Source organism: Marivibrio halodurans, assembly GCF_017963645.1.
Lineage (GTDB): Bacteria > Pseudomonadota > Alphaproteobacteria > UBA8366 > Aestuariispiraceae > Marivibrio > Marivibrio halodurans.
Map to the genome: position 1 here is coordinate 1 of NZ_JAGMWN010000010.1, position 56675 is coordinate 56675.

Genomic DNA, 56675 nt, shown 5'->3' on the forward strand with positions numbered 1-56675 from the left:
TCTCATCGCCACGTGCCTCCGGGATATCGGATCGGCCGGCGAGGCCTTGAGCGCGTCGCGCGCGCTTTTGCCCGATCATGAACGTATCAAGGGCGAGGATCATCCCGACACCCTGACGACGCGCCATCTCATCGCCTCGTGCCTCCAGGATATCGGATCGGTCGATGAGGCCTTGAGCGTGTCGCGCGCGCTTCTGCCCGATCGGGAACGTGTCCAGGGCACGGACCATCCCGGCACCCTGACGACGCGCTATCTCATCGCCTCGTGCCTCCGGGGTATCGGATCGGTCGGTGAGGCGCTGGAGTTCGCGCGCGCGCTTCTTCCCGATCAGGAGCGTGTCCAGGGCGCGGACCATCACGACACCCTGGCGACGCGTTATCTTGTCGCCTCGTGTCTCCAGGATATCGGATCGGTCGATGAGGCCTTGAGCGTGTCGCGCGCGCTTCTGCCCGATTTAGAAAGGGTCAAGGGGGCGGACCATCCCGACACCCTGACGACGCGCCATCTCATCGCCTCGTGCCTACGGGATTCCGGGGCTGTCGGTGAGGCTCTCGAGATGTCGCAAGCGCTGCTGGCGGATCGGGAGCGGGCGATCGGCACGGACCATCCCGACACCCTGACCACGCGCAGCCTGATCGCCGATTGCCTGCTGGACCGGGGGGAGGTCGCGGCGGCGCGGCGGATGCATGAGGGGGTGCTGGAGGCCCTGCGCGCGACCGGCCGGTCGGACGGGGCGCGCGATTGCAAGCGCGCCCTGGCCGTGGAGGCGCGGATAAGCGCGGCGGAAAAGGACATGTAAGGCGGCGGGGGGGCGTCTTCGTCGGGATGGTGTTGGGCTATTGGGGATTTCCTTCCCCTCACACCACCTGCCGCGAGACCCAGGGGCCCAGCCGGTCGGCGAGCCAGGGGGGCAGCATCCGCCAGGCGCGGGTGATCGGCTCCAGGCGCGGGTTGTTCGCCCGCATGTCGGGCGGTGCGGTGGCGCGGATCAGGGCGACATGGCTCGGCAGCGGGGTCGGGGCGAAGCCGAAATTCCGCTTGAAGGCATGGGCGCCGGTGCCGACCGCGCTGCGGCCGAATTCGAAATGGGTCAGGCCCTCTGCCACCGCGCGCTCCATCGCCGCCGCGTAGAGCGCCGGATAGGCGGAGAGGGCCGCCGCCGCCGGCGCCGCGCCCGCGTGATAGGGCATCATCCATCCCCGATGCTTGAGCGAGAGGACGGAGGCCACCGCCCGCCCGCGATGCTCCGCCGTCAGGATCTCCGCCTCGTCGCCGAACAGGTCCAGGATCGCCTCGATATAGGCGCGCGGCGCGACCGGGCTGCCCAGCCGGTGAACCGCGCGCGCATGCAGCGGGTGGAAGCGCCCGGCATCCGCGTCGCGCACGACCGTGACCCCGGCCTTGCGCGCCTTGCGCACCTCCGCGCGCTGCTTGCGCGGGATGGTGCCCAGCACCTCGTCCGGGTCGGCCGGCAGGGCGCGGCCGAACAGGGCGTGATGGTCGAGGCGGTGCCAGGTCGGCGCGCCGCCCAATCTCTCGACCTCCAACCCGTCCGTCCAGGCGCCGCCGCCGCGCAGTTCCAGATAGGCGACGTCCAGACGCTCGGCCTCCGCCCGGGCATGCGCGACCAGCGCCAGCGCGGTGGCGCTGTCCGTGGCGAGCGGCCCGGCCGTCACCGCCTGCGGGGCGGAAAGCAGGATCGGCCGGCCGATCGGCCGCCGCACGAGATGGAGCGGCAGCACGCCCACCGCGCGCGCGCCGTCCCCGTCAGCCCCGCCGCCCCCGTTCCTTTCGCCGTCGGTGGCGAGCGCGATCAGCGAGCGGTCCTCGAACCCATACCCCCGGCGCAGCACATCGCGCCAGAGCAGCCGGTGGAAGGGCTGCGCCGCCTCCGCTCCCCTGATTCCGCTCCCACCCCCATCCCCGCCTTCGACGAAGGCGGTCCAGGCGGGCTCCAACGCCGGGGTCAGCGGCACCACCCTCATGGCGCGCCGCCCGGCGCGGCCTTGCGCAAGACCAGCAGGTTGGAGGCGCCCAGCGGCCGCGCGAGCGGCGAGCGCGCGCCCAGCACCGGCGCCGCCCCACCGGGGCGCGGCGCGACGGGCAGCGTCACCCCGGCCCGCGCGACCCGGAAGCCGGTCGCCTCCGCCTCCGCGATCAGGGCCGCCATCGGGTGGTCCACCTGGGGAAAGACGGGGCGCCCCGCGCGCCGGTCCCGGGCGGAGAGCAGGGCGTTTACCGCGCGGTGCGGCCAGCTGTCCGCCTTGCGCCAAAGCAGGATCAGATGCCCGCCGGGGGCCAGCACCCGATGCGCCTCCGCCAGGAAGGGCGCGCGCGCGGCCGCCGTCTGCTGGTTCAGGAATTGGCAATTGACCGCATGGCTCAGCGCGCCGTCGGCGAAGGGCAGGCGGAAGGCGTCGCCGCGCGCGATCCGTACCCCGTTCGCCGCCGCGTCGCGGCAGGCCCGCGCGTTGAAATCGAGGCCGAGGACTCGCGTCCCCGCCGGCAGCCGCGCGCGCGCCGTCGCATCCCCCAGCATCAGGCCGGACCCGCAGGCGATATCCAGGATGACGGGCGGGTCGTCCCGCCCGGCGGCGGTGGCGACGACGAGGGCCAGCAGCACCCGTTGCTCCCGCCGGAAGAAACCCGCCGTGACATAGCCGTTGGCACCCGGTCCGGTGCCGCCGAAACGACCGCGCAGCCCTTGATAGAGGGCATCGACCGTCCTGTCCGCGCGCGCCGTCATGGCGGGCTTCCTCCCCGGCCGGCGCGCGCCGCGCCGCCGGCCGGTCCGGTGACGAACCATGTCGCGCCCGCATAGAGCGGCGGGAAACCCAGCAGCACCGCGCGCAGCAGCAGGCTCGCCGCCGCCGCCTCGGCCAGGGGCACGCCCGCGACGCCCAGCATCGCGGTCAGGCCCGCCTCCCCCAATCCGATGCCGCCGATCGTCGGCACCGGCACCGCCATGACGAAGCAGTAGATCACGGTGATCGCGGCCAGCGTGCCCATGCCGACCGGCAGCGTCATCGCCGCCAGCACGGCCCAAAGCCCGCCGAGCGCCGCCCCCCATTTCGCGACCGTCAGAAGGCCGGCGCGCCGGCGCGGCAAATGACGATAGAGATGGCGCGCCCACATCCGCGCCTGCAACAGGAAACGCGCGACCACGCGCCCGATCCGCCCGCGCCGGCGCAGCGCGGGGGCGAGCCACCCGGCCGGCCCCAGGACGCGCTCTGGGCGGTGCAGGAAGAGGAGCGTCGCCGCGACCGCCGCCAGCGCCACCACCCCCATCGCGCCGAGGGCGGCCGGGGCGACCGGCGCCATGGTGCTTTCCAGGACGAGGGCCAGGAACGCGAGCGGTAGCGCAAGGCCCGCCAGAACGGCCAGATCCAGGAGCCGCTGCGCCAGGATCGCGATCGCGGCGCCCCCGGCGCTGAGCCCCAGCAGACGGTGCATCGCGATCATGCCCACCGCCTCCCCCAGCCGGGCGGGGAACAGCGCGACCGCCAACACGTACCAGCCATTGGCGGCGAAGGCGGCCGCGCGGCGCGGGGCGGGGCGCCCCGGATGGCGCGCGAACTGATGCAGCCGCAGGCTGGCGCAAACCCCCTCGACCCCCATCAGCGCGATTCCGAGGGCGAGCCAGCCCGGCGCGATCTCGCCCGCGCGCGCGGCGAGCGCGGACCAGTCCGTGCGCGAGACCACCGGCACCAACAGAAGGACCGACCCCGCCGCGCCCAGCGTCCAGGCGAACGGCCGGCGCCCGGGGCCCAGATCGACGCCGATCCCCGATCCGCCGCCGCGCGCGCCCTCATTCGCCGCCATCGCCGCCCGCCCCGTGGTCCGTCTCCGGGTTTGTCGGGGAGGCCGTCCGGGGCCCGACGCCCTCCTCCGTCTCGTCCAGCAGATCGCCGAGCGTCGGGTGGATCGGCGTGCGCGGCTGGTTCGCGCTGTCGAAATTCAGCGCGGAGAGCAGCGCCTGGACCCCCAGGATGATCGGCAGCGCCGCCAGCATGACCGTGCCCGCCGTCGCCTCCACGCCGCTGGCGCCGGCGCTGGCCCAGGCGCTCGCGCCGAAGATCAGGCCGAACAGGATCAGCGCCGGGCCGAGCAGCCATTCCAGCGAGGCCACCGAGAAGTCCCGCAGGAAATAGCAATAGACGATGCGCCGCAGGAAATTCGCCCCGTGCCGGCCAAGCAGCGGCAGGATCATCCGATGCGGCACCAGATGGCTTCGCTCGTCGCCATAGACCGGCTTGACCGGTAGGTCGAGCACGACCGCGCGCAACGTGCCGAGACGATAGAGCATCTCCGTCTCGAACAGATAGGACCGGTCGATGCGCTCCAGCGGCATCAGCCACAGCACCCGGGCATGGATGGCGGTGAAGCCGTTGGTCGGGTCGAAGATCTGCCAATAGCCGGAGGAAAACTTGTTCAGGAAGGAAAGCACCGCGTTGCCCACCAGCCTCACCGTCGGCATGGCGGCCACCGTCTCCGGCCGGAAGAAACGATTGCCCTTCACATAGTCGGCGCGCCCGGCGCGGATCGGCTCCACGAAGGCGGGAATCAGGCGCGGCGCCATCTGGCCGTCGCCGTCGATCTTGACGATGATCTCCGCGCCGTCGGCCAGCGCCTGGAGGTATCCCGTCGCCATCGCGCCGCCGACCCCCCGGTTACGCGCGTGCCGCAGCACCGTCACGCGGGGGTCGGCGCATTCGCGTTCCACCAGATCGCCGGTCCCGTCCGGACAGCCGTCATCGACGCAATAGATCCGGTCGACCGGCGGCGGCACCGCCGCGATCACGCTCAGCACGGCGGCGGTTTCCCGATAGCAGGGGATGACGACGGCGATCATGGGGATTTCCGCCCTCCCTCGGCGAACGGGTTCAGGCGCCGGGCCGCCCCGGCCAACGCCACGATCCAGTACCCGAAAATCGCCGCATGGACCACCGTGAGCCCCAAATTATAGCGTGGGATATTGATCGTCGCTCCCGCATGCAGCCCGGCCAGCAGCAGGAACGGCAGCGCCAGCCAGCAGAGCCCGGCCGCCGCCCCGCGCCGTGCCAGCCCAATCACCATCGGCACGGCCAGCACCAACGCGATCAGCCCGGCCAGTTGCCCGACCCAAAGACCGCGCAGGAAAAGCGGCACGGTCGCCGCCAGATGGGCAAGCGGCCGCTCCAGCACCCAATCGCGGATCAGGACGCCGGTAAGGCTTTCGCCCCCATCCGCCTCCAGGCGCGCGCGGGCGGCCTCCATCAAGGGTCCATTGCCGATCGCGTAGAATCCGTCCGGCGCGGTGAAGGCGAGGCGACGATAGGACTCCGGATCGAACAGCGCCGCGGCCAGCGAATCCCCGAAATCCGGCAGCCAATAGACCAACGCCGCCAACCACTCGTCCGGACGCATCAAGTCGAAGGCGATACGCTGCGCCAGGATGACGCCGCCATACCCGCCGGTGAAGGCGGGGCTGTCCAACTGGATCATGTTGCGGACGAGATAGGGCGCGATCGCGAGGCCGAGGCCGAGTGCCAGCCAGCCGGCCGCCCACCGCCGCCCCGGGCGGAGAAGGAGGAAGGGGACGAGCATCGGCACCAGGTAAAGGGCGCTTGGCCGCAGCAGCGCCGCGACCCCGATCATCGCGCCGGCCGCGAGCCAGAAGAGCGGTCGCTCGCGAAGCAACGCTTGCATGAAAAGGCCGCTCGCCCCCATCAACGCGGCCAGCGCCGGGCCGTCCGGCAGCGGGCTCGCCGCCATCCGTCCCTGCGGGCCGAGGATGAGCAGTACGCCGAAGGCGGCCCAGGAAAAGGCGGGCCAAGCAAGGGCGTTTCGCTCCCCCGCCGCCTCGCCGGCCATTCGGCTCATCGCGCGGAAGGCGGCGAAGGCGCCCAGCAGGCCCAAGGCCATCAATCCCCCTTGAAGCGCGATCAATCCGCGGAATCCGGCTTCCGGACAGGGGCCGGGGGCGTCGCGCATTCCGGCGATGGATTCCGCCCGCGCGCAATCCATCGCCGCGCGCAATCCCGGATCGATCGCGGCGAGCCCGGCGAGGATCATGGGATAGAGCGGGGGGATATAATTATCCGGTACGGGCGCCTGCCCACCCCCGCCATCGCCGCGCGCGATCGCGGTGGAGAGCGTGCCGCTCGCCGCGATCTCGGACGCCGTCGTCAGATAGAACCGCTCGTCCGGCTGGCGTGGCGTGGCCTCCCCCAGCAGCGCCTGTCCAAAGATCGCGAGGAGAGCAAGAAGCAAGGCGAATCCATGGGGCCATGCCGTCGGATGCCGGGCCGGGAATCGGACGGAAACTCGCCGACGCGCATGGGCGCTTTCGGACATGGTCGGACGCGAGTCCATGGGCGGGCGCTCCCCCTCCAAGGGATGTGCTCTCAAGGGATGGCGCGACCGATTCGGCCATCCCTCAAAAGGTCGGCGAAGCTTAAGGAACTCACCCGTCGTAACAAGGATGTGTTTTCCATTGCGGTGCCAGGTTCGGTTAAGAAAAAATTCAGTCTTTTGATCTAAAACCAATACCCATGGGCCGTTTGGCCCAGTCATTCGGAGGGATGGATGTTCGGTTCAGGTAGGAAATCGGTCGGTGGTGTTGCCGGGAAAGGCGCGGACGACACGTTCAAACGGATGTTCGATGCCGTGCCGATCAATGTTATCCGCTGTGGCCTCGACGACATGGTCATCGACTATGTGAACAAGGCAACCATCGACAATCTGCGCAAGGTGGCGGAGCATCTGCCGATTCCGGTGGAGGAGATCGTTGGCAGTTCGATCGACGTCTTCCACAAGAATCCGGCCCATCAGCGCCGCATGCTGGCCGATCCTTCGATCTTCCCGCATGACGCGCTGATCCAGCTCGGCCCGGAACTGCTGGAGCTGCATATCGAGCGCCTGCCCGGCCGGAACGGGGATCAGGATCACGCGGTGGTTTCCTGGTCGATCGCCACGGAAAAGGTCCGTGCCATCGAATCGACCGAGCGTCAGGGCCAGATGCTCGACCAGATGCCGGTCAATGTCATGCTGGCCGACGCCAAGACTTTCGACATCGTCTATGCCAACGAGACCAGCATCGAGACGCTCGCCAAGCTTGAGCATCTGCTGCCGATCAAGGCGCGCGATCTCGTGGGGTCGAACATCGATATCTTCCACAAGAACCCGGCGCATCAGCGCAAGATGCTGTCCAACCCGGCCAATCTGCCGCACCGCGCCAAGATCCGGCTCGGCGACGAGGTGCTGGACCTGAAGGTCTCGGCCATCCGGGACGGCAAGGGCGAGGTCACGACGCTATTGCTGTGCTGGACCGTCGCGACCGCCACGGTCCGCCTCGCCAATCGGTTCGAGCAAGGCGTGAAGTCGATCATGGACACGGTTTCGGCGGCCTCGACCGAATTGCTTTCCACGTCCGAATCCATGGCGGCGGCGGCCGAGGAGACCAGTTCCCAATCGCAGACCGTCGCCTCCGCGGCCGAGCAGCTCGCGACCTCGATCAACGAGATTTCCTCGCAGCTCGCCCGGACAACGGAAGCCGTCACGGCGGCGGTCGACGGCGCGCGGAATTCGAACGATCGCATCACCGCGCTTCAGGCGAAGGCCGATCAGATCGGGAATATCGTCACCGTGATCAACGATATCGCGGCGCAGACCAATCTCCTCGCCCTCAACGCCACCATCGAGGCGGCCCGCGCCGGCGAGGCCGGCAAGGGCTTCGCCGTCGTGGCGAACGAGGTCAAGTCGCTGTCCAGCCAGACCGCGAAGGCGACCGAGGATATCGCCCGCGAGATCAAGCAAATCCAGGACGAGACCAGGGTTTCCGTCGACTCGATCGGTCAGATCATCGGTCTCGTCAACAATATCGCCGAAATGGCCGGCACCATCGCCGGCGCGGTGGAGGAACAGAACGCCGCCACGCAGGAAGTGACCGTGAATATCACCGGCGTCACCCAGGCGTCCGGCGAGACCGGGGCGGCGGCCAGCCAGACCAACGGCGCGGCCAAGGAACTGTCCCATCAGGCGGAATTGCTGGGAACCCAGGTTGATGAGTTCCTGGCGGAGGTTCGTGCGATCTAACGACGTCCTATCCTGCCCCTCCCACTGGACGGGCGAGATCGCACGACGGGGGCGGATGCCAATTACGGCGTCCGCCCTCTTTTTCCTACGGCGCCGTTCGGCTCAATAATCCCATTTGAACTGAACCCCGACATCGCTGTCGCTTTGGCCGGCCTCGGTATTGACGGAAATGTTGGGCGTCACCTCCACTTCCACCTCGACGCTGGTGGAACCGGCGGCCGCGCCCTGCTTGGCACCGACATAGACGCCGTCGGCGATATATTTACCGGCCCGCACCGCCGCGCCGCCCTGGCCCGTATCGACCTGCAGCACATCCACGCCGACGAACTGCCGGATCGTGCCCAGCACGTCGAGGCCACCGCTGCCGCCCGATAGCTCGGCCGCCGAGGCGGCGAGCTGCGCGGCCTCGATCGCCGTCAGCCGTCCTTTCGACTTGCCGAAGAGAACACGGCTCAGAATCTCGTCGCGCGGCAGCGGCGGTTGGGAATCCAGCACGACCTCCGGGTCGCTGGCCGGGCCCTGTAATCGCGCGATGACGGTCAGGTCGTCCGCCTCATGGACGCCTCGGATGCCGAGTTGCGGGTCCACCCGCTCGCCGCCGGAGAATCGGATCGTCGAATCCTCGATCGCGAAGCTCTTGCCGATCACGTCGAAGCGACCGCGCCGCGCGCGCAATTGCCCGGATATGCGTGGCGTGGCGCTGGTGCCGGCAATCCGCAGTTCGCCTTCCCATTCGGAATCGACGCCGCGTCCGCGCACGAAAAGCTGCCCGGGGATCGAGACCGTCAGGTCCAGATCGATCACCGGACCCGCCGCCTCTTCCTCCGCCGTCTCCGCGTCGCGGGGCGGGGCGTCGGCTTCCTCGACGTCGAGGGTGGGGGTGCTGGGCGGCAGGGCCGCACCCAGATTGACCTCGCCGTCGCGCACGGTAACCCGGCCCGTCAGCGCGGGACGTGAGGCACCCTCCGGCGTCCGCAAATCGATCTCCGCGTCGGTGCCGAGGCGTAGCGCGTCGGTATGGACCGTCCGCACGCGCGAGAGCGTCAGATGCGCGCGCGCCGAACGGATGGGACGCGCCAGATCAAGGCGCCCCTCCCCCGTTATCCGTCCGCCCTCCGGGTCGCGCGCCGTCAACTCCTCGATCGTCACCGCGCCGTCCTCGAAGCCGATGCGCCCGGCGATGTCGGTCAGGATCGTGCCATAGGTCAGATGTTCGTACCGCGCACCGTCGAGCGTGGCGGACCCCGTCACCTCCGGTGCCTCCGCGGTGCCTCCAAGCCGTGCATCGAGGGTCAGCCGCCCGCTGGCCGAATGTTCGGGGGCCGGGATATAGGGCCAGAGACGGCCGAGATCGAGCCCGACCCGCGCGGCCCCGTCGATGGGCGCATCCCCCGCCAGTTCGGCCCGCCTTTCGGCAAGCGACAGGCGCAGCGGCGCGCGAAGCCGCACATCGAGATCGTCGATCCCCGGCCCATCGCCGCCCGCCGTCAGCCCGATCCCCTCCGCATCCAGTGTCCCGTCCAGGGTGAGCGAGATATCGGCCGGGGTCTCCACCCCCTCCACCGACAGGCCCTCCAGGCGCGCGGAAAACGTGCCCGTGGGCGCCTCGCCCGTCGGTTCGGCGAGCGACAATCGCGCATCCAGGCGGGCCCGCGCCCCGGGCTGCCCGGCGAGCGCCAGGAACCGGCCGAGCGGCAGGGCCTCGATCCGGGCCGACGCCTCGATCCCATCCGTGGCCCGGCCATAGTCGAGGGCGATGCGCCCCCCTTCCAGCGTCAGGGACAGCGCGGTCGCCGCCAGCCCGCCTTGGTCGACCACGAGACGCGCGGGCTCGGCGAGGGAGAAGGGGATATCCCCCGCCGCGCCCTTGGCCCGGGTGAGGGTCAGGCGCGTTTCCGGCCCGTTCAGCCCCTCGATCCGGCCGGCGGTATCGAGGGAGAGGGCCATCGCCTCCGCCCCGGCGTCGGGCGGGGCAAGACGCGCCTGCGCATCGAGCGCGATGTCGAGCGCGCCGAGATCCCCGCCGAGATCCCCGCCGAGCGTCGCGGTCAGTTTCCCCCGGTCGAGTGGATCGGATGCCACATCGTCCATCACGAGCCGGGCGTCGAGCCCGGCCAGCGCGATCGCATCCGCAAGCGAGGCCTCCAGCCGGGCCGTGCCCACGCGCGCCGCGCCGTGCGCGATTCCGTCGCCCGCGACATCGAGGTCGACCGCTTGCGCGCCGCCCTCGCCGGCCCGCAAGGTCGCGGCCGCGCGCACCGAGCCGGACAGGCCCTCCAGGCCGGGAAGCGGCGCGAGGCCCGCGAGATCGCCGCTTTCAAGCGTGATTCCGCCCGTGGCCGGCAGGTCATAATCGGGCAAGGCCGCCTCGCCCGTCAGGACCGCGCCGAAGCCCTCGGCCTCCAATCCTTCGACGGCCAGCCGTTCCGGTTCCGCGATGACGCGGCCGGCGAGCCGGATCGGCGCGTCGCGATAGCGCGCGCGGGCGCTCAGGTCGACGGCCGGCACATCCCCTTCCCGCCAGGCAAGACCGGCGGTCAGCGCGGTATCCGCCAACTCCTGCCCGGCAATGGAAAGGGCGAGCGGCGTCGTCTCCACCCGCGCCGCCGGCGTGGCGAGGGGGCCGGAAAGACTCGCCGTGAGATCGAGCCGCTCCGCCGCCACCGCGATGTCCGGGGGAAGCGGCAGGGCGGACGGGTCGAGCGCGCCGTCGAACTCCCCCGCCACCGTTTCGAACCCGGCCGGGAAACGAACCTGCCCGGTAAGGCGGCCGGCCGCCATCCGGGCCGTGATGTCGGAAAGCGTCAGCGCGCCCGCGCCGTCCAGGGCGACGCGTGTTTCGATCCCCGGGCTTTCGCCGAGCAGCGCCGTCACCGACGGGTCCACCAGGAAGGCATCGGACAGACCGATCGCGAGCGTGCCCGAGGCGCCCTCCGGGCCCGCGGTCCAATCGGAAAGATCGATCCGCGCCGCGCCCTTCGCCGGAACGCCGATCACGGGGGTCAGGGCGGCCAAGCGGTCAAGGGTGATCGCCAGATCCTTCCCGGCCACGCGCCAGGACGTGTCCGGCTTGCCCGCATCGAAGGATACGCCCCCGGTGAGCGCGAGGCCGAGCGGATCGAGTGTGAAACGGATATCCCGCAAGGCTGAGAAATCGGGCGCGGCCCGCGTCGAAAGGCGCGCCGACGGGTCCGATCCCAGAAGCGCCGACAGCGACGGGTCCGGCCAGTGCGCCCCGGTAAGCGCGAGGGCCAGCACCGCCGGTCGACCGCCCGTGTCCCCCGGCCCGCCCCCGTCCGGATCGGCGGTCAGGTCGATCCGGACCCGATCCGCGCCCAACGGACCGGCACCAAGCCCCCCCGCATCCAAATCCGCGATATCGAGAGAGACCGTGCCGGTCGGTGCATCCAGCGCCCCGCCGAGGTCGAACCGTGCCGTCGCGGTGGAGAATTCCGGTGTGTCCGGCAGCAGATCGGCGGCCCCGGCATCGAGCGTCAGCGTGCCGCCGGCCTCGAAACCGCCGGCTTCGGGGTCGAGCCATCCGCGCGCCTCGCCCCGGCCAAGGCCCTCCCGGGCGAAGCGCAGCCGGTCGAGCATCAGGCGTCCGTCGCGGGTCCGGTGCCCGACATCCAACGTCAGGGCCAGCGGCCCGGCCAGTGCCTCCGGCAGGGCGAGCGCGCCCGGATCGATCAGATCGAACCTGCCCTCGAAGCCGAGTCCCGGCGTCTCGCCGCGCGGATCGCGCAGGGCGAGCATCCCGTCCAGCCGGGCCAGCCCCTCGGCCTCCGCCCGCAAATCGCCTTGCCAGGCAGCGACCGGCCCGCTGCCGTCGAGGGTCAAAGTGAAGCGCCGCGCATAGTCCGCCGGTAGATCCGCGAGCCCGGCGATGAGGCCGTCGGCCGGTAAATCGGCATCGAGGGCGAGCGCCAGGGTCGGCATGGGGGGATCGTCCCCGGCCGCCGGTGTCGGGGATGATGAAGACACCGGGGTCAGCGTCGCGTCGAGCGTGACCCGATCCGCCACCTTGCCGTCATGCGTCGCCGTGAGGTCGAGACGGGAGGCGAGGCGGCCGTCCTCCTCCGCCGTGGCGGTGCCTTCCGCGCGGGCCCTGAACCGGGTGCCGTCGCCCGGATCGACCACGATGTCGGGGAAATCCAGCCGCTCGATCAGGATGGCGAGCGGGGGACGAGGAAGCTCCGGCAAGGTGAAGGGGGCGGTTTCCTCCGGCGGGTCCGGCGCCTCCGCCGTGCCTGACCCGGGCAGGGTAAGGGCGACGCGGGCGGCACCCAACTCGACCACGCGCAATTGCCCGTCGAGCAGCGCGCCCGGCCGCCAGTCGAGACGCAGGTCGTCGACGGCGAGCGCGAAGCCGTCGGCGCCGGTGAGGCGCAGGCGCGCGATGTCGAGCCTGTCCCACAGGCTGCCGCGCGCGCCCTCGATCGTGGCTGCCCCGCCGAGTACGCCGGCGAGCGGCCCCTCGACCCAGCCGGCGGCGGTTCGCAGGCCGCTGTCGCTGGCGGTCAACCAGGCCCCCGCGCCGAGGGCGAGCATCACCCCGCCCAGCACCAGGCCGAGCGCGCGGCGGCCCCAACGGGGCCGTCCCTTTCCGGAAGTCGGTGGCGAGGCGCGCCCGGACGTGGGCGGTTCCGGCGCGTCCGGCGGCGTGGCGCCGGCGCGACCGCGCGGGTCGTCGGTCATCTAGACTGTCTGTCCCAAAATCATCCGGATCCTAGAAGGCCTGCCCCAAGCTCACATAGATCTGGTAGGAATCGTCGATATTTCTACGTTTATTGATCGGTATGGCCACATCAAGGCGAACCGGGCCGATATCGGTGTAGTAGCGCAGGCCCAGACCGGCGCCCCACAGCAGATCCAGCTCATCGACGGGGGGCAGGTCCTCGCTATAGACATTGCCGCCCTCGATGAAGGGGACGAGGCCGATCGTCTCCGTGATCCGGGTGCGCAGTTCCAGCCCGACCTCCATCACCGAGCGCCCGCCGACCGGGTCGAGGTCGCCATCCAGTGGACCCAGACGTTGATAGCCATACCCACGCACCGAGCCGCCGCCCCCGGCATAGAAACGCTTGCCCGCCGGAATCTCCCGTCGCTCCGCCCCAAGGATGGCGCCCAGGCGCGCGCGGCCGGCCAGCACGAAGCGCGAATCCGCGTCGATGCTGAGATAGCGCGAGCCGGAAACGGCGCCGCTGACGAACTCGCTGGCCGTGGCACCGATATCCGTATAGGGCGTCAGGCTGATATCCAGGCGGCCGCCCCTCGTCGGGTTCAGTGGGCTGTCGGTGCTGTCCCGCCGCAGATTGCCCCGCATGCCGACCAGGGCGATCTGGTCGTTGCCGGTGTCGTCGGTCTCCTGCTCGATCAGGTCCAGCGTGGGGCCGAGGGTCACCGTCCATACGTCGGACAGGCGCCGCTCCACGCCGATGAAGGCGCTGGCACGCAATTCGTCGAAGGCGTCGGTCGTTGTGTCCTTGATCTCGCCATCGGCCAGCAGGGCCTGATCGTCCCGCCGGAAAAAGGGCTTGCGGAAATTCGCCTCGCCGCCCCGCTCGATGGGGGAGGCGGATAGCGTGGTGCGCAGCCGCTCGCCGGATTGGAACAGGTTGCGGTGCTCCCAAAAGGCGCTGACCCCGGGGCCGACGCTGGTGGAATAGCTGGCGCCGAAGCCGAGCGAACGATGCGCGCGCTCCACCAGTTCCACCCGGACCGGGACCGCGATCCCCTCGTCCTGGCTCGATTGGTCCACCGCGTTCGGGTCGTCCACCGCCACTGGTGATACCGCGACGCTCTCGAATAGGCCGCTGCTGGCGAGGTCGCGTTGTGTCTCCTCGACCAGACGGATGTCGTAGCGCGCGCCCTCGCTCCAGGCGGCGTGGCGGGCGATGAAGGCCTGCTCCACGCGTTCCGCCCCTTCGATCCGCATCGCGCCGAAGTGGGCGAGTGGCCCCGGCGCCAACCGATAGCGGACGGTCATTGTCTTCGTCTCGCGGTCGATCACGGTCTGGCGTCGCGCGACCTCGGCGAAGGGATGGCCGCGCATGCGGTAACGCCGGGTTAGCGCACCTTCCGCCGTGATGACCGGCTGGGCGGCCGCCGGCTGGCCGATATCGAGCCCGATGGCGGCGAGCGTCCCTTCGTCCGCCGGGGTCATCGGGGCATCCGGCCCCTCGGCGGTCTCGATCGCCTCGATGACATAGAGCGCGCCCGGATCGACATGATAGATCAGACGCCGGGCGCCGCCTTCCCGGTTGCCGTCACGCGGCGTTTCGGCTTCCTCGATCGAGAAACGAACCGTCCCGTCATAGAGACCGGCGCCGCGCAGTACTTGGCCGAAGCGTTCCACATCGCGCTCCGCCCGGCGGCGCAACCCGGCGGCGGAACGCGGCGGATCGTCGATCAGATCGAGCGCGAGGCTCTGCGCGCGCATCTCCTCCTCCAGGTCGGCGTCCGTCTCTGCCAGGCCGTCGAAGGTGACGCTGTAATCGATGCGCTCCGCCTCGCCTTTCGCCCCGCCGTCCGTCCCGCCGGATTGCTGTGCCGAAACGGGCGACGCGCTCAGACAAGACACCGCGCCGGCCGCGAACACGACCAGCCCCGCCGACAGTAGCCGGGCGGCGAGCGCGAGACGGGCGGCACTGAACGACACGGGGAGCATCCTCCGGGAAAACACCGAACGCGACCAAGCATCAGCATAGTTCGCGCGCCGGCTGGAACAACCAGCGCATGGATGGAAGATGGATCGGGAGCAAGAAGGACGGCGAACCGTTTGGATTTCGCGTCAATTATAAGGCGACCGCGATAAGGCGACCGCGCTTCGCGGCTAATCAGGAGACAACGGTTCACGATGAAGGGCGTGCCGCAACTCTTGGATGAATATGCAACGCCGACCCACGGCGTGGCGTGCCCCATAAGGACGAAGTCCGAACTCTACAAAGGTCCGGAAGCGGTGCTCGGCTGAAAGGAGAATGGCGCGCCTAGACGAGGTTTGTTCGAAAGACCTTTTCAGCGCTTTGGCCGATCGGGGCGAGGTTCTGCGGGACATGGAACCCGACGATTTGCCACCCGAAGCGCCTACGGCGACGACGGGAGCGGAAAGCCTGGAGCCTTGATTTCGAAGACAGAGCGCGCGCTCGCTAGGTTATTGGTGGTTTGATAGTGTCCCAGGATTAATCGAGTTGCGTGGAAAGGCTGCACATTGGATTTCGACACCCCACCGCCGGAGATCGGTCCGCACGAAGACCGCGAACTTGAGCTGATGCTATCCGGCGAAAAACCGCTCGCCTACTTCTCTGAACTGACGCGCGCCGACTTCGAATGGCCGGACGAGGAATTCGAACCGTACGTTGAAAGCGGCCGGATAATCAAAAGAGAGATACTGCATGTCGAAATCATTCTCGGCGTCGATGAGGAGATCCGCTCACTCTATTTCGTCCTGCCGGGTGAGGAATGGCGGATCGACAAGGCCCATGCGAACCGCATTCGGGTATGTCGCACGGCGAAGGACAAAGAGCGGGACGCCCGCGAGATGGGCGAGTTGCTTGGATACACCCCTCATGAAATTAAAGTTTTTCTGAGGTGGAATGCATATTTGGATAGAGCGATACGCGACGGGGACTGGGTCCCGCCGCGTACGCCGCAATAGACCTTTTACTTTACCCAGCAGCGGTGACAGAGGCTCGGCGAAAAAACACCGCCATGCAATGCACCGCACCTGCTGCAGGTATAGCGCGGCGACCGGGCCGCGAGTTGAGTTTCGGTCGGCCCTTTCGGGCGCATCAAGCCATCGACACGGAGGCCGTTGTCCTTCTGGAACCGCTTGATTCCCTCGAACATCGGCGTGTCGGGATATTCGGTGATCCCGTATTCGGGTTCATCGTAATATCCCTGCGACTGCAAACGGCGTTTTGTATTCAGGACGTCGCTGGGATCGGCCGGATAGCTCGTGCCCAGTGTTTTCTTCAGCCAATAGCGGGTAGCCATGGTTCACTCCATATCGAACGCGCGCCGTCGACTGTTGAATTCGACGGGCGTGGCGAATGTTCGTGCCCGCTTGCACTGACTAAACAGCAAAGCGGACGCTCGATTTGCGCTGGAGTGACGTGTTGTCCGTCAGGTTGTCGGGGGCATTGCGTTGAAGCCCCGGCCTATCGGGCACATCGGTGTGATCCACATGACGGCGCGGTCATCGAATCGGGGTTATCCCCAAGGGGCCCAAATCTACCTGGGTGAAAAATCACATTATGTCAACCAGAAAGAACAAAAATGCAATATATAGAACGTCAGAAGCACCTTGAAGCGAACGCAAGCGATCAAATTCGCCAAATGGCAAGCGCAGAAAATTGGTGACCCGCTGTGCAATAAGCCATTCGGCAATCCATTCATTGCCGAGAAACCTACTTCGACGAATTTTATGGAAAGCGTGGCGCGCCCCAAAGGACGAAGTCCGAACTCTTTAAAGAACCGGGAGCGGTGTTCGAGTGAAAGGAGAATGGCGCGCCCGGGAGGATTCGAACCCCCAACCTTCTGATCCGTAGTCAGACGCTCTATCCAGTTGAGCTACGGGCGCTTCGCCGGTGGCCGGCGTGTGCTTCGCGTGGGGGGCGGGGTCGGTCTCGGACCGGGCCGCGCCGCATGCCGTCGCGATGCGGGCGGGTAGGTACTTGATGCCGTCCGCCTTGGCAAGAGGGAATTCGCGGACGCGTGTAAGGCGGGCCTGTTGCCCAGGTGCCACTACGTAGGAATCAATGGGAAATCCAATATATTATCCGGGTTGTCGCTCGCGCGGGCCTCAAGTAGTATCCCTCCCGGGTAGACGTGAATGGGGGATGGCCCAGCCGCGGAAAAGGGGGGTTGGCCGGCCGGTCGAAAGCGACCGCGCGGGCCGGGTGCTCACACCAGGTCGGGCGATCACGAAACCGGAAAATAAACGGAAAGTTCAGGTATGGCTTCGTTCTTCGCTGGGCAGACCGGCCACGCCGGACGCACCGGCCTCGTCCCGAAGGGCGGGTGCCGCGATTATCGAGTGTCGCCGTTGGGCGGCCGTCTCGCGACGAGCACGCGGGCCGTGGCCTTCGCGCTCGTCGGCCTCGGCCTCGCCGCCTGCGGCGAGACGTGGCCGAGTCTGGAGGCAAGCAATCCGGCCGGGTCCGGCGCGGCGACACAACCGGTGCAGGTGGGGGGCTCGTCGGACTCGTCCACATCGGGCAGCGCGCGATCCACATCGAGCAGCGCGCCACAGCCGGTTTCCGTCGGGCAAAGCCAGAGCACCTCGATCGAATCCGCGAGCGCCACGCGCGAGACCTTCGTCGGGAACAAGGTTACCCAGATGGAGGGGGACCTGAACAAGCTCGCCGGCAATGTCGAGGGGCTGGCCGGTCGCAAGCAACAGCTCGTTCAGGAAACCTCGTCGGGTGCCGACACCTATCATGAGCTGGTCGCGCAGATCACCTCGCGGCTGCAGCGGGGCACGACGCCCGGCAACCCGGTTCTGGTCGATTACTGGAACCGCGCGCAGGTCGAGTTGGAGCAGGTGGCGGAGAAGGTGCCCGCCATGACCAAGCTGTCGAACGACGCCGCCGACGAGGCCGCCTTCGGCCAGTATCTGCTGAACGCCGTGCAGGCCACCTATGGCCTTTCCGGCGCGGTGGACGAGGATCACATCCGCCTGCAGCATCTGGAGGACAGCGTCCATCAGGAGCTGGTGGAGATCGACCGGTTGTTGACCGACCTCAGCCAGGACATCAACCGGCAGACGACCTACGTCAACAACGAGCGGCAGAACATGACCACCCTGTCGCTCGCCATAAAGAACGGTGATCTTTACGGTACCAGCTTGGCGACGCGATCCTTCCAGCAGACCGAGAATCTGGCCCGTCAGGCCGCCCGTCAGGCGCAGCCGCAGCCGGGCGAGCGTCCGCTGGTCATCATCAAGTTCGACCGGCCGAACGTGAATTATCAGTCGGCGCTCTATACCGCCGTCGGCCGCGCGCTGGAGCGCAAACCGAACGCCACCTTCGACCTGGTCGCGGTCAGCCCGAGTTCCGGCTCCGCCGCGCAGGAAGCGCTCAACAGCTCCGCCGCCAAGCGCAACGCGGAGGGCGTGCTGCGCACGCTCACCGACATGGGCGTGCCGGCGAGCCGGGTGCAGCTTCTGCAGGAGACGGCCGAGGAGGCGGACAACAACGAGGTGCATATCTTCGTGCGGTGATCCTCCGGAACCGATCGTCCGTAGTGCTTCCTGGGCATTTCCCCGGAGGCATGGGCTAGGGCGGTCGGTCGATGGAGGTGAAAATGACGCACGGTGCTTGTCGGATGGTTGGCGCCCTTATCGGGGGCATGGCACTCCTGGCGCTTGGCGCGATGATGGCACCGCCGCCGGGCGGTTCTTCGGCACGGGCCGACATGGTGAATGGGGCGCGGGGGATTCAAGCCGCACCCGACCCCGCCATCCTTTCCGTGATCACCACGCAACTCGACGCCTTCCGCATCGGGGATCGGATGACGGCCTATGATCAGGCCGCGCCCTTCATCCAGCGGAAATTTCCGGATGCGGACAATTTCATGGATATGGTCGTGCGCGGCTATGCCCCCCTGATCGCGCCGCGGTCGACGGATTTCCTGCCGCCGGAGCCGGGCCCGGATGGGCGGGTCGTGCAGCCGATGGCACTGCTCGACGCCGAGGGGCGGGGCTGGATCGCCCGCTACATCATGGAGCGTCAAGCCGATGGCGGCTGGAAGATCGCGGGTTGCCGCCTGGAGAAGGCGCCGGCGGCCGCGGTCTGATCCTCCTTCGACGGGACATGGTTCGCGCCGGGACATGGTTTGTGCGCGCTTGTCGGCGGGGGGCGGGATCGGCTAATCAAAATGCACGGAAACTGTCCACGAGCGCGAGGCCGACCCGATGCCCGACCCGTCCCACCCGCCGATCGGCATGGATTTCCCCGTCTCCTGGGAGGAGTTGCACCGCACCGCGCGGGCGCTTGCCTGGCGGTTGCACGATCAATTGGCGGCGGCGGGGCCGCTCAAGGGAATCGTGGCGGTGACTCGCGGTGGCCTGGTCCCCGCCGCGATCGTCGCGCGGGAGCTCGATGTCCGTCTTGTCGATACGGTCTGCATCGCCTCCTACCAGCATAAGGAGCAGGGCGCCGCCAATATCCTGAAGGGCGTCGAGGGGGACGGCGAGGGCTGGTTGATCGTCGACGATCTGGTCGACACGGGAAAGACCGCGCGGATCGTGCGCGACATGCTGCCGAAGGCGCATTTCGCCACCGTTTTCGCCAAGCCCGCCGGCCGGCCGTTGGTCGATACCTTCGTGACCGAGGTCAGCCAGGACACCTGGATTCTTTTTCCCTGGGACGTCGAACTGGCCTATGCGCAGCCGATCAAGGACCGGCGGGGACAGTAGGAGCAGGGGGCGGGCCGCGCGCATCTCCGCCCAGCGGCATCACCGCGCCCGTGCGATCTCCAGGATGCGATCGAGCGACAGATGCGCCTCCAGATGATCGGCCAGCCGGTCGAGCGTCGTTTCCACCAGATGGTCGAAGGCCGGGCCGGCTTCGAATCCGGGCCTGAGGCCGGCGAGGAAATTCCGACGGAAGGCGTCCGAGGCGAACAGCCCGTGAAGATAGGTCCCGGCGACGCGGCCGTCGGCGGTCACCGCGCCCTCCGCCGTGCCGTCGTTCCGGGTCAGGAAGGGGCGCGCGCGATCCGGCCCGTCGGTGACCCCCATATGCATCTCATAACCCGCGACGCTCGCGCCGCCCGCGTGCGCGGTGCCCGCCCGTTCGCTCAAGGTCTTCGGGCCCTTCAGCACCGTCTCCACGTCGAGCAGGCCGAGGCCCGGGGCCTCCCCCGGCGGCCCCTCGATCCCCTCCGGATCGGCGATGCGGGTGCCCAGCATTTGATAGCCTCCGCATAGGCCCAGGATATGGCCGCCGCGCCGATGATGCGCCAACAGGTCGATATCCCATCCCTCCGCCCGCAACGCCGCGAGATCGGCGAGCGTCGTCTTCGAGCCCGGCAGCAGCACCAGATCCGCATCGCCCGGCAATGGCTGGCCCGGCATGACGATGGTCAAGCGCACCGTGGGTTCCGCGCGCAGCGGGTCGAGATCGTCGTAATTCGCGATCCGGCCGAGGCGCGGGACGACGACATGGACGCCATCCCCATCTTCCCCGCCCGTGCCGATCCGTCCCGCGTCGAGTGCTACGGCATCCTCCGCCGGCAGGCGGCCGGCTTCCGTGAAATAAGGCAGGACGCCCAGGCTCGTCAGGCCCGTTCTTTCCGTAATGATACGCAGGCCGTCGTCGAACAGGGTGATATCCCCCCGGAACTTGTTGACGATATAGCCCTTGAGGCGCCGCCGCTCCGCCTCCGCGATCACCGCATGGGTGCCGATCAGGCTCGCGATCACGCCGCCACGCTCGATATCCGCGACCAGGAGGACGGGCAGGTCCGCCGCTTCCGCGAAGCCCATATTGGCGATGTCGCCCGCGCGCAGATTGACCTCCGCCGGGCTGCCCGCCCCCTCGACCAGCAGCAGGTCGCGCCCGGCGCCGAGGCGTTCGAAACTCTCCAGCGCATGGGACAGCAGCCGGTCCTTGAGGGTGTAATAGTCGCGCGCCGTCGCGGTACCGATCACCCGGCCTTGCACGATGATTTGGCTGCCCATGTCGCTTTGCGGTTTCAGCAGCACGGGGTTCATGTCGACGCTGGGCGCCAGCCCGGCCGCGCGCGCCTGAAGCGCCTGGGCGCGCCCGATCTCCCCGCCGTCGGGGGTGACGGCGGCGTTGTTCGACATGTTCTGCGGCTTGAAGGGCGCGACGGACAGACCCCGCCGCCGGAATGCGCGGGCGAGGCCCGCCGTCAACAGGCTCTTGCCGACATCCGAGCCCGTGCCTTGCAGCATGATCGCGGGCGGGGTCATCGGCGGGTCCGGACTCCGGCTGCGGCGCGTGGATCGCGCCGGATCAGCGCACGGCCTCGCTCAACGCCCGGCGCAGCGAATCCGCCTGTGGGTTCGCGACCCGGCCATCGAGGACGATCGCCTCCGGCGTCGCGGGCTGGCCGTAATAATCGGCGTTGAGTTCGTCGCGCTTGACGATGACCGACCCCTCGAAATTGGCGCCGATATAAAGGCCCTGTGCGACCGAGTAGGAGAGGATATCGACATCCAGATTGGTCGTCGTCGAGGCGTCGAGGCCCGCGCCATAGGGGCCGGCCGCGGCATCCAACTCGCCGCCGATCTTGACCTTGTCGTTCAGGATCGACGTCAGGCCGTTGCCGGTCATCACCAGCAGCAGAACCTCCGACGATTGGCCGCCGATTTGCAGGCCGATCGAGGCGGCGCCGATGGAGAAGAAGGCGGGATAGCTCCATTGTCCGTTGTCGCCGCGCGCCAGCAGAACGCCGCTGCCGCCCTCGCCCCCGATGATGAAACCGCCCTTCAGCAGTTGCGGGATGATCAGGATCGCCTTCGCGCGTTTCAAATAGGCCCGGACATAGGGGCCCAGATCCTCGTGCCGCTGCACCTTGGCGAGGGTCAGTTCGGCCCGCGCGATCAGATCTTCCCCATCCGCCTTGTCGGCGCGCGCCAGACCGGGGAGGAGAGCCAGCGCCAGGAAGGCCATGGCGGCGAGCAGCAGGGGCAGCAGCGCGGCGCGCTCCCCCTCGGCGGTTCTGGCGACCGCCCGCGCGCGCCTGGATGGGTGGGCGGCGGGTCGGCTGGTCCGGGTCATCATGGAGGGATCGTCCTTTCCTGTGATGGCGGTCCTATCGGGAACGGGATTCAATCGGTGCGGCGCCGGCGAATCCGGCGGTCGCTTGAAGGTGTTCAGAATTCGATGCCGAGCTGCGCCTTCACGCCGCTTCGGAAGGGATGCTTCACCTGCGTCATCTCGGTCACCAGATCGGCGGCCTCGATCAGCTCCTCCTTGGCGTTCCGGCCGGTGATCACGACATGCTGCATCTCCGGCTTGCCGGCCAGCGTCTCCAGCACCTCGTCCAGCGGCAGATATTCGTAGCGCAGCACGATGTTGAGCTCGTCCAGGATCACCATCTGATAGCTCGGGTCGGCGATCGCCGCCTTGGCGAAGTCCCAGGCGGCGCGCGCGGCGGCGATGTCGCGCTGACGGTCCTGGGTATCCCAGGTAAAGCCCTCGCCCATCGCCTTCATGACGCACTGATCGGGAAAATGTTCCAGAACGCGGCGCTCGCCGGTTTCCCAGGCGCCCTTCACGAACTGGACGACGCAGATCTTCATGCCGTTGCCGATCGCGCGCACGGCGAGGCCCATCGCCCCGGTCGTCTTGCCCTTGCCCTTGCCGGTATGGACGATGACGAGCCCCTTCTCGACCGTCTTGTCGGCCAGCATCTTCTCGCGCGCGGCCTTCTTCTTGGCCATCTTCTCCGCGTGACGGCGATTGATCTCGTCCTCGGTCATGCCTTCTGTCTTCATGGGCGGGCCTTTCCTCCGGCGGAATCGTTGCGCGCAGGGCAGTCTATAGGGGCGCGGCAATTGGGCAAGAGAATGGCGCGGGCGATCGGACCGGTGCGGGGTGGCGCGAAGCCTCTTGCGGCGGGCGCCGCTTGGGATAGGCTCGACCGCGAGATGAATGTTCGGATATCGCTCCCCCTATGCTTTCCGATCGCCGCCGCCGGCCTGTCGCTCGGCGCGGGCGCGGCGCATGCCCATACCTCGGAACGCGGCCTCGTCATGCTGTTGCCGACGGACTACTACCTCGCGGGCGGGGCGCTCGCGGTGGCGGTCAGTTTCGCGGTGCTGGCGCTGGCGCCCATGGGGCGTGGGGAATGGCGGGTGGCGGCCCGGGAAGGAGCGGCTGCCAGGGAAGCGGGAGATGGCCAATCGGCGCGCGGCCCGGCCTGGGCCAGTTGGCTCGGCTTTCTGCTGTTCGCGGCCCTGGTCGTTTCCGGTTTCGTCGGGTCGCGCGATCCGCTCGGCAATCCCCTGTCACTCGGCATCTGGACCGGCCTATGGGTGATGGTGGTGCTGGCGCATGCGGTGCTGGGCGATCTCTGGCGCGCGATCAATCCGTGGAGCGGGCCGGTGCGGTTGCTGAGCCGCCTGACGGCCCCTCTGGTGGTCCGGCTGTTCCCGGGGCGCGGGACGGTGCCGCCGTTTCGCCTGCCGGCGCGCATCGGTCATGGGGCGGCGATCGCGCAGTTCCTCGCCTTCGCGTGGTTCGAACTGATCGATCCGGCGCCGGATGATCCCGCCCGCCTCGCGGTCGCGGCCGGGGTCTATTGGCTCGTCAACGCGCTCGCCATGCTGCTCTTCGGGGAGGGGGAGTGGCGCCGCCGGGGGGAAATCTTCTCCGTCTTTTTCGGTTTCATCGCGCTGCTGGCGCCGGTGCGCTGGGTGGAGGGCGGGGGACGGCCGCGCCCACGTCTCCGCTGGCCCGGCGCGGGCGTCCTGGCGGCGCCGGCGCCCAGCGTCAGCGCCGCCTGCTTCATCGTGCTGGCGCTCGCCACGGTGTCCTTCGACGGGGCCAGCCGTACCTTCTGGTATCTCGATCTGATTGGGGTCAATCCGCTGGAATTTCCCGGCCGAACGGCGGTGATGGCGGAGAATACGATCGGTCTTCTCGCCGCCGCGTTGCTGCTGGGGGCGGTTTATTTCGGGGCCGTGGCGTTGGGGCGCCGGCTGGCCGGGACGGGGACGGTTCCGGCCGCCGCCATGTTGGTGACGACCCTGCTGCCGATCTCGCTTGCCTATCATTTCTCGCATTATCTGACGCAGCTTCTGGTGAATGGCCAGTATATGCTGGCGACGCTCGGCGATCCGCTGGGGCGCGGCGCGAACTGGCTGGGCTATACGGAACGGCAGGTGACCACCTCTTTCCTCAACGACTATCACGCCGTCGAGTGGATCTGGAACGCGCAGGCCGGCGCCATCGTGCTGGGCCATGTCTGGGCGGTGTGGCTGGCCCATGTGATGGTCGGTCGCGCGCTGGTCGGCGGCGCGCTGCCCGCCGGGGGCGCCGCGCCGCCGGATCGGATGCGCGCCACGCTGGCGGAACTGCCGTTGGCCGTGCTGATGATCGGGTACACCGTCTTCGGGCTCTGGCTACTCTCCAGCCCCACCGGCGCGTAAGGGACGCGTGGCGTGTTTTTCACTGGATTTTAAATCGTTCGTATACGAACATTTTTTCAACCGATCGAAAGGCCGCCCACCCGGGACCCCGGCGTCGGAAGAAAACGGCCTCGCCCCGCCGCGCGCGCGCGTGCATTATCGCACACAGCCCGGCTCGATGATGGAACAGGAGGCACGAGAGACCATGACGACGTTCAAGGATCGCCGGCCCGCCGGCGGCAAGGCCAATACCACGGGAGCCGATACCACGGGACTCAAGGGCGCGGACACGAAACCGGCCAAGAGCGGGCCCAGCCGCCGCGGCGTGCTGGCCGGTCTCGGCGCGGCGGGCGCGCTGACGGCGATGCCCGGCTTCGTGCGCTATTCCCAGGCGCAGAGCGCGGAACCGATCAAGATCGGATTCCAGGTGCACCGCACCGGCATCGGCGCGGCCTATGGCCGCTGGTACGACCGCACCACCATGGCGGCGACGAAGCTGATCAACGATGCCGGCGGCATCAACGGCCGCCCGGTCGAGATCATCGCCGAGGATGACGGCACCGATCCCAAGCGCGGCGCCGAGGTGGTGGAGAAGTTCGCCACCCAGCACGGCTGCGACATCGCCTTCGGCACCCTGTTCAGCCATGTGGTGATCGGCTCCGCCCCGCGTGCGGGCGAGTTGAAGATTCCCTATTTCGTCGTCAGCGAGGGGCATCACGTCGCCTCCGGCATGCTGAACCGCTATACGCTGCAACCCGGCATCACCGATGTGAAAAGTCAGGTGATCGCGATGGCGCCCTGGGTGTCGGACAATCTCGGCAAGAAGGTCACGATGATCTTCCCCGACTTCGCCTTCGGCCATAACCACCGCGATTTCTTCACCGAGGCGATGGCGGCCCAGGGCGGCGAGGTGATCGAGCAGATCGCGATCCCGCCGACGGAAAGCTCCTTCTTCAAGTATTTCCCAAAGATCCCGAGCGAGACCGAGGTGCTCTACCACGTCATGGTCGGCCCGGGCGTGCTGACCTTCGTTAAGGAGATGGGGGAGTTCTACGGCTCCAACCGGCCGGAGATTTTCGGCTTCATCGACAGCCTGGAGGCGGTCGACATCACCAGCCCGGGGCTGGAGTTCCTCGACGGCACCTATCTGTGGGAAGGCAATCCGCGTCAGGCCCAGGCCGATCAGTCGGAACACGACAAGTTCTATCGCGAGGCGGTGGGCGTGGATGCCCGCGGCGCCAGCGTGGACGATCCCAAGGACGTCTCCACCTATGCCCATATGTTCGGCTGCTGGGAGACGCTCAACATCGTCAAGGTCGGCATGGAAGCTTGCGGCTATTCCGGCACCAAGGATCGCGGCGCGCTGATTGAGGCGGTCGAGGCCATGAAGGACATGCCGGAAAGCCGGGCCCATCCGCAGGGCGCCAAGGTCTTCAACGGCAAGACCCACCAGGTCTTCGGCCATCAGTTCATCAGCCAGGTCCAGGGTGCCGATCTCGTGAAGGTGCATACCACGCCGATCGAGGCCGGCTATTACGAGGACGAGGTCGACTATACGACCCAGCCGCTCTAGCGCGGCAAGGCCGTCCGACGCCCGGCCCCGGCCTTCCCCCTCCCTGATGCGGAGCGGGCGGTCGGGGCAGGGCGGTCGCGCAGCCACCTCTTCTCCGCTTCCCTCTTCGACCGACCCGAGCATCGTCGCCCATGGATTTCGGCCCCTATTTCCTGCTCGCCTCGCTGGAGGGTGCCGTCGGCGCCGCCGTCCTGGCGGTCACCGCGCTTGGCCTGTCGCTGGTCTTCGGCGTCATGCGCATCGTCAATGTCGCGCATGGCGAGTTCTTCATGCTGGGCGCGGTCATCGCCTGGTGGGTGGCGAGTCTTATCGGCATTCATCCGGCGGTCGGATTCCTGGCGGCCCTGGTGGTAAGCCCGCTCGTCGTCGGGTCGGTCGCGATCCTGGCGGAACGCACGGTGTTGAGCCGCCTGCACTACGACCCGGAAGCGACCATCGTCGCCACCATCGGCATGCTCTACGTCATCCAGCAGGCGGTGCTGATGACCTATGGGCCGGAGGCGCGGCCGGTGCAACCGCCCTTCGATTTCCGTATCCAACTGCCCTGGTTCGGTTATTCGGCCTATAAGCTGTTCGTGATCCTGGCCGCCGTCGTCTTGCTGCTGGCGGTCTGGTGGGGACTGACCCGCACCCGGCTCGGGCTGATGATGCGCGCGACCCAGATCGACCGGGAGACCGCGCGTGCCTTCGCGATCCCCGTAGACCGCGTCTATGCCGGGGTGTTCGCGGTGGGCGCGGCGCTGGCGGCCCTGGGCGCGGTCCTGGTCGTGCCGGTTCAGCAGGCGCATTACCTGATGGGGCACGATCCGCTGCTGCTCTCCTTCATCACGGTGATCATCGGCGGGCTGGGCAGTCTGCGTGGCACGGTGCTGGCGGCCGTCATCATCGGGATGAGCGACGGGATCATCTCCGTCTTCTTCTCGCCGACGCTGGCCAAGATCATCGCCACGCTGGCGGTCGCCATGGTGCTGGTCGCCCGCCCGCAGGGCCTGTTCGGGGAGCGCGCGCCGTGAGCGAAAGCACAGCCGTCCTCTCTACCCCGCCCGCCGCGCCGCCGACGGCCCGGATTCTCGGCCTGCACCTGGGTGTCCTGGCGGTGCTGTTCGCGCTACATTTCGTGCTGCCGGATTATCACCATATCAGCCTGTCGCGGATCATGGTGCTGGCCTGTTTCGCCATGGGCTACAATCTGGCCTTCGGCTATTCCGGGCTGCTCAGCCTCGGCCATGCGATGTTCTTCGCCGCCGGGCTCTACGCCGCCGGGCTGGTGGCGCAGTTCGCCGATATCGCGGCGCCGGGCGGTTTCCTGATCGGGGTCGCGGCGGCGGCCCTGGTGGCGCTGACGCTGGGGGCGATCGCGCTGCGCACCGGCGGGGTCTCCTTCATGATCGTGACCCTGATGTTCGCGCAGGCGGTGTTCCTGATCATCTATTACTTCGGGACCTATACGCGCGGCGACGAGGGCTTCGTGGTGCCGGATGCGATGCGCGTCCTCCTCGGTCTCGACCTCGCCGATCCGACGGTGCGCTACATGACGGCGCTGGCGCTCTTCGCGGCCTGCCTGATGGGCTCCTTGGCGCTGGCGCGCTCCAATCTCGGCCGCGTGCTGATCGCGATCCGCGAGAACGAGGATCGCGCGCGGATGCTGGGCTACGACGTCTATCGCTACAAGCTGACGGCGCTGACGCTTTCCGCCGTGATGGCGGGGGCGGCGGGGGCGGCCTATGGGCTGCTGTTCGGCTATGTCGGGGCCAGCTTCGCCTCGATCCAATATTCGATCTATCCCCTGCTCTGGGTATTGATGGGCGGGGCCGGCACGGTGCTGGGGCCGTTCCTCGGCACGGTATTGATGTTCTATCTGGTCGATCTGACCAGCGCGGCGACCACCGCCTATCTGTTGGTGGTGGGGCTGGTGCTGATCGCGCTGATCCTGTTCTTCCCCAAGGGTATCCTCGGCACCGTGCGGGAGCGGTATCTGCCATGGCTGCCGTGAGCGGAACCGAGATGGGGCGGGAGCCCGAGCTGCTGCTGGAGACGCGCGGCCTGAGCCGGCATTTCGGCGGGCTGACGGCGGTAGACGGGGTCGATTTCCAGTTGCGCCGGGGGGAGGTGCGCGCGCTGATCGGTCCGAACGGCGCGGGCAAGACCACCTTCGTCAGCCTGCTGTCCGGCCGCATCCGGCCGAGCGCCGGCGCCATCGCCTTCGAGGGGCGGGACGTCACCCGCCTCAAGGCGCACGCCCGTGTCGCGCGCGGCATCGCCTATACCTTCCAGATCACCAGCGTCTTCCAGGCCTTGAGCGCGCGGGAGAACGTGATGCTGGCGGTGCAGCGGCGCCTGACGCGCGGCCTGTTCGGGCCCAGCCATGCATCCCTTGCCGCGGAGGCGGACAGCGCGCTTGCCCGCGTCGGGCTGGCCGGGCGCGCGGACGAGGCGTCGGGTAATCTAAGCTACGGCCATCAGCGCCTGCTGGAGGTGGCGATGGGCCTCGGCATGCGCCCGCGCCTGCTGATCCTGGACGAGCCGACCCAGGGTCTTTCCGACGAGGAGGTGGCCGCCTTCATCGCCCTGATCCGGGAGCTTTCGGAAAGCGCGACTGTCCTGTTGATCGAGCACAACATGCATGTGGTGATGGGGCTGGCCGACCGGATCACGGTGCTGGATCGCGGCCGCGTGCTGGCCGAGGGCGCGCCGGAGGCGATCCGCGCGGACGAGGCGGTGCAACGCGCCTATCTGGGCGGTTGAACATCTGGTCGGTTGACGTCTGATCGGGTGAAGGGGGAGTTTGAGGCGATGTTGCGGGTAAGCGGCCTCGATTGCGGCTATGGGCGCACGCCGGTGCTGCGCGATTTCGCCTTGAGCGTCGAGGCGGGCGAGATCCTCTGCCTGCTGGGTCGCAACGGCGCGGGCAAGACGACCGCGATGAAGGCGATCATGGGGTTGCTGACGCCCAGCGCCGGCACGGTCGAGATCGACGGCGTCGATATCGCGCGCCTGCCGGCGGAGGCGGCGCCGCGCCACGGCCTCGGCTATGTGCCGCAGGGGCGGCGGCTCTTCGCGGACCTGACGGTGGCGGAGAATCTGGAGATCGGTCTGATGGCGGGCCACGGGCCGGAGGGGCCGCGGCGCGAGTCGGCGCTGGAATTGTTCCCCGTGCTGCGCGAGCGCCTGGACCAGCGCGCGGGCACGCTGTCCGGGGGGGAGCAGCAGATGCTGGCGATCGCCCGCGCGCTTTGCCTGGAGCCGAAGGTCCTGTTGCTGGACGAGCCGACGGAGGGTCTGATGCCCGCCATGATCGCGCGTATCCGCGCGGTCGTCACCGCGCTGAAGGGGCAGGGCGTGGCGATCCTGCTGGTCGAGCAGCGGGTCGACGCGGTGATCGAGATCGCGGACCGTGTCCTCTTCGTCGAGAACGGACGGGCACGCGATACCTTACCCGCCGCCGCGCTCAAAAACCGGCCCGATCTGCTGGAGCGTTATGTCGGGGTGGGCGACTGACCGCCGAAAGTCCGGCTTTTCATCTTAAAGGTTTGGCAAGAACCCGGCCCTATGGTGCGCCGCGCTATGCGGGGCCGGATTGGTCGTGTCCCCGCGTGTGTGGGACGAAGACCATGACCGACAAGACCACGGGTTATCCGAAAAATATTTATCCCGCCCTGGCGATCGGCGTCAGCTTCGCGGTCGCGATGACGCTGGCCGGGCTGGTCGGCGGTATAGGAAAGGGCGGGGTCGGGGAGCGTGCCGGGGCGTGGATCGATGTCCTGTCCGGATTCATCGCATCCCACAGCGTGCTGCGCGACGGCCTCCTGGGCCTTATGGTCCTGGTGCTTTTCGGCGTGGTCGTTTTCCTGCTCCACCGGATCGACCGGATGCACCGTCTCCATCAGGGGGCGCTCGCCCATGTGGAGGCGCTCTACGAGAATTCGCCGGACGGTACCATCAGTGTCGATGCCGAGGGGCGGATTCTGCGCTGCAACGACGCAACCGTCGCGATGCTCGGCTACCCCCGGCGGGAACTGATCGGCCGTCCGGTCGACAGCCTTGTCCCGGCGGAGGCGCGCGGCCGGCACGAAGGTTTGCGCCGCGGGTTCTTCGCCGGGAGCGAGAACCGGCTCATGCGGCCGGAGAAGCCCGTGGTAGCGCTTGCCCGCGACGGTCGCCGGCTGCCGGTGGATATCAGCCTGTGCCGCGCCCGCACGCCGGATGGCGAGGTGGTCATCGCCACCATGCGCGATGTCAGCCAGCAGCAGCGGATGGTCGAACGGTTGACGGAGGCGACCCGCGCGGCGGAGATCGCCAATCGCACCAAGTCCGATTTCCTGACCAGCGTCAGCCGCGAGATCCGCGCGCCGCTCAACGGCGTTCTGGACATGATGACGTTGATCGAGCGCGAGCCCCTGTCGCGTTCCGTGCGCGAGAAGGTGCGCAGCGCGGAGGAATCCGGTGCTTTTCTCCTGGCGCTCATCAATCAGCTTGAGGATTTCGCCGCCATAGAGGCGGGACATGTCGAGATGCGCGAGGAAGCGTTCGATCTTACCGCGATGCTCGACGGGTTGCATGCGATGTTCTCGCCGCCCGCGCGGGAGAAGGGTCTCAACCTCGATATCCGCGCGGTGCCGTCCGATCCGCCCACGCTGATCGGTGACTACACCCATATCCGGCAGGTGATCTTCAATCTCCTCGGCAATGCGGTCAAATTCACCGATACCGGGAGCGTGCGGCTGGAGACGACGCTCAGCCTGTCCGACGGGGCCGATGCCGGCATGTTGAGCTGCACCGTGCGCGACAGCGGCCCGGGAATCGCCGCCGGCGCGGTTAATACCATCTTTGAGAGGTTCGCCCAGACGGAGGAGGGGCGTAAGCGTGGCGGCACCGGTCTCGGCCTCAGCATCTCCCGGGATCTGGCGGAGCGCATGGGAGGGCATCTTACCGTGACCTCCACCCCGGGTGTCGGCAGTCTCTTTACCCTGACCCTGCCGATCCGGCGTGCCAACGGAAGCGCGCTCCGCCCCGTCGATGGCGAGACCGACGCCAAGCCCGAGGCGCCCAGTACTTCGCCCAGTACTTCGCCCAATACTTCGCCAACCACATCGCCGGTCGATTCTTGCGCCAGACCGTTGCGAATCCTGGTGGCGGAGGACAATAGCGTCAATCAGGTCGTCATTGCCTCCATCCTGCGGCGGGAAGGGCACGACGTCGAGGTGGTCAATGACGGACGCCTGGCGCTCGACCGCGTCGGCGCGGCCGAGGCCGGGGACGAATCCGGCCTCGATATTTTGCTGATGGATATCCGGATGGCGGAAATGGACGGTCTTGCCGCTACCCGGGCGATCCGCGGGATCGGCGTTCCGGCGGAACGCCTGCCGATCATCGGTCTGACGGGACAGGACGATCCGGACGCGCACGCGCGCTATGTGGAGGCCGGCATGCAGGACGTGCTGACGAAGCCGTTGCGGGTGGCCGACCTGCGCGAGGCCATCGCCCGGAACATGCCCGCAGCCGTTCCGTCCATGCACGTCGCGTCCGGCCGGGATGCGGAGGACGCCGCGACCCTGATCGACCGGAATATCGTCGATCAATTGATCGAGACGCTTCCGACCGACCGGATGCGCGCCCTGATGGCGCGTTTGGGCGGCGAGACGGATCGCCTCGCCGCCATCCTGCGTGCGCCGGAGAGCGATCTCGGGGCCCGGCGGGCGGCGGCGCACGAATTACGCGGCATGCTGGGGAATTATGGGCTCGACGCGGCGGCGCTGTGCGCGGCGCGGTTCGAGCGCGTCGGGATGAGCCGGAACGAGCGGGAGAAGGAAGCCGCGCGTCTGGTCATGCTCGCCCTGCGCGGCATCACGGCGATCGAGGCGTTGCTGGACGCGCCCGCCGATGCCTCTACCGGGTCGGCGCGATAGCCGCGGACCCGACCGAGGGGCCGAGCAGCATGTCTCGTTCGACCGCGACCTGACGGCGCAGATTACCGAACAGCCCGCGCAGCATGTAGCCGGTCGCCTCCTTCTCGGCCCGGCCGGTGCACAGACCCCATTCCATGAGGACCTCGGCGACTTCCTCGGCGAAGCCCTCGTCCTCGCGGTGCTCGTGTGAAAGCCGGGCCAGCATGTCCTCTATCCGGGGTGTGGCGCCGAGCCGCGCCCGGACGGCGGGAAACAGGCGATCCTCCTCGAAGCGATGGGCGGCCCGGAGCGCCGGGACCAAAATCCGCGCGATGCCGAGGCATTCGGCGATGTCGATCCCGTCGGGTAGCGAATCCGCGATCCGCTCCAGCCGGTCGCACAGGCTCAATAGGCGGGCATGGTGTCCCTGCGTCACCTCGACGATATCGTCCCATCGCGCGCCTGGCAGGGTTGGCGGAATCGGGATTTCCGCCCGGTGAAAGTGGTGCTCCGGCTCGCCCTGCGTCGTCATGGTCGGTGTTTCCTCGAACGCTATGGCCTCGAACGGTCCGAAATTGAGCGTCGTCGCCCTGGCCTTTCCATCCAACCGGCCTTTCCACCCAAAATGTCGCGGCTGGCGACGGCGTTCGTTGATCTCGATCAAGGACGGCATCGGAAACCGGCGGCATGGTCGGATCGCTCCGGGCCATGTCCGGCCCCGACGATGCGAGGTGGAGACAATGAACCAAGCTGCTCAGGTGATCGCCGTGGCCGCGGCGGCGCTGCTCGCGCTGTTCGGCGCGGCGCTCGGCCGCGATCCGCTCTTCCAGGCCCATGCCTGGATTCTGTTCTTCGTGCTGGTCGCGGCATCCTATCTGCTGCTTCAGCGCAAGCCGGCGGAGGCCGCGGCCATCCCGTTCAAGGGAGCGACCACGAAATCCGGGGACGCCGTGTCGGCGGCACCGGCCTATCTGGACGGGCCGATCCGCTATGGCGCGGTCGCGACGGTGTTCTGGGGAATCGCCGGGTTCCTGGTCGGCGTGGTGATCGCCGCCCAACTGGCTTGGCCGAACCTGAACCTCGAACCCTATCTGAATTTCGGCCGGCTGCGTCCGCTGCACACCTCGGCGGTGATCTTCGCCTTCGGCGGCAACGCGCTGATCTGCACCAGTTTCTGGGTGGTGCAGCGGACCAGCCGCCAGCGGCTGTTCGGCGGCGATCTCGCGTGGTTCGTCTTCTGGGGTTATCAGCTCTTCATCATCATGGCGGCGACGGGCTATCTGCTCGGCGTCACCCAATCGCGCGAATATGCGGAGCCCGAATGGTACGTCGATCTCTGGCTGACCATCGTGTGGGTCGCCTATCTGGTCGTCTTCCTCGGCACCATCATGACCCGGCGCGAGCCGCATATCTATGTCGCCAACTGGTTCTATCTCAGCTTCATCGTGACCGTCGCGATGCTGCATGTGGTGAATAATCTGGCGCTGCCGGTCTCGCTGATGGGGGTGAAGAGCTATTCCCTCTTCGCCGGGGTGCAGGATGCGCTGACCCAATGGTGGTACGGGCATAACGCGGTCGGCTTCTTCCTGACGGCCGGGTTCCTCGGCATGATGTACTATTTCATGCCGAAGCAGGCGGAGCGGCCGGTCTATAGCTACCGCCTCTCCATCGTCCATTTCTGGTCGCTGATCTTCCTCTACATCTGGGCCGGGCCGCATCACCTGCATTATACCGCGTTGCCGGACTGGGCGCAGACGCTGGGCATGGTGTTCTCGGTCATGCTGTGGATGCCCAGCTGGGGCGGCATGATCAACGGGCTGATGACCCTGTCCGGCGCCTGGGACAAGGTGCGCACCGATCCGCTCATCCGCATGATGGTGATCGCGCTCGCCTTCTACGGCATGTCGACCTTCGAGGGGCCGATGATGTCGATCAAGTCGGTCAACTCGCTCAGCCACTATACCGACTGGACCATCGGGCACGTGCATTCCGGCGCGCTCGGCTGGGTCGGCATGATCAGCTTCGCGGCGATCTACTATCTCGTGCCGAAGCTTTGGGACCGCAGCCGGCTCTACAGCCTGCGCATGGTCAACTGGCACTTCTGGCTCGCGACGCTGGGCATCGTGATCTACGCGGCCGTCATGTGGGTCTCCGGCATCACCCAGGGCCTGATGTGGCGGGAATACGACCAGGAAGGCTTCCTCGTCTATTCCTTCGCCGAGACGGTGGCCGCCATGCATCCCTACTACGCGATGCGGGTCTTCGGCGGGCTGCTCTATCTGGCGGGCGCCCTCGTCATGGCCTTCAACATCTACCAGACCATCCGCGGCCGGCAACGCCAGGAGCGCCCGCTCGTCACCGCCGCCACCGCCGCGCAGCCGGCCGAGTAAGGGGAGCATCGACCCATGGCCCTCATGGACAAGCATCAGATCCTGGAGAAGAACGCGTCCCTGCTTCTCGTCTTCTCCTTCCTGGTGGTGACGATCGGCGGCATCGTGGAGATCGCCCCGCTCTTCTACATCGACAACACGGTCGAGAAGGTGGAGGGCGTGCGGCCCTACTCCCCGCTCGAACTCAAGGGGCGCGAGGTCTATGTGCGCGAGGGGTGCTATCTCTGCCATTCGCAGATGATCCGCCCCTTCCGGGACGAGACCGAGCGTTACGGCCATTACTCGCTGGCGGCGGAGTCGATGTACGACCATCCGTTCCAGTGGGGCTCGAAACGCACCGGGCCGGATCTGGCACGCGTCGGCGGGCGCTATTCCAACGCCTGGCACGTGCAGCATCTGACCGACCCGCAGTCGGTGGTGCCGGAATCGGTGATGCCGCGCTACGGCTTCCTGGCCGGTCAGGAGATCGACCCAAGCCTGATCGCCGAGACGTTGAGGACCAACCGCGCGGTCGGCGTGCCCTATAGCGACGAGATGATCAAGCAGGCGGCCGCCGATCTGGCGGCGCAGGCCGACCCCAATGCCGATACCTCCGGCGTGACGGGGCGCTATCCCAAGGCCGTGACCGGCGATTTCGACGGCGATCCGAAGCGGCTGACCGAGATGGATGCCCTGATCGCCTACTTGCAGATGCTCGGCACGCTGGTCGATTTCGAGGCCTATCAGGCCGACGCCTTCGTGCGCTGAAACCGCCCGTCCGAGGCCCCGAGGCCCGAGGCTCTAGGAGCGAGACCATGGACTACGAAACCTTCCGGCATTTCGCCGACAGTTGGGGGTTGCTCTATCTGGTGATCCTGTTCGTCGGGATCGTTGCCTTCACCTTCCGCCCCGGTGGCTCGAAGGCGGCCCGGAACGCGGCCCATATCCCGTTCGAGCGTGGAGAGAACGATGAGTGACAAGCCCCATGTGGACGAAATCTCGGGCGTCGAGACCACCGGTCACGAGTGGGACGGCATCCGCGAATTGAACAATCCCCTGCCGCGCTGGTGGGTGTGGATCTTCTACGCCACGATCGTCTTCTCGATCGGCTATGCGATCTACTATCCCTCCATCCCGCTGTTGAACGACTTCACCAAGGGCGTGGGCGGTTATTCCAGCCGGGCCGAGCTCAATCAGGAACTCGACGCGGCGGCGGCGGCCAAGGCGGGGCTTCTGGCACGCCTCGCGGAGACCGACGTCACCGAGATTCCCTCGGACCCGGAGCTGATGCGCTTCGCGGTCTCCGGCGGGGCGGCGGCCTATCGGGTCAATTGCTCGCAATGCCACGGATCGGGCGCGCAGGGCGGCTTCGGCTATCCCAACCTGAACGACGACGCCTGGCTGTGGGGCGGCGATCTGCAATCGCTCTACACCACGATCGCGCACGGCATTCGCTTCGAAACGGACGACCAGACCCGCTATTCCGAAATGCCGGCCTTCGGGCGGGACGGGATCCTGGACCGCCAGCAGATCAAGGCGCTGGCGCTCTATGTCCGCTCGCTCGCCGGCCTGGATGACGGCTGGGTGGACGCCGGGGAGACCGAGCAGAGCTTCCTCGACAACTGCGCCGCCTGCCATGGCGAGGACGGCAAGGGCATGGCGATGATGGGCGCGCCGAACCTGACCGACGCGATATGGCTCTATGGCAGCGAGACCGACCAGATCATCCGCCAGATCAGCGAGCCCCGTCACGGCGTCATGCCGGCCTGGGGCGACCGGTTGGGCGATGTGACGGTCAAGCAGCTTACCCTCTATGTCCATCAGTTAGGCGGTGGCGAGTAACCCGCCCCCTTCTCAAGATGCGAGACGTGCCATGAGCACAGCCGATTCAGCCGCCGATCGTGCCGCCGGCGACCCCGTTTCGCGGAGCGGCGGCCCCGACCGCTACGATGTCGAGCCGGTCAACCGCCGCGACCGGCAACAGCCCCTCTACGCGCCGAAGAAGAAGATCTATCCGAAGCGCGCGGAGGGGTATTTCCGGCGGCTGAAATGGCTGATCATGGCCGTCACGCTGACGATCTATTACGTTACCCCCTGGCTGCGCTGGGATCGGGGGGAGTTCGCGCCCGATCAGGCGGTCCTGATCGACCTGATGAACCGGCGCTTCTATTTCTTCATGATCGAGATTTGGCCGCAGGAATTCTACTATGTGGCCGGCATGCTGGTGATGGCGGGAATCGGGCTGTTCCTCGTCACCAGTTCGGTCGGGCGGGCTTGGTGCGGCTATGCCTGTCCGCAGACGGTGTGGGTCGATCTCTTCATCTGGGTCGAGCGGCTGGTGGAGGGCGACCGCAACAAGCGCATGCGCCTCGACCAGCAGCCCTGGGGGCCGGGCAAGATCGCCAAGCGCGTGGTGAAGCACGGCATCTGGCTCGCCATCGCGGTGGCGACCGGGGGCGCCTGGATCTTCTATTTCGCCGACGCGCCGACGCTCTTCACCGACCTGTTCACCGGCGAGGCGGCCGGCATCGCCTATTCCACCGTCGCGGTCCTGACCTTCACCACCTATACGCTGGGCGGTCACATGCGCGAGCAGATCTGCACCTATATGTGCCCCTGGCCGCGCATTCAGGGGGCGATGCTGGACGAGAACTCGCTGACCGTCACCTATAACGACTGGCGGGGCGAGCCGCGCTCGCGCCATCAGAAGAAATCGGCGCATGAGGGCCGGGTCCTCGGGGATTGCGTCGACTGCAATGCCTGCGTCGCCGTCTGTCCGATGGGCATCGACATCCGCGACGGCCAGCAGCTGGAGTGCATAACCTGCGCGCTGTGCATCGACGCCTGCGATTCGGTGATGGGGAAACTCGGCCGGCCGGGTGGGTTGATTTCCTACGCCACGCTCAACGACTACAACGCCAATATGGCGTTGGCGAAGGATTCGGCCGGGCGGATCGACCCCGCGCGCGTGCGCCGGGCGGACGGCACGCTCTCCGACGCGGTGCGGCACACCACCTGGCGCTCGATCATGCGGCCGCGCACATTGATCTATTTTCTGGTCTGGGCGGCCATCGGTCTGTTCATGGTCTGGCATGTGTCGGCCCGCGAACGCCTGGACCTCAACGTCCTGCACGATCGCAATCCGCAGTTCGTCCAGCTTTCCAACGGCGATGTGCGCAACGGCTACACCATCAAGATCCTGAACATGATGCCGGAGCCGCGCACCCTGCGCCTGACGGTCGAGGGGCTGCCCGGCGCCCTGATGACCATGCCGGGGGCGGGTGACGCGCCGCGCCGGGCGATCTTCCTCGACGCCCGGCCGGACCAGCTTCGCGCGCAGCGCATATTCGTGCAGGCTGATCCGGATCAAACCGGCGCCGGCGATCACGGAATACGGTTCCGCATTCATGACGTCTTCGGGTCCGAGGACGCGTCCTACGAGGCGAGCTTCGTCGCCGGTGATGGGAGATAACGGCCATGTTGCGATCGATCTTCGCGCCCGCGCGCTTCACCGGCTGGCACATGGCGGGGGTGCTCGGCCTCTTCTTCGGGACGATCATTCTGGTGAACGCGACGCTGGCGATCTTCGCGAGCGGTACCTGGACCGGCCTCGTGGTCAAGAATTCCTATGTCGCGAGCCAGCATTTCAATGAAAGCATGGCGGCGGCCGAGGAACAGGCCGCGCTCGGCTGGAGCGGCCGTCTCGCCCTGCATGGGAACCGGTTGGAGTTCCGCCTGACGGATGCCGACGGCGCCCCGGTGGCGGTGGAACGCGTGGTCGCCAGCCTCGGCCGGCCGGCGCATGAGGGGGCGGATCACGACGTGCTCCTCGCGCCGCTCGGCGACGGCGCGCATGGCGCCACCGACGTGCTGGCGCCCGGCCCCTGGAAAGCCGATTTGGTCGCCGATCTGCCGGGCGGCGGCGTGTGGCGCATGCGCTATCGCTTCACGGCCAAGTAGACCGGGCCGAGTTCGGCCGCGATCCGGAAAGGACGGTTCCGCAGATGAGTTGTTGCCTGCCGACCAGCGAGAGCGCCGCCGGCGCCGCCGCGCCCCCGCGCGAGGCGGTGCTGGCCGCCAGCCGCGACCTGGGCGACGGCACGATCGAAAGCCATTTCGCCGTCCCGGCGGTCCATTGCGGCGGCTGCATCCGCGCGGTCGAGGGGGCGGTCGGCGCCCTGGCGGCGGTGCGGACCGCGCGCCTCAACCTCTCGACCAAGCGGCTCGCCGTTACCTGGAGCCGTGAGGCGGCCGATCCGGCGGCGGTCTTCGTGGCGCTCGACCGGCTCGGCTATGCCGCCCATCCGGTGGAGGCGGAGAGCGCGGAGGGCGATCCGACGCTGAAGCGCCTGATCCTGCAACTCGGCGTCGCGGGCTTCGCGGCGGGCAATATCATGTTGTTGTCCGTTTCCGTCTGGTCGGGGGCGGAAGGGACGACGCGCGATCTGTTCCACTGGATATCGGCCCTGATCGCGATTCCAGCGGTCGCCTTCTCCGGTCAGGCCTTCTTCCGGCCGGCGGCGGCCGCGCTCGCGCGGGGGCGGCTGACGATGGACGTGCCGATCGCGCTCGCCGTGCTGCTGGCCGTGGGCCTCAGCCTGTTCGAGACCATGACCCATGGGGCGGAAGCCTATTTCGACGCATCGGTCAGTCTGCTTTTCTTCCTGCTGATCGGCCGGACGCTGGACCATGTGATGCGGGAACGCGCGCGCAGCGCGGCCTCCGCGCTCGCCCGGATGACGCCGCGCGGTGCGCGCGTCGTACTGGCGGACGGCACGCGTGTCTGGCGCCCGCTGTCGGAAATCGCGGTGGGCGACCGCCTCGTCGTCGCGGCGGGGGAACGCGTGCCGGTCGATGCCCGCGTCGTGGATGGCGCGGGCGAGGTCGATTGCGCCATCGCCACGGGCGAGAGCCTGCCCGTCGCGGCGCGCGAGGGCACGCGCCTGCCCGCCGGTGCCCTCAATCTGAGCGGGCCCTTGACGCTGGAGGCGGAAAAGCCCGCCGCGCGGTCCTTCCTGGCCGAGATGACGGCGATGCTGGAAGCGGCGGAGAGCGCCAATCCCCGCTTTCGCCGCATCGCCGACCGGGCGGCGGCGATCTATGCCCCGGCGGTGCATCTGGCGGCCTTGCTCACCTTCCTCGGCTGGGGTGTCCTGGGCGGGGACTGGTATCTCGCGATCAAGATCGCGATCGCGGTGCTGATCATCACCTGTCCCTGCGCGCTCGGCCTCGCGGTGCCGATCGTCCAGGTGGTGGCGGCCGGGCGTCTGTTCCGTCACGGCATCCTGGTGCGCGACGGCGCGGGGTTGGAGCGGTTGGCCGAGATCGACCGTGTCGTGCTCGACAAGACGGGCACGCTGACCGTGGGGCGGCCGCGTCTGTTGAGGGCGGAGGCCGTGCCGGACGACACGCTGGCATTGGCCGGTGCCCTGGCGGCGGGCAGCCGACACCCCTATTCGATGGCGATCCGCGCGGCGGCGGTGGCGCGCGGTCTCGACGTCCCCGAGCGGTTAGGCGAGCGATTGGAGGATATGCGGGAGGAGGCGGGCCAGGGCCTGACCGCCCATCGCGCGGACGGCGCCGTCCTGCGCCTCGGGCGGCCGGGCTGGGCGGCGCCCGGCGCGCCGGAGGAAGGCGACGAGGCGAGCGTGCTGCTCTCCCTCGACGGACGGGTTCTCGCCCGATTCGCCTTCGAGGATGCGCCGCGTCCCGGCGCGGCCGGGGCCGTCGCCTGGCTGGAGGCGCGCGGCGTCATGCCGGAAATCCTGTCCGGTGACCGGCCGGGTCCCGTCGCGGCGACCGCGCGGACGCTTGGGGCCGCGCGCTGGCGCGCGGGTCTGACCCCGGCGGGGAAGATCGACCATATCCGCGCCCTTCAGGCGGCGGGGCACCGGGTGCTGATGGTCGGCGACGGCATCAACGACGCACCCGCGATGAGCGCGGCCGACGCCGCCATCGCCCCCGGCACGGCCGCCGACATCGGTCGGCGCGCGGCCGGGTTCGTCTTCCTGCATGAGGGGTTGGAGGCGGTGCCCATCGCGATCCGCGTCGCGCGTCGGGCGAAGCGATTGGTTTTCCAGAACTTCGCCCTGGCCGCGCTCTATAACATGATAGCCGTGCCGCTGGCGGTGGCGGGCCATGCCAGCCCGCTGGTGGCGGCGCTGGCCATGTCGGGATCCTCCATCCTGGTGGTCGCCAACGCGCTGCGGCTTGATCCGCGGTCGGTGGACCGGCGCGATCCGGCGTCACGGTCGGATGAGACCGCCCGGCGGGCCGGCCTCGCGGAGGTGCGGCCGTGAACCACCTCGTCCTGCTGATTCCGGCGGCGTTGCTGCTTGGCCTGCTCGGCCTCGCGGCGTTTCTCTGGTCCCTCAAATCCGGTCAGTACAACGACCTGGACGGCGCCGCCTGGCGCGCTATCACGGACGAGGAGGAGGACCGGACGGCCGGGCCGGCGGCTGGTCCGGCGGCTGGGCCGGCGGCTGGGCCGGCGGACGGGGACGAGAGGCCCGCGCGGGATCGCGCGCGCGGCGGCTGAAAAGTCTATTCCGCCGCCGCCGAGGCTTCCTCCTCTCCCCGGATCGTCGCCTCGATCGCCGCGCGGTCCAGGCCGGTGCGTCCGATCACCACGATCTCCGACCGCCGCGCCTCGTCCGTGCGCCAGGCCCGGTCGAAATAGCGTTGCAGGCGCGGTCCGACTCCCTGGATCACCTCGCGCCGCTCCGCGTCCGGCCGGTCCAGGAAGCCCTTGATGCGCAGGATGTCGTGGGCGGCGACGGCCGCGCCGATCCGTCGTTCCAGCGCGCCCACATCCTCGATCGCGGGCAGGCGCATGGAGAAACTCTCGAAATCGTCATGGTCGTGGTCGTCGCCGACATCGTCATGATGGCTCGGCCGCGCGTCGAGGTCGGATTCCGCCGCCGCGCCGAGGCCCAGCAGCACCGCCGGATCGACCGCCGCGTTGCTGGCCCGCACGGTGCGCACGCCCGCGCGCAGCTTGGCGGCCAGATCGGCCGACAGCGCCTCCATCGCGTCCGCCGCCAGCAGGTCGGTCTTGTTCAGCACCACCATGTCGGCGCAGGAAAGCTGGTCCTCGAACACCTCCTCAAGCGGGTTCTCGTGGTCGAGCGCCGGGTCGGCCTCGCGCTGGGCCTGGACGGCGGCCTCGTCCTCGGCGAACTGACCGGCGGCGAGCGCGGCGGCATCCACCACCGTGATCACGCCGTCGACCGTCACCCGCGCGCGCACCTCCGGCCAGGAGAAGGCCTTCACCAGTGGTTTCGGCAGGGCCAGGCCGGACGTCTCGATCAGGATATGCTCCGGCGGTTCCGGCCGGGCCAGGATGGCCTCGATGGCGGGCAGGAAATCGTCGGCGACGGTGCAGCAGATACAGCCATTGGCAAGCTCGACCACATCCTCTTCGTCGCAGCCCTCGATTCCGCAGCCCAGCAGCAATTCCCGGTCGATGCCCAGATCGCCGAACTCGTTGATCAGGAAGGCGAGGCGGCGGCCCCGGCTATTCTCGATCATATGCCGGATCAGGCTGGTCTTGCCCGCGCCGAGAAAGCCGGTGACGACGGTCGCCGGAATTCGCTGTGCCATTTGCTGTTCACTCCACCTTTATCGCCGGCCGGCGGCTCGATGCCGACCGCGTCTATCCCTTCATCCGCAGGGCGAGGCCCGCGGCCATGAACTCCACCCGGTCGGCCATGGCCGCCACCTGCTGGTGCAGCCGCCCGGCCTCGTCCCGGAAAGCCCGGGCGAGCGCATTGTCCGGCACGATGCCGAGGCCGACTTCGTTGGAAACGACCGCGATGGGCCCGGCCGCGTCCTCGCGCGCGACGGTCAGCGCCGCGATCAGATCGGCGCCCGCCGCCTCCACGTCATAGTCCGCCAGCATCAGGTTGGTGACCCACAGGGTCAAGCAATCGACCAGCAGGACGGTGTCCGGCGCGGCCGCCGCCGCGATCGCCTCGGGCAGGTCCAGCGGCGCCTCGCGGGCACGCCAATGGGGGCCGCGCTCCGCCTTGTGGGCCTCGATCCGCGCGCGCATTTCCGCGTCGTGCGCCTGGGCCGTCGCGATATAGATGGGCGTCAGGCCGCGTGTCGCGTGCGCTTCTTCCGCGATCGCGATCGCGCGGGCGGTCTTGCCGCTGCGCGCGCCGCCCAGCAGGAAATGCGTGCCGCGTGCAAGCGGCTCCGGGGTCGGCCAATCCATTTCGCTCACGATCCCAATGTTCCGATCGCCGGCTGGCCCTGGATCCCGCCATCGACGACGCTCGGCCGATCCGCGCCGATCACGATCGCCTGGAAGACCAGCGCGCAGTTGACCGGCAGGTCGAAGGGCGCCACCTCGAATCCCCGCTCATGGACGCTCACGCCCGGGGGCGTATCCGGCGCGGGGCCGAAATGCTCGACATAGCGGGCGTCGATCATCCGCGCCCCGGCCGGGAAGGCGACGGTCAGCGGGCGCAGATGATCCCCCGCCGAAATCGATAGTCCGCCCCGGTTCATCACCGCCAGCCGCAGCAGGTACGCCTCCCCCTTGGCCTTCCCCATCGCCTTCGCGGCGTCCTCCAACATGGCGGCGAAGCTTCGGGCCAGTTCCGGGTTGGCCGCGCCCGCCGGCTCGCACACGAAATCGTAGCAGTAATCCCAGTCGAGCGGCGCATGGCGCGGCCGCTTGGCATAGCGCCACATCACCAGGAAGAAGCCGAGTACCAGCACGGCTCCGATCCACCATTGCGGCTCGCTCAGATGCTGCTGCAGCATCGCCCGGGCCCTAGTCCGGCCGTCCGGCCGGATGGTGGGACTCATTCTCGGCGGCCTGTTGGGCGGCCAGCCCCTCGCGATAGGTGGGGTAGGCGAGGCGCACGCCGAGCGCCCGCTTGATGCGGTCGTTCCGCACCCGCTTGTTGTCGCGATAGAAGCTGCGGGCCATGTCGGACAACTCGGCCGCGTCGAAGGGGATTTCCGGCGGCGGCTCCACCCCCAGAAGATCGCAGGCATGCGCGATCACGTCCTGGGGCGGCGCGGCCTCGTCGTCGCAGACATTATAGGCCGCCCCGGCTTCCGGCCGGTCGACGGAGGCCTCCAGCACGGCGGCGATATCCTCGACATGGATGCGGCTGAAGACCTGCCCCGGCTTGACGATGCGGCGGGCCCGGCCCTTGCGCACCGTGTCGAGGGCGCTGCGCCCCGGCCCGTAGATCCCGGCGAGGCGGAAGCGCATCACCGGCCCCAGATCGCCGAGCGTGTCCCATGCCCGTTCCGCGTCCACCCGGCGTTGGCCGCGCGCGCCGGTCGGCTCCAAGGCGCTGTCCTCGTCGACCCATCCGCCGTCCCGGTCGCCATAGACCCCGGTGGTGGAAAGATAGCCGATCCATTCATAGGGCGCGCCCGCCCGGATCGCGGGGCCCAGCGCCGCCAGCGCCGGGTCGCCGCCCTCGACCGCCGCCTCGCCCCGGCCCGGCGGGATGGAGGAGAGCAGATGCGTCGCGCGCGCGCAGGCCGCCTCCGCCCCCTCGAACGGCCGGCCCGGCGCCGCGCCGAGGTCGAGCACATGCGCGCGAATGCCTTCCGCCTCCAACCGGGCGGCCTTCTCCGGGGTGCGGCATGTCGCCTCGATCGCGAAGCCGCGCGCGCGCAGACGCGCCGCGAAGGCGGCCGCCGAGAAGCCATGGCCCAGGATCAACAGCGTCTTCGTCATGGCCTCGGGTCCGTTGGAATCCGGCGCGGACGGAATTCAGGGCGGGCACGCATCGCTCGGGCTTGCGCGCGAGCCTCGGGACGGCGACTTTAGGGCCATGTTCCGCGCCCCTCAACCCACCGTCCGCCGATCGTCTCGCCGCGCGCTCCTGCTCCCCGTCCTGCTGGTCACGGTGTTCGCGGCGCCCCCCGCCGTCGCCCAGCAGATCGAGACGCTGGAGGTGCGCGAATACGAAGCCTGCATGCAGCTCGTCAATATCGAGCCCGACCGGGCCTTCGAGCGCGCCCTGCAGATGCAGGATTCGGGCTTCGGCGCGCCGGCGCGGCATTGCGCGGCCGCCGCGCTGGCCGCCGGGGGCCATCACGAGGAGGCGGCCAAGCGGTTCGAGGCGCTGGCCGCCGACATGCCCGACAGCGCGCCCGCCAGCATCGTCGCCAATATCCTGGGACATGCGGGGATATCCTGGCTCGCCGCCGGGAAGCCGGGGCAGGCTTATTCAGTGCAGACGGCGGCCCTCGACCTCGCGCCGCGTTCGGCCGATATCCTGGTGGACCGGGCGATGACGCTGGACGAGTTGGATCGGCTATGGGAGGCGGTCGACGACCTCGACGCCGCGCTGGAGATCGATCCGGGGCGGGTGGATGCGCATGTGCTGCGGGCCTCGGCCTATCGTCAGCTCGATGTGCTCGACCTCGCGATGGAAAGCGTGAACCGCGCGCTGAAGCTGGAGCCCGACGATCCGGAAGGTCTGCTGGAACGCGGTATCATTCACCGACTGAACGGCGATCTCGACGCCGCGCGGGCCGATTGGATCAAGGTGATCGAACTGCATGACGGTCGCCCGGCCGCCGAGATGGCGCGGCGCAATCTCGACCGGCTGGATTTCGGCCCGCCGGAAGAGGACGGGACGCAAGACGGGCAGGCCGGAGAGAACCAGGCGGACCCGGCGGAGTGACGCGGCCCGCCCCCGTTATGGGGAATCCGTCTACAGCCGCCGCTCGATCGCGTCCCAGATTCGGGCTTCCAGGCAGGTTTCGTCGAAGCGGTTGACCTCCTGCAACCCGGTGGGCGAGGTCACGTTGATTTCCGTCAGATAGCCGCCGATCACGTCGATGCCGACGAAGATCAGGCCGCGCTCCTTCAGCATCGGGCCGATCGCCTCGCAGATTTCCAGATCGCGGGCGGTCATGACGTCCTTAACCGGCCTGCCGCCCACATGCATGTTCGACCGGCTCTCGCCCTTGGCCGGCACCCGGTTGATGGCGCCCACGGCCTCGCCGTCGATCAGGATCACGCGCTTGTCGCCCTGACGCACGGCGGGCAGGTATTTTTGCACCATGAAGGGTTCGCGCGGGAAGCCGATGGCGAACATCTCCAGCAGCGAGGCGAGGTTCTCGTCCCCCTCCTGCAACCGAAAGACCCCCGCCCCGCCATTGCCGAAGAGAGGCTTGACGATGATATCCTTGAACTCCTCCCGGAAGGCCTCGACATCCGCCTTGGAACTGGTGATCAGCGTCGGCGGCATGAATTGCGGGAACTGGGTGACCAGCAATTTCTCCGGCGCGTTGCGCACATGGGCCGGGTCGTTCACCACCAGCGTCCGGGGGTGGATATGCTCCAGGATATGGGTCGCGGTGATATAGCCCATGTCGAAGGGCGGATCCTGGCGCATCAGCACCACATCGACATCCGCGAGATCGAGAATGCGCGATTCCCCCAGGGTGAAATGATCGCCCTTCACCCGGCGCAGGCTCATCGGGCGGGCGTGGGCCCAGACCTTGCCGTCGCGGAAATTCAGATCGCGCGGTTGGTAGTGATAGAGCTGATAGCCGCGCTTCTCCGCCTCCAGGCCGAGGACGAAGCTGCTGTCGCCGTTGATATCGATGCTCTCGACCGGATCCATCTGGATCGCGACGCTTTTCTGGGTGCTCATTATGGGGGGTCCGGATTCCGTCAGTTGGTCTTTTGGCGCAGTTCGGCCAGCAATTCGGCCGCTTCGCGGCGTTGCGCCTCGCGGGTTTCGCGCTCGATATAGGTTTCGAGCGCGGCGATCGCCGTCCTGTGATTGCCGATATGGGCGTTCAGCAACCCCGCTTCCCGCCATAGGGTGGCGCGTTCCGGCGCGATGGTCAGCATGCCGTCGACGATCTCCGCGGCGCGGTCGACCTGCTGGCGCTGGATCAGGCGGAGCTTGAGGTTGTTCTGCAGGCGGAGCAGCACGTCCTTATCCGCCGCCGGTTCGTAATGGCGCTGGGAAAGCTCCGCGTCGGCGCCGAGCGTCGTCTTGAGCATGCCACGCAGGGAGGCCGCGTCGCGCGGGGCGCCGCCGTCGAAAGGGTCGATTACCCGGCGCTCCCCGCCGCTATCCACCCGGACCAGGAAATGACCGGGAAAGTCGAGGCCGACCGCGTCGATCCCCACCGCGCGCGCCAGCGTGATGTAAAGGATGCCGAGCGCCACCGGCAGCCCCTTCCGCCGGTCGATCACGCGAATCAGGTTCGCGTTCTGCAAATCGTCATAGGTCTCGTGATCGCCCTGATAACCGTGCAGGCCGTAGAGCACATGGGCGATCGCGTCGCAGGCCTCCGCCACGGGCAGCGAACCGGCCGGTGCGTCGCCCACGATCTCGCGGACATCGGCGGTCATGCGTTCGATATGCGCGCGGTAGGTATCGAGACGCGCCGCCGGCGCCTCGCCCGCCGCCAACGCCAGCGCGCCCAGACCAAGCGGCAGGCGCGCGTCCCGGCTGCGTCCGATATCGCGCAGGATCTGGCGGGCGGTTATATCCGTTTCAGTATCGGCAAGCGTCATTGCGAGGCTCCCGGATCGGGGGTCCCGTCGTCTTCCGCCCCATCCTGTTCCGCTTCCTGCTCGGCCAACGCCTCGAGGATGGAGGCGCGGCGCGGGCCGTCCTTCAACAGCATGTGGTTGACGATTCGCCGCACATTCGCGATCCGCCGCGCATGCGCCTGGACCCGGTCGATCTCCGCCCGGTTCTGGGCGATACCGAAGAGGTACAGCGTGCCGCCGACCGCCTCCAGATCGTAGTTCACGGCGCGAACCTTGCCGTCGAGTGTGATATCGGCGCGCAGTTCGCTGGTGATCCGCAGATCGTAGCTGGTATCGATCGTCCCGATGCCCTCGCCGATCAGGATCTCGTTGATGACATCGACGATCCCATCGGTCGCCCAGGCGACGCGCACCGCCTCCACCCGATCGTCCGCCTCCGGGACGATGCCGGTCAGTAGCACGCGACCCTCGTGAACCGATACGCCGACGCGGCGGAAGGTATCGAAACGATAATCCGCCAGTCGCTTCAGGATTGAAACCTCGTCCGACTTGTCGCTCAAGGATTGTTCGAGGCCCCGTTCCTCCATCGCGGCCGAGCCGGCCACGGCGCCCGCGCCGACCGCCACGCCCACCGGCGAGCACGCCCCCAGCGGCCCGGCAAGCAGGGCCATCAGGCAAAGGGTGGCAAGGCCCCGGGACAGATGCGCGGACAGACATGCCGGCGGGCGAGCGGAAAAGCGGTAGGGCGGGCGATGGATCATGGAACCGATACCGATCTTCGATACAACCATCCAGGAAAGTTAAACTAGGCGCGCCGTCGCGCCGCCGCAATCCACATGAACGGACCCGGTCTCATGAGGGTCTCATGACGGGGGGCGACTCACGCGGCCGCGGACTTGCCGACGGGCCCGTCCGGCGGATCGGTTTCGATGACCACGGAATGGGCGCCCTCCGCCTCCTCCGTCATGTCCGCGCCCTCAGCGTCGTGGGCGGGTTCGTCTCCGACGGCCTTGGCGAGCCAGGTCCGCGCCGCCTCCAGATCGCCGTGCTCCTCCTCCTCCAGCCGCGCCATCAGGCGGCAGACACGCGGGCTGGGCTCGCGTTCCGCGATCGGCTTCAGGTGACGGCGCGCATCGCCCCAGAGCTGCGCGTCCAGCGAGGTGACGGCCCGCGCCACATGGCTTTCCGGATGATCGGGCGCCTGCGCGGTCAGCTTCTCCATCCGTTTCACCTGACCCAGCGCGGTGGTGCCGGTCGGCGCCAGGTCGCGATAAAGCTCGGCCAGAAGCGGGTCCGGCTCGATATGCCAGGCATCCTCGACCAGCCGCTCCGCCTTGCGCGCCTTGCCCTCGTCGCGCAGCAGCGTCGCGGCCATCCGGATCGCCTCGATCGAGCCGGGATCGGCCTTGCGCGCCTGCTGGGCGGTTTTGAGAGCGGTGCGCGTCAAGCCGTCGCGGCGCTCCCGTCGCGCGCGTTCCATCAACAGCGCGGCGCGGCGACGCCCGATCTCGTCGGTCGGAATCGCACGCTCCTTCGCGGCCCGGTCGAGGGTTTCCAGCGCGGCGTCGGTCTGTCGGTGCTCGACCTGCAATTCCAGTAACTCGCGCAGCACCCAGGGCGTACCGGGCCGCAGGCGATAGGCGCGCTCGGCCATCTCCAGCGCGGCGGTGCGGTCGCCGGCCTTCAGCGCCTGGATCATCAGCCCGCGCACGCCCATGAAGGCGGTGTTGGGATCGTCCAGCATGCCCTCGAAATAGCGCCGCGCGGCGTCATCCTCGCCGTTGAGCTGCGCCGACTGGGCGGAGAGCAGCCGGGTCAGCGCCGGATCGTCGAGCAGGGCGTTCGCCCGCTTTGCCTGTCGCGCGGCCTCGTTCGCGTCGCCGGCGGCGGCCGCGACCAGCCCCTGGGTCAGGGCCTTGTAGCCCTTGGTCTGGCGGGTGCGGCGGCGATAGTCGCCGATGCGCCCGGGCAGGCGCACGATCCCCCGCCGGATACGGTCGCCGAAGGCGAGCAGCACCGCGAGTACCAGCATCGCCAGCACCAGGATGCCGACCGGCATGTCCGCGCGCCAGTCCTGGAATTGGATCGTGACGGCACCCGGATTGCTTACGAAATAAGCGACCAGCGCCCCGAGGATGCCGAGCTTGACGAGGAAGAAGAGCGCGCGTCCGGTCATGATCTCAGCCTCCCTCCTGGCCGGCTTGGTTCGCCCGGCCGGTGTCGCCGGTCTGGGTGTCGCCGGTCTGGGTGTCGCCGCTCTGGGTGTCGCCGCTCTGGGCGCCGCCGGTCTGGCCCACACTCGTCTGGGCGGAGAGCCGCGCGATCGCCGCCTCGCGCAGTGCCGTCCCGGCCGCCTCGGCGTCGAGCCGGGCCTCCGCCGCGTCGAGCCACGCGGCCGCCCGCGGGCTGGCCTCCCGGATTTCGGAGAGTGCGGCGACCGCGCCGGCGAGATCGCCGCGGGCCAGCGCGGCCTCCGCCCGGCTGACCGGCGGCCGGTCGGCCGCCTCGCCGGTCTGGCGGACGCTGACGAGGCCGGTGAGCCGGTCGACCGCCTGATCCACCCAGCCGCCGTCGGATGCGCTCGCGTCATGCATCGCGGAGGCTTCCGCCTCGAAGCGGCGCAGCAGGGCGGCGCGGGTCGCGACACCCGCCGCCGCATGGGGGGCCAGCCGCGCGACCGCGTCGGCGAACGCCCCGTCCGCCGGTGCCAGTTGGCGGACCCGTTCCAGCGGTGCATCGAACGGCCGGCCTGCGGCCAGCGCGTCCTGCACGGAGCCGACGGCGATCACCGTCGCCGCCTGCTGCGCGCCCTTGAGCGCCGGCGCCTCGGCGACCTCCTCGACGCGGGTACCGACCTGCTCGATCCGGCTTTCCAAGGCGGCGACCCGATCGCGCAGGGCGGTCAATGCCTCGGTCCCGGCCGCCTTGTCGAGTTCGGCGGAGAGATTGTCGATCCGATCCTCCAGCGCGCCCGTCGTCTCCGTGACGGCATCCAGCATCGCGCCGGGGGTCATGCCGCCTTCCGCGCCGAGCGGCAGGGACTCCAGCGCGTCCAAACGCGCGCGCAAGGCGTCGATCACCTCGTTATCGACGCTTCCGGCCGCGTTCCCCCCGGTCTGGTTCGATGCGGCCTCGATCGCTTCGGAGGTTCGCGCGGCCAAGTCCTCGACCCGGCCGCCCAGGCTTTGGACCCGGTTCGCCAGGTCCTCGATCCGCGCCGGATCGACGCGCGGCGCCTCCTCCGGCAGATAGCGGCCGAGAACGGGGTCGAGCATCGCGTCGACGGAGGTGCGCCAATAGGGTTCCGTCAGCACCGCCAGGATCGCGACCAGGGCGATCAAGGCCGCGAAAGCGCCGGCGAGGCCGCCGGCCCCGGTTCCGCCCTTGTTTTCGGGGAATTTTCCGTGACGGTCCGCAGCTTTCGGGGCGGCCGTCTTCGCGTCGGTCTCGGCGTCGGATGGTGTTTCGTCGGTTTCCCCGGCCGTCTCGTCATCATGCGCCGCGTCGTCCGATGCCTCTTCCTCGTGCGTCTCGTCGCCGTCGGCTTCCTCCCCGGCTGTTTCATCTCCGTCCGTTTCGGGGGCATCTCCAACGGGTTCGGCCTCCACGGGGTCGGCCCAGGGGCCGGTTTCGTCGCCCAGCGCGGCGTCGTCCTCCGCGACCTCATGCCCGGCGTGCCGGCCGGCGCCCTCGGTCAGTTTGGCGAGGTCGACCCCGGCGGCGGAGGCGGCGGCGATGATGTCGCGCCAGCGCGATTCGGGAATATGGTTGCGTGCCTTCCAGCCCTGGACCGTGCTGACGGCGACCTTCAATCGCGTGGCCATCGGGCGGATGCCGCCGAAGGCCTCGATCACCGCATCCGCGCCGGGTGTGCCCGGCGCGGGCGCGGCTTCGCCGATGTCTTTCTCCGATTCCGTCTCGCCGGCCGTTTCCCTATCCGACGTTTCGGTATCCTCGGCCTTCCTGTCGTCGTTCATCATCGCCCCTTCATTCGACCCATTCGCGTCCGGACCGCCGCCGGCCGCGTCCTCGCCGCCCTCGATCTTATCAGCTTTCGCGGCACTGTCAGTCGGCGTCTCGTCCTCTCGTACGCGTACACCCGTCGCCGCGCGCAGCGCACTGACCATGTCGGCGGCCTCCGGCCGGTCCGCCAACACGACGTGGCTAAAGGTAAGGCCGGAAAGCCGATCCGCAACGGCCGGGCTGAGACAGGCCGCCGTCATGCCGCCCATCGCCTCGACCAGCCCCGCCTCCGTGACCAGTTGCCGGAAGGTGTCCGCCGTTCGCGGCGAGAACAACACGACCGCCTCGATTTCCCCGGCCGCGATGGCCGCGCGCGCGGGCGCGTCGAGGGCGCTCGCCACCTCGGCGCGGTAGAGCGCGCGCTTGGTCACGCCAAAGCCCGCGGCCCCGAGCCGCCCGGCGAGATCGCCCGCCAGATCGCTGCCCGCCGCGTGGAACAGGCCGCCGTCCGACGGGTCGAGGCGTTCGGTCACCAGCGCCGATAAGGCCGCGACATCGCCGGTCGCCGTCTCGACCCGCGAGAAGCCGGCGAGCCGCGCCGCCGCCGCCGTCGCGGGCCCGACGCAATAGGTCGGCAGGTCGCGCGCCTTGTGCAGCCGGGCGAAGGCCCGCGCGCCGTTCGCCGAGGTGAAGAGCAGCGCCTGGACATCCGCCAGATCCTCCGCCAGCGCCCCGGCTTCGGGCGTTAGCGGGCGGATCGTCAACAGGGGCTCCGGCATCACGCCGAATCCGGCGGCCTCCAGCAGGGCGATCAGATCGCCCGCATCCTCCGCCGGACGGGTGACGAGGACCGTGGGCGCGCGGTCAGTCGAAGAAGCCATCGCCCATCTCCGCCTTGAGGCGCCGCCCGGCCGCCCGGCCGACGGCGAGCGGATCGTCGATCGGTCCTTCTTCCTCCACCCGCAGGAGCCGGGTCCCGTCCTCGCGCGCGACAAGGCCCCGGAAACGGAGCCGCGTGCCGACGCATTCCGCCAGACCGGCGATCGGCGTGCGGCAGGAACCATCGAGCACGGCCAGATAGGCGCGCTCGCATGTGACCCGCGTCAGGCTCTCCGCATGGGTCAGCGGCTCCAGGATCGTCTTCACGTCTGTTTCGTCCTCGCGGCAGGCGATGGCGATGGCGCCCTGGGCCACGGCGGGCATGAAGCCGTCCGCCTCCAGCGCGCGGGCGCCGGCGGCTTCCACCATGCCAAGGCGGTTCAGCCCCGCCATGGCGAGCATCGTGGCATCCGCCACCCCTTCCGCCAGCTTGCGCAGGCGGGTTTGCACATTGCCCCGGAACAGCACCACCTTCAGATCGGGCCGCATGGCCCGGAGCTGCGCCTGCCGGCGCAGGCTGGCGCTGCCGACGGTCGCCCCATCGGGCAGGTCGAGGGGGCCGGCGGCCTTGGGGCTGAGCCAGGCGTCGCGCGGATCCTCGCGCTCCAGCACCGCGCCGATGGCGATCCCGTCCTCCAGGATCGTCTCCATGTCCTTCATGGAATGGACGGCCGCCGTGCAGCGCCGTTCCTGCAACGCCCGGTCGAGTTCCTTGGTGAACAGCCCCTTGCCCCCGACCTCCGCGAGCGGCCGGTCGGTGATGGCGTCGCCGGAGACCTTGATCTCCACGATCTCCACCGGCAGGCCGGGCCAGTGCCGCGCGAGGAGGCGCCGTGCCTCCTCCGCCTGGGCCATGGCGAGGGGCGAGCCGCGCGTCCCCAGGGTGAAGGGGTGCTCGGCCGTGAAACGCTTGATCGGATCGGTCATGCGCTAGCTGTAGCCTATCGGCCCGCCATAGGCTACACCCGCCAGCGGGAACGATGCCGCCCGGGGCGGCGCGCGGCGACGGAGAAGGGCGAGCATCATGCGTATCCTGGGAATCGAGACGTCCTGCGACGAGACGGCGGCCGCGATCGTCGAGCGCGACGCGAACGGGCGCGGGCTGATTCGCGCCAATGTCGTGCTCTCGCAATTGGACGAGCATCGCGCCTATGGCGGTGTCGTGCCGGAGATCGCGGCGCGCAGTCATCTCGACCATCTCGACCGGCTGATCGCCCAGGCGCTGGAGGAGGCCGGCAGCGGCTTCGACGATCTGGACGGAATCGCGGCCACCGCCGGGCCCGGACTGATCGGCGGTGTCATGGTCGGCGCGCTGACCGCCAAGGCGATCGCCTGGGCGCGCGGCTTGCCCTTCATCGCGGTCAACCATCTGGAGGGGCACGCGCTGACCGCGCGGCTTACCGCCGACGACCCGGCGGAGGCCGCCTTTCCCTATCTGCTGCTGCTGGTAAGCGGCGGGCACTGCCAACTCCTCGCGGTCGAGGGGGTGGGACGCTATCGCGTGCTCGGCACCACGGTCGACGATGCGGTGGGCGAGGCCTTCGACAAGACGGCGAAGCTGCTCGATCTCGGCTATCCGGGCGGACCGGCGGTGGAGCGCGCGGCCGAACGCTCGGCCCGGCGGCGCGCCGAGGCAGGGGAGGAAACCCCGCGCTTTCGTCTGCCGATTCCGATGCGGGGCCGGGATGACTGCGCCTTCTCCTTCTCCGGACTGAAGACGGCGGTCCGCCAGCAGTTGGAGCGCCTCGACACCCCGCCCGGCGAAGCCGAGCGCGAGGATCTCGCGGCCGCCTTCCAGACCAACGCCGCGCGCTCCATCGCCGACCGCACGGCGCGTGCCTGCGCCCGCTTCACGGCGGAGGTGGCGCCGGGCCGCCCCCTGGTCGTCGCCGGCGGCGTCGCGGCGAACAAAGTGATCCGCGCCGAGCTGGCCCGGGTGGCGGACGCGGCGGGCATGACCTTCCTCGCCCCGCCGCTGAAATTGTGCACGGACAACGCGGCGATGATCGCCTGGGCCGGGGCGGAGCGGCTGGCGCTGGGCTTGACCGACGGTCTCGACTTCCGGCCCCGCCCGCGCTGGCCGTTGGCGGACCTCGCGGACCGGGCGCCGCCCGGCGCTGGCGCCGCCGCCCAAGCGGAGGCAGGGGCATGACGGCATATGGGAACGTATCCGGTCCGATCACTATCCTTGGCGCGGGGGCCTGGGGTACCGCGCTCGCTTGCGTCGCGCGGCGGGCGGGGCGGCCCGTCCGGCTGTGGGGCCGGGACGAGGCCGTGTTGGCCGCGATCGCGGAAGGGCGCGGCAATCCGGTCTATCTGCCCGGCATCCCGCTGGAGCCGGGAATCGAGACCACGGCGGACATCAAGGCTGCGCTCGACGGGTCGGCGGCGGTTCTGTTGGTCTGTCCGGCCCAGGCGGTCCGGGCGGTCACGGCGCGCGCCGCCCCCTATATTTCCGACGATCTGCCGGTCGCGCTCTGCGCCAAGGGGGTGGAGCGCGACAGCGCCCTGCTGATGAGCGAGGTCCTGGCGGAGACGGTACCCGGCGCCGCGCCGGCCGTGCTCTCCGGCCCGACCTTCGCGGCGGAGGTGGCCAAGGGACTGCCGACGGCGGTGACGCTCGCCGCGCGCGACCCTGCCATGGGGCGGTTCCTGCAAGGTGCCCTCGCGGGGGAACGGTTCCGGCCCTATCTCTCCGACGATGTCATCGGCGTCGAGGTCGCGGGCGCGGCGAAGAACGTGATCGCGATCGCCTGCGGCATCGCCTGGGGCCTGGGGCTGGGCGAGAATGCCTGCGCCGCGCTTCTGACGCGTGGGCTGGCGGAGATCGGACGGCTCGCCGGCGCGCTGGGCGGCCGGGCGGAAACGATGGCGGGGCTCTCCGGCCTCGGTGATCTGACCTTGACCGCCGGCAGCAAGACAAGCCGGAACACGCGCTTCGGAATCGTGCTGGGCGAAGGCGGGACGCCCGCCGATCCGGGGTCGCGTCCCGCGCTGACGGAGGGGGTGGCGACGGCGGCGGCGATCGTGGCCTTGGCCGAACGCGCCGGGGTCTCCGACATTCCGATCATCTGTGCCGTCGATGATGTGCTGGCCGGGAGGCTGAGCACCGAGGAGGCGATTCGGCGGCTTCTCGCCCGCCCTGTCGGCAATGAAGGGGCCGGCTGAATCGGTCCCCGTACGGCATGTGCTTTTCGCGCTCGGCCTTGCGTTTCTCGGAAAAGACCCTACGTCGCTTGATGCAAGCGCCCGCGCGGGCGTTCGGGACGGGGCACCATCGAGAACAAGCCTTAACAGGAGGGCGATTAGGAGATGATGCAGATCAAGGACTCGAACGGGTTCCGCCGCGTGGCGTTGGCGCTGGCGATGGTGATGGCCTTGGCGAGCCTGCCGCTGGGCGTGGCCAATGCCGGCATGGTGACCACCGACCGGGCCATCGGCCAGGGTCAGGCGGCCGAGGCGCGCGAGACGATCAAGGGCTTCATGGCCCGCGACGCGGTCGAGGAGGAACTGACCGCGCTCGGCGTCGATCCGGCCGAGGCGCAGGCGCGCGTCGGCACCCTGAGTGACCAGGAGGCGGTCGACCTCGCCCAGCGAATCGACGAAATGCCCGCCGGCCAGGGCGTCGGCGCGATCATCGGCGCGGGCGTCTTCATCTTCATCGTGTTGCTGATCACCGACCTGCTCGGCTTCACCCACGTCTTCGATTTCACCGACAAGGGCAGCGCCAACCCGACCTGATCGCGGCGCATGCTTTTCCTCGGTAATGGACGCGGCGGCGCGGCGTTCGGCCTGAAAGGGCCGGCCGCCGCGCTGTTCGCGCTTTTCCTCGCGGGCTGCGCCGGTACGCCGGTGACGGATTCGTTGACCGGCGCGGCGGGCACGGCGCCGGACGATCTGCCGCCCAAGGCGGAGCTTTCCGAAGCGCCTTTCTTCCCCCAAACGGCCTTTCATTGCGGGCCGGCGGCGATGGCCGCCGCGCTCAACGATACCGGGCTCGACACCACGCCGGACGGGCTGGCGGAGGCGCTCTTCACGCCCGGCCGCCAGGGGACCTTCAAGAGCGATGTGATCGCATCCGCCCGGCGCAACGGTCGTCTGGCCCTGCCGGTCCTCGGCATGACGGGCGGGCTGCGGCGCGTGGCGGATGGGCGGCCCGTCCTGATCCTCCAGAATCTCGGGCTGGAAATGGCCCCCAAATGGCATTACGCGCTGCTGATCGGCTATGACCTGGAAGCGGGCGAGGCGATCCTGCGTTCCGGCACGACGCGGCGCCAGACCATGGCGCTCGGCACGTTGGAGCACACCTGGCGACGCGGCGGCTTCTGGGGCGTTACTGTGGTCCCGCCCGAAGGACCGGTGCCCACGGCCACCCCATCCGGCGCCTGGATGGCCGAGGCGACGGGGATCGAGCGGGCGGGCCTGACCCAGGCCGCGCGCACCGCCTACCGCACCGCGGCCGAGACTTGGCCGGACGCGGCGGAACCGGCCCTGGCGCTCGGCAATCTGGCCTATGGTTCGGGTGACCTCGCCGCCGCCGAACGGGCGTTCGAGGAGGCGGCCGCGCGCGATCCGACGAACGATGCCGCCCTGAACAATCTGGCCTATACGCGGTTGAAGCGCGGCGACCTCGCCGGTGCCGAATCGGCCGTGGAGCGGGCCATCGCGCTCGACGGGCCGAACCGGTCCGAGGCGGAGGCGACGCGCGCGGAGATCGAGGCCGCCCGATAAACCGGCCGCGCGCTCTTTCTCGCCGCCGAATCGCGGTACCGTGCGGGCCATGCGAACGGTCTTCACGATTTCCCCGACGCGCCCCTTCGTCGACGCCCTGGCAGAGGGGCTGCTGGCGGAGGCGTGCGCGCATCCGACCGGGCTGGAGCGTCTGGCGGATTATCTGGTGTTGCTGCCGACGCGGCGCGCCTGCACCGCGCTGGGGGAAGCCTTCCTGCGGGCGAGCGGCGGGCAGGCGTTGCTGCTTCCCCGCCTGCAGCCGATCGGCGATATCGACGAGGAGGATCTGATGCTGGCCGCCGCCGGCAACGCGGCGGCGGCGCGCGCCGATCTCCTCGACCTGCCGCCGGCGATCGATCCCTTGCGGCGGCGCTTCCTGCTGGCCCGACTGATCCGGAACATGCCGGATATCGGCGGCACGCGGGAGACGCCGTCCCCCGACCGGGCGCTGATGCTGGCGGACGAGCTCGGCCGGCTGCTCGACCAGGTGCAGACGGAAGGGTTGAGCCTGGAGGCGGTCGAGAAGCTGGTACCGGAACTCTATGCCGACCACTGGCGGGTGACGGTGGAGTTCCTGGATATCCTGAAGACCCAT

Annotated in this window: 49 protein-coding genes and 1 tRNA gene (1 of these 50 running past the window's edge); 27 read left to right on the forward strand and 23 right to left on the reverse strand. The window is 68.9% G+C overall.

Features of this window, described 5'->3' with window-relative positions:
* The coding region (locus KAJ83_RS16620; RefSeq protein ID WP_210683239.1) for a tetratricopeptide repeat protein at positions 1–799 on the forward strand (799 nt) is incomplete at its 5' end.
* Between the two features lie 58 nt (positions 800–857).
* Here the strand turns inward: KAJ83_RS16620 and KAJ83_RS16625 are convergent.
* Genes KAJ83_RS16625 through KAJ83_RS16645 form a run of 5 tightly spaced genes read right to left on the reverse strand, consistent with a single transcriptional unit; the run spans position 858 to position 6252 of the window.
* Positions 858–1985, reverse strand: a complete 1128-nt coding sequence (locus KAJ83_RS16625; RefSeq protein ID WP_210683240.1) for a GNAT family N-acetyltransferase — start codon at positions 1983–1985, stop codon at positions 858–860.
* A complete protein-coding gene (locus KAJ83_RS16630) occupies positions 1982–2746 on the reverse strand; it encodes a class I SAM-dependent methyltransferase (RefSeq protein ID WP_210683241.1) in 765 nt (254 codons plus the stop codon). Before KAJ83_RS16630 ends, KAJ83_RS16625 begins: the two co-directional genes overlap by 4 nt.
* The gene (locus tag KAJ83_RS16635; protein WP_210683242.1) at positions 2743–3822 is read right to left on the reverse strand and encodes a lysylphosphatidylglycerol synthase transmembrane domain-containing protein; all 1080 of its coding nucleotides are present in this window, start codon (positions 3820–3822) and stop codon (positions 2743–2745) included. Before KAJ83_RS16635 ends, KAJ83_RS16630 begins: the two co-directional genes overlap by 4 nt.
* The gene (locus KAJ83_RS16640; RefSeq protein WP_210683243.1) at positions 3809–4852 is read right to left on the reverse strand and encodes a glycosyltransferase family 2 protein; all 1044 of its coding nucleotides are present in this window, start codon (positions 4850–4852) and stop codon (positions 3809–3811) included. The genes KAJ83_RS16635 and KAJ83_RS16640 overlap by 14 nt, the downstream gene beginning before the upstream one ends.
* Entirely contained in the window at positions 4849–6252 is a 1404-nt protein-coding gene (locus tag KAJ83_RS16645) for a glycosyltransferase family 39 protein (protein ID WP_210683244.1), read from the reverse strand. Before KAJ83_RS16645 ends, KAJ83_RS16640 begins: the two co-directional genes overlap by 4 nt.
* A 396-nt stretch (positions 6253–6648) precedes the next feature.
* On the opposite strand from KAJ83_RS16645, the gene KAJ83_RS19700 reads away from it, so the two are divergent.
* A complete protein-coding gene (locus KAJ83_RS19700; RefSeq protein WP_210683245.1) occupies positions 6649–8076 on the forward strand; it encodes a methyl-accepting chemotaxis protein in 1428 nt (475 codons plus the stop codon).
* A 102-nt stretch (positions 8077–8178) separates the two neighbouring features.
* On the opposite strand, the gene KAJ83_RS16655 is transcribed toward KAJ83_RS19700, so the two are convergent.
* Both KAJ83_RS16655 and KAJ83_RS19705 read right to left on the reverse strand, forming a co-directional pair.
* Positions 8179–12774: a translocation/assembly module TamB domain-containing protein gene (locus tag KAJ83_RS16655; RefSeq protein ID WP_210683246.1), complete on the reverse strand. Its 4596-nt coding sequence runs from the start codon at positions 12772–12774 to the stop codon at positions 8179–8181.
* Between the two features lie 31 nt (positions 12775–12805).
* Positions 12806–14737, reverse strand: coding sequence for an autotransporter assembly complex protein TamA (locus tag KAJ83_RS19705; RefSeq protein ID WP_210683247.1), 1932 nt, complete (start codon positions 14735–14737; stop codon positions 12806–12808).
* A gap of 549 nt (positions 14738–15286) precedes the next feature.
* On the opposite strand from KAJ83_RS19705, the gene KAJ83_RS16665 reads away from it, so the two are divergent.
* A complete protein-coding gene (locus KAJ83_RS16665; protein ID WP_210683248.1) occupies positions 15287–15733 on the forward strand; it encodes a hypothetical protein in 447 nt (148 codons plus the stop codon).
* Positions 15734–15738: 5 nt separating this feature from the next.
* Here the strand turns inward: KAJ83_RS16665 and KAJ83_RS16670 are convergent, their stop codons facing one another.
* A complete protein-coding gene (locus tag KAJ83_RS16670; protein ID WP_210683249.1) occupies positions 15739–16071 on the reverse strand; it encodes a peptidoglycan-binding protein in 333 nt (110 codons plus the stop codon).
* Between the two features lie 509 nt (positions 16072–16580).
* Positions 16581–16657, reverse strand: a tRNA-Arg gene (locus tag KAJ83_RS16675).
* A gap of 375 nt (positions 16658–17032) precedes the next feature.
* On the opposite strand from KAJ83_RS16675, the gene KAJ83_RS16680 reads away from it, so the two are divergent.
* The 3 genes from KAJ83_RS16680 to gpt all read left to right on the forward strand — a co-directional run bounded on the left by KAJ83_RS16680 (position 17033) and on the right by gpt (position 19495).
* Positions 17033–18298: a hypothetical protein gene (locus tag KAJ83_RS16680; RefSeq protein ID WP_210683250.1), complete on the forward strand. Its 1266-nt coding sequence runs from the start codon at positions 17033–17035 to the stop codon at positions 18296–18298.
* Positions 18299–18426: 128 nt separating this feature from the next.
* Positions 18427–18873: a DUF4864 domain-containing protein gene (locus tag KAJ83_RS16685; RefSeq protein WP_210683251.1), complete on the forward strand. Its 447-nt coding sequence runs from the start codon at positions 18427–18429 to the stop codon at positions 18871–18873.
* Positions 18874–19021: 148 nt separating this feature from the next.
* Positions 19022–19495, forward strand: a complete 474-nt coding sequence (gene gpt, locus KAJ83_RS16690; RefSeq protein ID WP_210683321.1) for a xanthine phosphoribosyltransferase — start codon at positions 19022–19024, stop codon at positions 19493–19495.
* 39 nt (positions 19496–19534) lie between these two features.
* Here gpt and KAJ83_RS16695 read toward each other — a convergent pair whose 3' ends face one another.
* From KAJ83_RS16695 to cobO, 3 genes are all read right to left on the reverse strand, one after another.
* Positions 19535–21016 carry a cobyric acid synthase gene (locus tag KAJ83_RS16695; protein WP_210683252.1) on the reverse strand — a complete coding sequence of 494 codons (1482 nt, stop codon included), beginning with the start codon at positions 21014–21016 and terminating at the stop codon, positions 19535–19537.
* 43 nt (positions 21017–21059) lie between these two features.
* Positions 21060–21830 (reverse strand): lipid-binding SYLF domain-containing protein, encoded by a 771-nt coding sequence (locus KAJ83_RS16700; RefSeq protein WP_210683253.1) that lies wholly within the window; start codon positions 21828–21830, stop codon positions 21060–21062.
* A 92-nt stretch (positions 21831–21922) separates the two neighbouring features.
* Positions 21923–22546 (reverse strand): cob(I)yrinic acid a,c-diamide adenosyltransferase, encoded by a 624-nt coding sequence (cobO, locus tag KAJ83_RS16705; protein WP_210683254.1) that lies wholly within the window; start codon positions 22544–22546, stop codon positions 21923–21925.
* A 153-nt stretch (positions 22547–22699) separates the two neighbouring features.
* On the opposite strand from cobO, the gene KAJ83_RS16710 reads away from it, so the two are divergent.
* The 7 genes from KAJ83_RS16710 to KAJ83_RS16740 all read left to right on the forward strand — a co-directional run bounded on the left by KAJ83_RS16710 (position 22700) and on the right by KAJ83_RS16740 (position 31660).
* The gene (locus KAJ83_RS16710) at positions 22700–24202 is read left to right on the forward strand and encodes a hypothetical protein (protein WP_210683255.1); all 1503 of its coding nucleotides are present in this window, start codon (positions 22700–22702) and stop codon (positions 24200–24202) included.
* A 184-nt stretch (positions 24203–24386) separates the two neighbouring features.
* Complete coding sequence (locus tag KAJ83_RS16715) at positions 24387–25754, forward strand: ABC transporter substrate-binding protein (RefSeq protein ID WP_210683256.1); 1368 nt, start codon at positions 24387–24389, stop codon at positions 25752–25754.
* A 131-nt stretch (positions 25755–25885) separates the two neighbouring features.
* A complete protein-coding gene (locus KAJ83_RS16720; RefSeq protein WP_210683257.1) occupies positions 25886–26767 on the forward strand; it encodes a branched-chain amino acid ABC transporter permease in 882 nt (293 codons plus the stop codon).
* Positions 26764–27747: a branched-chain amino acid ABC transporter permease gene (locus KAJ83_RS16725; RefSeq protein ID WP_210683258.1), complete on the forward strand. Its 984-nt coding sequence runs from the start codon at positions 26764–26766 to the stop codon at positions 27745–27747. The genes KAJ83_RS16720 and KAJ83_RS16725 overlap by 4 nt, the downstream gene beginning before the upstream one ends.
* Positions 27735–28499, forward strand: a complete 765-nt coding sequence (locus tag KAJ83_RS16730) for an ABC transporter ATP-binding protein (protein ID WP_246484765.1) — start codon at positions 27735–27737, stop codon at positions 28497–28499. Before KAJ83_RS16725 ends, KAJ83_RS16730 begins: the two co-directional genes overlap by 13 nt.
* A 48-nt stretch (positions 28500–28547) precedes the next feature.
* Positions 28548–29252, forward strand: coding sequence for an ABC transporter ATP-binding protein (locus tag KAJ83_RS16735; RefSeq protein ID WP_210683259.1), 705 nt, complete (start codon positions 28548–28550; stop codon positions 29250–29252).
* A 113-nt stretch (positions 29253–29365) separates the two neighbouring features.
* Positions 29366–31660, forward strand: a complete 2295-nt coding sequence (locus KAJ83_RS16740) for an ATP-binding protein (RefSeq protein WP_210683260.1) — start codon at positions 29366–29368, stop codon at positions 31658–31660.
* Here the strand turns inward: KAJ83_RS16740 and KAJ83_RS16745 are convergent.
* Entirely contained in the window at positions 31641–32171 is a 531-nt protein-coding gene (locus KAJ83_RS16745) for a hemerythrin domain-containing protein (protein ID WP_210683261.1), read from the reverse strand. The two genes, KAJ83_RS16740 and KAJ83_RS16745, sit on opposite strands and share 20 nt — an antisense overlap.
* A gap of 208 nt (positions 32172–32379) precedes the next feature.
* Between KAJ83_RS16745 and ccoN the strand changes: the two genes are divergently transcribed.
* The 8 genes from ccoN to ccoS are packed head-to-tail and all read left to right on the forward strand — an operon-like array spanning position 32380 to position 40546.
* Positions 32380–34029: a cytochrome-c oxidase, cbb3-type subunit I gene (gene ccoN / locus KAJ83_RS16750; RefSeq protein ID WP_210683262.1), complete on the forward strand. Its 1650-nt coding sequence runs from the start codon at positions 32380–32382 to the stop codon at positions 34027–34029.
* A gap of 15 nt (positions 34030–34044) precedes the next feature.
* Positions 34045–34776 (forward strand): cytochrome-c oxidase, cbb3-type subunit II, encoded by a 732-nt coding sequence (ccoO, locus tag KAJ83_RS16755; protein WP_210683263.1) that lies wholly within the window; start codon positions 34045–34047, stop codon positions 34774–34776.
* Between the two features lie 47 nt (positions 34777–34823).
* The gene (locus tag KAJ83_RS16760) at positions 34824–34985 is read left to right on the forward strand and encodes a cbb3-type cytochrome oxidase subunit 3 (RefSeq protein ID WP_210683264.1); all 162 of its coding nucleotides are present in this window, start codon (positions 34824–34826) and stop codon (positions 34983–34985) included.
* Entirely contained in the window at positions 34978–35850 is an 873-nt protein-coding gene (ccoP, locus tag KAJ83_RS16765) for a cytochrome-c oxidase, cbb3-type subunit III (RefSeq protein ID WP_210683265.1), read from the forward strand. Before KAJ83_RS16760 ends, ccoP begins: the two co-directional genes overlap by 8 nt.
* Before the next feature lie 31 nt (positions 35851–35881).
* Complete coding sequence (ccoG, locus tag KAJ83_RS16770; RefSeq protein WP_210683266.1) at positions 35882–37480, forward strand: cytochrome c oxidase accessory protein CcoG; 1599 nt, start codon at positions 35882–35884, stop codon at positions 37478–37480.
* Between the two features lie 5 nt (positions 37481–37485).
* The gene (locus KAJ83_RS16775) at positions 37486–37968 is read left to right on the forward strand and encodes a FixH family protein (RefSeq protein WP_210683267.1); all 483 of its coding nucleotides are present in this window, start codon (positions 37486–37488) and stop codon (positions 37966–37968) included.
* A 44-nt stretch (positions 37969–38012) separates the two neighbouring features.
* Positions 38013–40307 carry a heavy metal translocating P-type ATPase gene (locus KAJ83_RS16780; protein WP_210683268.1) on the forward strand — a complete coding sequence of 765 codons (2295 nt, stop codon included), beginning with the start codon at positions 38013–38015 and terminating at the stop codon, positions 40305–40307.
* On the forward strand, positions 40304–40546 hold the full coding sequence (gene ccoS / locus KAJ83_RS16785) for a cbb3-type cytochrome oxidase assembly protein CcoS (protein WP_210683269.1): 243 nt from the start codon (positions 40304–40306) through the stop codon (positions 40544–40546). The genes KAJ83_RS16780 and ccoS overlap by 4 nt, the downstream gene beginning before the upstream one ends.
* Before the next feature lie 5 nt (positions 40547–40551).
* On the opposite strand, the gene cobW is transcribed toward ccoS, so the two are convergent.
* Genes cobW through KAJ83_RS16805 form a run of 4 tightly spaced genes read right to left on the reverse strand, consistent with a single transcriptional unit; the run spans position 40552 to position 43717 of the window.
* Positions 40552–41610 (reverse strand): cobalamin biosynthesis protein CobW, encoded by a 1059-nt coding sequence (gene cobW, locus KAJ83_RS16790; RefSeq protein ID WP_210683270.1) that lies wholly within the window; start codon positions 41608–41610, stop codon positions 40552–40554.
* 52 nt (positions 41611–41662) lie between these two features.
* Positions 41663–42226 carry a bifunctional adenosylcobinamide kinase/adenosylcobinamide-phosphate guanylyltransferase gene (gene cobU / locus KAJ83_RS16795; protein ID WP_210683323.1) on the reverse strand — a complete coding sequence of 188 codons (564 nt, stop codon included), beginning with the start codon at positions 42224–42226 and terminating at the stop codon, positions 41663–41665.
* A 5-nt stretch (positions 42227–42231) separates the two neighbouring features.
* Entirely contained in the window at positions 42232–42825 is a 594-nt protein-coding gene (locus KAJ83_RS16800) for a hypothetical protein (protein WP_210683271.1), read from the reverse strand.
* Complete coding sequence (locus KAJ83_RS16805; RefSeq protein WP_210683272.1) at positions 42791–43717, reverse strand: SDR family oxidoreductase; 927 nt, start codon at positions 43715–43717, stop codon at positions 42791–42793. Before KAJ83_RS16805 ends, KAJ83_RS16800 begins: the two co-directional genes overlap by 35 nt.
* A gap of 97 nt (positions 43718–43814) precedes the next feature.
* Between KAJ83_RS16805 and KAJ83_RS16810 the strand changes: the two genes are divergently transcribed.
* Positions 43815–44672: a tetratricopeptide repeat protein gene (locus KAJ83_RS16810; protein WP_210683273.1), complete on the forward strand. Its 858-nt coding sequence runs from the start codon at positions 43815–43817 to the stop codon at positions 44670–44672.
* A 30-nt stretch (positions 44673–44702) separates the two neighbouring features.
* On the opposite strand, the gene gshB is transcribed toward KAJ83_RS16810, so the two are convergent.
* The 6 genes from gshB to hemC form a co-directional block, all read right to left on the reverse strand.
* Positions 44703–45650: a glutathione synthase gene (gshB, locus tag KAJ83_RS16815; protein WP_210683274.1), complete on the reverse strand. Its 948-nt coding sequence runs from the start codon at positions 45648–45650 to the stop codon at positions 44703–44705.
* Positions 45651–45670: 20 nt separating this feature from the next.
* Positions 45671–46528 carry a SirB1 family protein gene (locus tag KAJ83_RS16820; protein ID WP_210683275.1) on the reverse strand — a complete coding sequence of 286 codons (858 nt, stop codon included), beginning with the start codon at positions 46526–46528 and terminating at the stop codon, positions 45671–45673.
* Positions 46525–47268, reverse strand: a complete 744-nt coding sequence (locus tag KAJ83_RS16825) for a BON domain-containing protein (protein WP_210683276.1) — start codon at positions 47266–47268, stop codon at positions 46525–46527. Before KAJ83_RS16825 ends, KAJ83_RS16820 begins: the two co-directional genes overlap by 4 nt.
* A 119-nt stretch (positions 47269–47387) precedes the next feature.
* On the reverse strand, positions 47388–48683 hold the full coding sequence (locus tag KAJ83_RS16830) for a heme biosynthesis protein HemY (RefSeq protein ID WP_210683277.1): 1296 nt from the start codon (positions 48681–48683) through the stop codon (positions 47388–47390).
* 4 nt (positions 48684–48687) lie between these two features.
* On the reverse strand, positions 48688–51351 hold the full coding sequence (locus KAJ83_RS16835) for a uroporphyrinogen-III synthase (RefSeq protein WP_210683278.1): 2664 nt from the start codon (positions 51349–51351) through the stop codon (positions 48688–48690).
* Positions 51335–52276 (reverse strand): hydroxymethylbilane synthase, encoded by a 942-nt coding sequence (hemC, locus tag KAJ83_RS16840; RefSeq protein WP_210683279.1) that lies wholly within the window; start codon positions 52274–52276, stop codon positions 51335–51337. The genes KAJ83_RS16835 and hemC overlap by 17 nt, the downstream gene beginning before the upstream one ends.
* A gap of 97 nt (positions 52277–52373) precedes the next feature.
* On the opposite strand from hemC, the gene tsaD reads away from it, so the two are divergent.
* From tsaD to addB, 5 genes are all read left to right on the forward strand, one after another.
* Positions 52374–53501 (forward strand): tRNA (adenosine(37)-N6)-threonylcarbamoyltransferase complex transferase subunit TsaD, encoded by a 1128-nt coding sequence (tsaD, locus tag KAJ83_RS16845; RefSeq protein WP_210683280.1) that lies wholly within the window; start codon positions 52374–52376, stop codon positions 53499–53501.
* Positions 53498–54517 (forward strand): NAD(P)H-dependent glycerol-3-phosphate dehydrogenase, encoded by a 1020-nt coding sequence (locus KAJ83_RS16850; protein ID WP_210683281.1) that lies wholly within the window; start codon positions 53498–53500, stop codon positions 54515–54517. The genes tsaD and KAJ83_RS16850 overlap by 4 nt, the downstream gene beginning before the upstream one ends.
* 144 nt (positions 54518–54661) lie before the next feature.
* The gene (locus KAJ83_RS16855; protein ID WP_210683282.1) at positions 54662–55090 is read left to right on the forward strand and encodes a PA2779 family protein; all 429 of its coding nucleotides are present in this window, start codon (positions 54662–54664) and stop codon (positions 55088–55090) included.
* A 9-nt stretch (positions 55091–55099) separates the two neighbouring features.
* The gene (locus KAJ83_RS16860) at positions 55100–56080 is read left to right on the forward strand and encodes a PA2778 family cysteine peptidase (RefSeq protein ID WP_210683283.1); all 981 of its coding nucleotides are present in this window, start codon (positions 55100–55102) and stop codon (positions 56078–56080) included.
* Between the two features lie 49 nt (positions 56081–56129).
* Positions 56130–56675, forward strand: the 5' portion of a protein-coding gene (addB, locus tag KAJ83_RS16865) for a double-strand break repair protein AddB (RefSeq protein ID WP_210683324.1). 2520 nt of this gene lie beyond the right edge of the window; the window shows 546 of its 3066 coding nt (coding positions 1–546); its start codon is at positions 56130–56132; its stop codon lies beyond the right edge, outside the window.

What these genes read in the sequence shown, in the direction of transcription:
- KAJ83_RS16715 (WP_210683256.1), top strand. Translation starts at nt 24,387, where the DNA reads ATGACGACGTTCAAGGATCGCCGGCCCGCCGGCGGCAAGGCCAATACC.
- ccoG (WP_210683266.1), top strand. Translation starts at nt 35,882, where the DNA reads ATGAGCACAGCCGATTCAGCCGCCGATCGTGCCGCCGGCGACCCCGTT.
- ccoN (WP_210683262.1), top strand. Translation starts at nt 32,380, where the DNA reads ATGAACCAAGCTGCTCAGGTGATCGCCGTGGCCGCGGCGGCGCTGCTC.
- hemC (WP_210683279.1), bottom strand. Translation starts at nt 52,276, where the DNA reads ATGACCGATCCGATCAAGCGTTTCACGGCCGAGCACCCCTTCACCCTG.
- KAJ83_RS16825 (WP_210683276.1), bottom strand. Translation starts at nt 47,268, where the DNA reads ATGATCCATCGCCCGCCCTACCGCTTTTCCGCTCGCCCGCCGGCATGT.
- ccoP (WP_210683265.1), top strand. Translation starts at nt 34,978, where the DNA reads ATGAGTGACAAGCCCCATGTGGACGAAATCTCGGGCGTCGAGACCACC.
- KAJ83_RS16720 (WP_210683257.1), top strand. Translation starts at nt 25,886, where the DNA reads ATGGATTTCGGCCCCTATTTCCTGCTCGCCTCGCTGGAGGGTGCCGTC.
- KAJ83_RS16635 (WP_210683242.1), bottom strand. Translation starts at nt 3,822, where the DNA reads ATGGCGGCGAATGAGGGCGCGCGCGGCGGCGGATCGGGGATCGGCGTC.
- KAJ83_RS16695 (WP_210683252.1), bottom strand. Translation starts at nt 21,016, where the DNA reads ATGACCCCGCCCGCGATCATGCTGCAAGGCACGGGCTCGGATGTCGGC.
- KAJ83_RS16780 (WP_210683268.1), top strand. Translation starts at nt 38,013, where the DNA reads ATGAGTTGTTGCCTGCCGACCAGCGAGAGCGCCGCCGGCGCCGCCGCG.
- KAJ83_RS16740 (WP_210683260.1), top strand. Translation starts at nt 29,366, where the DNA reads ATGACCGACAAGACCACGGGTTATCCGAAAAATATTTATCCCGCCCTG.
- KAJ83_RS16835 (WP_210683278.1), bottom strand. Translation starts at nt 51,351, where the DNA reads ATGGCTTCTTCGACTGACCGCGCGCCCACGGTCCTCGTCACCCGTCCG.
- KAJ83_RS16680 (WP_210683250.1), top strand. Translation starts at nt 17,033, where the DNA reads ATGGCTTCGTTCTTCGCTGGGCAGACCGGCCACGCCGGACGCACCGGC.
- KAJ83_RS16855 (WP_210683282.1), top strand. Translation starts at nt 54,662, where the DNA reads ATGATGCAGATCAAGGACTCGAACGGGTTCCGCCGCGTGGCGTTGGCG.
- ccoO (WP_210683263.1), top strand. Translation starts at nt 34,045, where the DNA reads ATGGCCCTCATGGACAAGCATCAGATCCTGGAGAAGAACGCGTCCCTG.
- cobU (WP_210683323.1), bottom strand. Translation starts at nt 42,226, where the DNA reads ATGGATTGGCCGACCCCGGAGCCGCTTGCACGCGGCACGCATTTCCTG.
- KAJ83_RS16830 (WP_210683277.1), bottom strand. Translation starts at nt 48,683, where the DNA reads ATGACCGGACGCGCGCTCTTCTTCCTCGTCAAGCTCGGCATCCTCGGG.
- KAJ83_RS16760 (WP_210683264.1), top strand. Translation starts at nt 34,824, where the DNA reads ATGGACTACGAAACCTTCCGGCATTTCGCCGACAGTTGGGGGTTGCTC.
- KAJ83_RS16670 (WP_210683249.1), bottom strand. Translation starts at nt 16,071, where the DNA reads ATGGCTACCCGCTATTGGCTGAAGAAAACACTGGGCACGAGCTATCCG.
- KAJ83_RS16730 (WP_246484765.1), top strand. Translation starts at nt 27,735, where the DNA reads ATGGCTGCCGTGAGCGGAACCGAGATGGGGCGGGAGCCCGAGCTGCTG.
- KAJ83_RS16640 (WP_210683243.1), bottom strand. Translation starts at nt 4,852, where the DNA reads ATGATCGCCGTCGTCATCCCCTGCTATCGGGAAACCGCCGCCGTGCTG.
- KAJ83_RS16700 (WP_210683253.1), bottom strand. Translation starts at nt 21,830, where the DNA reads ATGATGACCCGGACCAGCCGACCCGCCGCCCACCCATCCAGGCGCGCG.
- tsaD (WP_210683280.1), top strand. Translation starts at nt 52,374, where the DNA reads ATGCGTATCCTGGGAATCGAGACGTCCTGCGACGAGACGGCGGCCGCG.
- KAJ83_RS16710 (WP_210683255.1), top strand. Translation starts at nt 22,700, where the DNA reads ATGAATGTTCGGATATCGCTCCCCCTATGCTTTCCGATCGCCGCCGCC.
- KAJ83_RS16775 (WP_210683267.1), top strand. Translation starts at nt 37,486, where the DNA reads ATGTTGCGATCGATCTTCGCGCCCGCGCGCTTCACCGGCTGGCACATG.
- KAJ83_RS16810 (WP_210683273.1), top strand. Translation starts at nt 43,815, where the DNA reads ATGTTCCGCGCCCCTCAACCCACCGTCCGCCGATCGTCTCGCCGCGCG.
- KAJ83_RS16850 (WP_210683281.1), top strand. Translation starts at nt 53,498, where the DNA reads ATGACGGCATATGGGAACGTATCCGGTCCGATCACTATCCTTGGCGCG.
- KAJ83_RS16745 (WP_210683261.1), bottom strand. Translation starts at nt 32,171, where the DNA reads ATGACGACGCAGGGCGAGCCGGAGCACCACTTTCACCGGGCGGAAATC.
- KAJ83_RS16860 (WP_210683283.1), top strand. Translation starts at nt 55,100, where the DNA reads ATGCTTTTCCTCGGTAATGGACGCGGCGGCGCGGCGTTCGGCCTGAAA.
- gshB (WP_210683274.1), bottom strand. Translation starts at nt 45,650, where the DNA reads ATGAGCACCCAGAAAAGCGTCGCGATCCAGATGGATCCGGTCGAGAGC.
- KAJ83_RS16735 (WP_210683259.1), top strand. Translation starts at nt 28,548, where the DNA reads ATGTTGCGGGTAAGCGGCCTCGATTGCGGCTATGGGCGCACGCCGGTG.
- cobO (WP_210683254.1), bottom strand. Translation starts at nt 22,546, where the DNA reads ATGAAGACAGAAGGCATGACCGAGGACGAGATCAATCGCCGTCACGCG.
- KAJ83_RS16625 (WP_210683240.1), bottom strand. Translation starts at nt 1,985, where the DNA reads ATGAGGGTGGTGCCGCTGACCCCGGCGTTGGAGCCCGCCTGGACCGCC.
- KAJ83_RS16805 (WP_210683272.1), bottom strand. Translation starts at nt 43,717, where the DNA reads ATGACGAAGACGCTGTTGATCCTGGGCCATGGCTTCTCGGCGGCCGCC.
- KAJ83_RS16800 (WP_210683271.1), bottom strand. Translation starts at nt 42,825, where the DNA reads ATGAGTCCCACCATCCGGCCGGACGGCCGGACTAGGGCCCGGGCGATG.
- KAJ83_RS16655 (WP_210683246.1), bottom strand. Translation starts at nt 12,774, where the DNA reads ATGACCGACGACCCGCGCGGTCGCGCCGGCGCCACGCCGCCGGACGCG.
- KAJ83_RS16685 (WP_210683251.1), top strand. Translation starts at nt 18,427, where the DNA reads ATGGCACTCCTGGCGCTTGGCGCGATGATGGCACCGCCGCCGGGCGGT.
- KAJ83_RS16630 (WP_210683241.1), bottom strand. Translation starts at nt 2,746, where the DNA reads ATGACGGCGCGCGCGGACAGGACGGTCGATGCCCTCTATCAAGGGCTG.
- KAJ83_RS16820 (WP_210683275.1), bottom strand. Translation starts at nt 46,528, where the DNA reads ATGACGCTTGCCGATACTGAAACGGATATAACCGCCCGCCAGATCCTG.
- cobW (WP_210683270.1), bottom strand. Translation starts at nt 41,610, where the DNA reads ATGGCACAGCGAATTCCGGCGACCGTCGTCACCGGCTTTCTCGGCGCG.
- gpt (WP_210683321.1), top strand. Translation starts at nt 19,022, where the DNA reads ATGGATTTCCCCGTCTCCTGGGAGGAGTTGCACCGCACCGCGCGGGCG.